Annotated in this window: 32 protein-coding genes; 15 read left to right on the forward strand and 17 right to left on the reverse strand. The window is 32.8% G+C overall.

What is annotated here, in order from left to right:
- Positions 1–334: 334 nt before the first annotated feature.
- From DFQ06_RS14045 to DFQ06_RS14070, 6 genes are all read left to right on the forward strand, one after another.
- Positions 335–862 (forward strand): hypothetical protein, encoded by a 528-nt coding sequence (locus tag DFQ06_RS14045; protein ID WP_133968336.1) that lies wholly within the window; start codon positions 335–337, stop codon positions 860–862.
- A gap of 406 nt (positions 863–1268) precedes the next feature.
- Positions 1269–1814, forward strand: coding sequence for a hypothetical protein (locus DFQ06_RS14050; protein WP_235833551.1), 546 nt, complete (start codon positions 1269–1271; stop codon positions 1812–1814).
- A 50-nt stretch (positions 1815–1864) separates the two neighbouring features.
- The gene (locus DFQ06_RS14055; RefSeq protein ID WP_133968340.1) at positions 1865–2836 is read left to right on the forward strand and encodes a hypothetical protein; all 972 of its coding nucleotides are present in this window, start codon (positions 1865–1867) and stop codon (positions 2834–2836) included.
- A 176-nt stretch (positions 2837–3012) separates the two neighbouring features.
- Positions 3013–4371 carry a toll/interleukin-1 receptor domain-containing protein gene (locus DFQ06_RS14060; protein WP_133968342.1) on the forward strand — a complete coding sequence of 453 codons (1359 nt, stop codon included), beginning with the start codon at positions 3013–3015 and terminating at the stop codon, positions 4369–4371.
- Positions 4372–4574: 203 nt separating this feature from the next.
- Positions 4575–5057 (forward strand): lipocalin family protein, encoded by a 483-nt coding sequence (locus DFQ06_RS14065; protein ID WP_159140081.1) that lies wholly within the window; start codon positions 4575–4577, stop codon positions 5055–5057.
- Positions 5058–5133: 76 nt separating this feature from the next.
- Positions 5134–5535, forward strand: a complete 402-nt coding sequence (locus DFQ06_RS14070) for a hypothetical protein (protein ID WP_133968347.1) — start codon at positions 5134–5136, stop codon at positions 5533–5535.
- 13 nt (positions 5536–5548) lie between these two features.
- Here DFQ06_RS14070 and DFQ06_RS14075 read toward each other — a convergent pair whose 3' ends face one another.
- A complete protein-coding gene (locus DFQ06_RS14075; RefSeq protein WP_042503747.1) occupies positions 5549–6169 on the reverse strand; it encodes an L-threonylcarbamoyladenylate synthase in 621 nt (206 codons plus the stop codon).
- A 113-nt stretch (positions 6170–6282) separates the two neighbouring features.
- On the opposite strand from DFQ06_RS14075, the gene DFQ06_RS14080 reads away from it, so the two are divergent.
- On the forward strand, positions 6283–7152 hold the full coding sequence (locus DFQ06_RS14080; protein WP_133968349.1) for an alpha/beta hydrolase: 870 nt from the start codon (positions 6283–6285) through the stop codon (positions 7150–7152).
- Positions 7153–7216: 64 nt separating this feature from the next.
- Here the strand turns inward: DFQ06_RS14080 and DFQ06_RS14085 are convergent, their stop codons facing one another.
- Both DFQ06_RS14085 and DFQ06_RS14090 read right to left on the reverse strand, forming a co-directional pair.
- A complete protein-coding gene (locus DFQ06_RS14085) occupies positions 7217–7885 on the reverse strand; it encodes a hypothetical protein (RefSeq protein WP_133968351.1) in 669 nt (222 codons plus the stop codon).
- 144 nt (positions 7886–8029) lie between these two features.
- Positions 8030–10315: an ATP-dependent helicase gene (locus DFQ06_RS14090; RefSeq protein ID WP_394345344.1), complete on the reverse strand. Its 2286-nt coding sequence runs from the start codon at positions 10313–10315 to the stop codon at positions 8030–8032.
- 230 nt (positions 10316–10545) lie between these two features.
- On the opposite strand from DFQ06_RS14090, the gene DFQ06_RS14095 reads away from it, so the two are divergent.
- Positions 10546–12093 (forward strand): FMN-binding glutamate synthase family protein, encoded by a 1548-nt coding sequence (locus tag DFQ06_RS14095; RefSeq protein WP_074939392.1) that lies wholly within the window; start codon positions 10546–10548, stop codon positions 12091–12093.
- A gap of 56 nt (positions 12094–12149) precedes the next feature.
- On the opposite strand, the gene DFQ06_RS14100 is transcribed toward DFQ06_RS14095, so the two are convergent.
- The 8 genes from DFQ06_RS14100 to DFQ06_RS14135 form a co-directional block, all read right to left on the reverse strand.
- Positions 12150–13910 carry a hypothetical protein gene (locus DFQ06_RS14100; RefSeq protein ID WP_133968353.1) on the reverse strand — a complete coding sequence of 587 codons (1761 nt, stop codon included), beginning with the start codon at positions 13908–13910 and terminating at the stop codon, positions 12150–12152.
- Between the two features lie 84 nt (positions 13911–13994).
- Positions 13995–14735 (reverse strand): LytR/AlgR family response regulator transcription factor, encoded by a 741-nt coding sequence (locus DFQ06_RS14105; RefSeq protein ID WP_042501011.1) that lies wholly within the window; start codon positions 14733–14735, stop codon positions 13995–13997.
- Positions 14735–17584, reverse strand: coding sequence for a sensor histidine kinase (locus tag DFQ06_RS14110; RefSeq protein ID WP_133968354.1), 2850 nt, complete (start codon positions 17582–17584; stop codon positions 14735–14737). Before DFQ06_RS14110 ends, DFQ06_RS14105 begins: the two co-directional genes overlap by 1 nt.
- A gap of 47 nt (positions 17585–17631) precedes the next feature.
- A complete protein-coding gene (locus DFQ06_RS14115; RefSeq protein WP_133968356.1) occupies positions 17632–18183 on the reverse strand; it encodes a hypothetical protein in 552 nt (183 codons plus the stop codon).
- Positions 18184–18195: 12 nt separating this feature from the next.
- Positions 18196–18867, reverse strand: coding sequence for a hypothetical protein (locus DFQ06_RS14120; RefSeq protein ID WP_042500992.1), 672 nt, complete (start codon positions 18865–18867; stop codon positions 18196–18198).
- A gap of 22 nt (positions 18868–18889) precedes the next feature.
- Complete coding sequence (locus tag DFQ06_RS14125; RefSeq protein ID WP_042501023.1) at positions 18890–19321, reverse strand: hypothetical protein; 432 nt, start codon at positions 19319–19321, stop codon at positions 18890–18892.
- Positions 19322–19415: 94 nt separating this feature from the next.
- The gene (locus DFQ06_RS14130) at positions 19416–20066 is read right to left on the reverse strand and encodes a putative metal-binding motif-containing protein (protein WP_159140082.1); all 651 of its coding nucleotides are present in this window, start codon (positions 20064–20066) and stop codon (positions 19416–19418) included.
- A gap of 40 nt (positions 20067–20106) precedes the next feature.
- Positions 20107–20907: a prolipoprotein diacylglyceryl transferase gene (locus tag DFQ06_RS14135; protein ID WP_133968360.1), complete on the reverse strand. Its 801-nt coding sequence runs from the start codon at positions 20905–20907 to the stop codon at positions 20107–20109.
- A gap of 283 nt (positions 20908–21190) precedes the next feature.
- On the opposite strand from DFQ06_RS14135, the gene DFQ06_RS14140 reads away from it, so the two are divergent.
- Complete coding sequence (locus DFQ06_RS14140) at positions 21191–21709, forward strand: DUF7935 family protein (RefSeq protein WP_074939404.1); 519 nt, start codon at positions 21191–21193, stop codon at positions 21707–21709.
- On the opposite strand, the gene DFQ06_RS14145 is transcribed toward DFQ06_RS14140, so the two are convergent.
- Together DFQ06_RS14145 and DFQ06_RS14150 are read right to left on the reverse strand one after the other, a co-directional pair.
- The gene (locus DFQ06_RS14145) at positions 21701–22621 is read right to left on the reverse strand and encodes a patatin-like phospholipase family protein (RefSeq protein WP_074939406.1); all 921 of its coding nucleotides are present in this window, start codon (positions 22619–22621) and stop codon (positions 21701–21703) included. The genes DFQ06_RS14140 and DFQ06_RS14145 overlap by 9 nt on opposite strands.
- A gap of 225 nt (positions 22622–22846) precedes the next feature.
- Complete coding sequence (locus DFQ06_RS14150; RefSeq protein ID WP_133968362.1) at positions 22847–24844, reverse strand: M1 family metallopeptidase; 1998 nt, start codon at positions 24842–24844, stop codon at positions 22847–22849.
- A 107-nt stretch (positions 24845–24951) separates the two neighbouring features.
- On the opposite strand from DFQ06_RS14150, the gene recG reads away from it, so the two are divergent.
- Both recG and miaE read left to right on the forward strand, forming a co-directional pair.
- Positions 24952–27057: an ATP-dependent DNA helicase RecG gene (gene recG / locus DFQ06_RS14155; RefSeq protein ID WP_133968364.1), complete on the forward strand. Its 2106-nt coding sequence runs from the start codon at positions 24952–24954 to the stop codon at positions 27055–27057.
- A gap of 52 nt (positions 27058–27109) precedes the next feature.
- Complete coding sequence (gene miaE / locus DFQ06_RS14160) at positions 27110–27691, forward strand: MiaE family protein (RefSeq protein WP_042500978.1); 582 nt, start codon at positions 27110–27112, stop codon at positions 27689–27691.
- A 41-nt stretch (positions 27692–27732) separates the two neighbouring features.
- On the opposite strand, the gene DFQ06_RS14165 is transcribed toward miaE, so the two are convergent.
- Positions 27733–28179: a hypothetical protein gene (locus DFQ06_RS14165; protein WP_042500975.1), complete on the reverse strand. Its 447-nt coding sequence runs from the start codon at positions 28177–28179 to the stop codon at positions 27733–27735.
- A 491-nt stretch (positions 28180–28670) separates the two neighbouring features.
- Between DFQ06_RS14165 and DFQ06_RS14170 the strand changes: the two genes are divergently transcribed.
- The gene (locus tag DFQ06_RS14170) at positions 28671–30542 is read left to right on the forward strand and encodes a PAS domain-containing sensor histidine kinase (RefSeq protein ID WP_083415835.1); all 1872 of its coding nucleotides are present in this window, start codon (positions 28671–28673) and stop codon (positions 30540–30542) included.
- Entirely contained in the window at positions 30529–30921 is a 393-nt protein-coding gene (locus DFQ06_RS14175) for a response regulator (RefSeq protein WP_042500966.1), read from the forward strand. The genes DFQ06_RS14170 and DFQ06_RS14175 overlap by 14 nt, the downstream gene beginning before the upstream one ends.
- Here the strand turns inward: DFQ06_RS14175 and DFQ06_RS14180 are convergent.
- The 3 genes from DFQ06_RS14180 to DFQ06_RS14190 form a co-directional block, all read right to left on the reverse strand.
- On the reverse strand, positions 30911–31678 hold the full coding sequence (locus tag DFQ06_RS14180; protein WP_133968366.1) for a 4'-phosphopantetheinyl transferase family protein: 768 nt from the start codon (positions 31676–31678) through the stop codon (positions 30911–30913). The two genes, DFQ06_RS14175 and DFQ06_RS14180, sit on opposite strands and share 11 nt — an antisense overlap.
- Entirely contained in the window at positions 31671–35645 is a 3975-nt protein-coding gene (locus DFQ06_RS14185; RefSeq protein ID WP_133968368.1) for a non-ribosomal peptide synthetase, read from the reverse strand. Before DFQ06_RS14185 ends, DFQ06_RS14180 begins: the two co-directional genes overlap by 8 nt.
- A gap of 65 nt (positions 35646–35710) precedes the next feature.
- Positions 35711–42349, reverse strand: coding sequence for a polyketide synthase (locus DFQ06_RS14190; protein ID WP_133968370.1), 6639 nt, complete (start codon positions 42347–42349; stop codon positions 35711–35713).
- 364 nt (positions 42350–42713) lie between these two features.
- Here DFQ06_RS14190 and DFQ06_RS14200 point away from each other — a divergent pair, with 364 nt between their 5' ends.
- Together DFQ06_RS14200 and DFQ06_RS19445 are read left to right on the forward strand one after the other, a co-directional pair.
- A complete protein-coding gene (locus tag DFQ06_RS14200; protein ID WP_133968372.1) occupies positions 42714–43496 on the forward strand; it encodes a hypothetical protein in 783 nt (260 codons plus the stop codon).
- A gap of 415 nt (positions 43497–43911) precedes the next feature.
- On the forward strand, positions 43912–48093 hold a 4182-nt coding region (locus DFQ06_RS19445; protein WP_166668888.1), incomplete at its 3' end, for a hypothetical protein.

Raw genomic sequence — 48093 nt, forward strand, 5'->3', positions numbered from 1 at the left:
GTTTCAACGACTTAAAATCGAGGTCTAAAAGCCTCACAGAACTGTTCGAAATCTGTGTAGAAAAGAGAGGGGATTTACAATGTTGACGAGATCTGAAGTCTCTCCGTGTATATTAACCTTATTCCTCTCTTTTGTGCTTTCTATTTTATATGTTTAAATTAGTCTTTTTTATTTAAAGGCTAACTTAAGACGTGTATAATTCATTGCTAAATTAGTACTTAAACAAAGGTCGTTGCTATTTTGTTACGTCTGATTTTCCTTCGGAAAATCCTCGCACACAAAATCGCAACTTTCCATACACAAAACCGTTACCTCCAAGCTAAAACTCAAAACTATGAAACAAAAATTAGCTATAATTCTTATTTTAATTTCATTCAAAAGTTTTGCTTGTGATTGTCCAGTAAAGAAACTTTCTGATTTACAGAAATATGAAATGGAAAATTCCGAATGCATTTTTATTGGAGAAGTTATTGAGGTAAATAACTCAGATTTGAGTTTCAAAATAAAAGTAATTGAATCTTTGGACGGCGAAGACAATAAAGGAAATGTTTATGTTGGAAAAAACTGGAAATATTGCGAACCATCTATTGAGAAAAAAGGAAAATGGATTGTTTATGGAAAAATGGAAAATGGATTCCTTCGACTGAATACGTGTGGAATAAGCAGGAGTTTTGACAATCCGATGGTTAATTTTTTACCACCTTCACCTGAATTATACGAGAAGCTAACAACGGAAAACGAAAAGCAGAATATTATTAAAAAAATTCGAGCTGAAAGTATGAAAATCGCATTATCAGATTTAGATTTAGAAATAATTGCTTTAAGAAAAAGAAGAGATAAAAAAATAAAAGCCAGCAGGTAACAAAGAATATAAAAAATTGCTAGTTTTAGCTAAACCAAAGTTTGTTGCTCGTTTGCTAGCTTCTGATGTTTTCACGAAAAATAATCACACAAAAAATCGATCTATTATTACAGAATACCGTTGCACTTCATTCAAAAATTAGAACTCAAAATTGAAAATCCTACTAAAAATAATATATAAAACATTCCTTTTTGTCTTTCTAACTGTAATAACTCAAATCGGTGGAATTATTTATTTGGCAAGTTTAATAATTTCTAAAAAATGGAACACAAAACTGAAATTTAAAACTCTTATTATTTTTTTAAGTCTTTATCTTTTTTCGACACTTTTAATTGTTCCATTAATATCACAATTTTTTGGACGAGAAAAAGTAAAACATTCCGAAAAAATAAAACCAACGAATTATATGACTGTTTTATTGAACAGGAATTATGTAAGGCCTAAACTGAACGAATTACTAAACAAAACGGAAAAAGAATTAAACGGAACGAATATTGAAATTCATTATTTAGATGCTAATTTCCCTTTCATTAATAAGTTCCCTCTACTTCCACATTTAAGCCATAATGATGGAAAGAAAATTGACATCAGTTTAATTTACGAAACTCAAAACGGAATTATTACGAATAAACAAAAATCTATTAGCGGTTACGGATTTTTTGAAAACCCAAAACCAAGTGAATTCAATCAAATTGAAAAGTGTTTAGAAAATGGATTTTTTCAATATGACTTTCCAAAACACTTAACTTTAGGAGAAATTAATAAGGAATTGGTTTTCTCGAAAAAAGGAACAAAAAAACTAATAGAGAACATCTTAAAAAGTAAAGATTTAGGAAAGCTGTTTATTGAACCGCATTTAAAAAGCAGAATGAATTTAAAAGAAAATAGAATAAGATATCACGGGTGTAGGGCAGTTAGACACGATGACCATATTCATATACAACTGAAATAAAAATAATGAACATACAATAACAATAAAAACACAATAACACATTCACCTTTATGAAAGCAGAAAAAATAGGCTTCCTTATTCTGAAATATGGCATTTACAGCATTTTAGTAGGCTTAATTTTAATGAAACTCTTTGGCTATTCTTTTGAAGAAATGATTCATAACTACAAGGCTAAAAGAGAAATGGAAATGATTCATTACGGAGGCCCCGTTTCTGAAGTAAATAAGCATATTGTAGCAAGAAATAATAAAGTTGAAGAACTTAATAATTTAACAAGTAACCTAGCAAACAAGATAAACACAATTCTATACTATACAAACGACACAACAACAATACACTCTGCGTTAATACAGGCGAATAGAAAATATAGTAGTAATTACACCAATCCTTACCAAATTGGTAGAAACCATATTGCAGAATCTAATAAAATCATTAAATATATAAATGAATTCGAAGAAAAGATAGATAGTTTAGGGTTCAATATTTTTATTAACAGAGGAAAAGGAAATGAATTTCTTACTAATGTTTTTCAAAACAAATTAGGTAGTGAAATACGCATTAAAAACGTTAATGAACAAGATAGTGTAAACAAATATAAAGTTATAGAACTTCATTATTATCCAGATAGAACAAAACAGCGTTTAATAGAGCGAATAAAGGAAAGAGAAGTATCATGGTTTGCTGCAGTTGGATCTACTCCTGAAAAAGAAATAGCATTATTGGATGAAATACAATATTCTATTGCCATTTTTACAGAAAAAGAACTTCAAGAACAAAAACTAGAATTTCACGGAATTAAATCACTTTTAGCTCCAAGACTAAACCTACCTAAAAACAGTACATTCTACTTTAGTTGTTACAACAAAAAACTAGACAGCCTTACCTTTGTAAAAAAGACAGAACTTTTTGAAACTATGTTCTTAAAAAAACAACCTAATATAAAAGGTGAAATTAGATCTGTTAAGGTAATATTAAATCAAAATAAAGACTCAATATCAACTATAAATAATGATGGGCTATAGTTAACAAGGCTTTTCATTACACCTCCTGGCTCGTATCTCTCTGCGAGATTTTTATTTTAGCATCGTAGTAGCCTAATTATTACAAAATTCTTTATGAGTTCCGCTTTCGAAATTGTATTTTTACTTCTTATTAAGTACGCATGTACCGTAGTTTTAAGCAATAAAAAAAACTCAATTTGGATATAGAAGGCTATTTAACTTTTACGGAACTTACAACCTTTTTTAAGGATAGTAATAAAACTGATTTAAAAATAGATGAACAATCCATTTCAAAAGGTCATCCTATTTCTCTTGGAGACACTTATGACGAAAGAACTATTGTAAATAAAAAAATAACTGGTAGTAAACTTAAATCATTACAAGTTCAAGGGGTCAAATTCTTTGAATGTAAATTTTATGATTGTGACCTCACAGGAACTTTATTTTGGATGACAACTTTTGAGAACTGTATTTTTGAAAATACCGTTTTAGAAAGAGCTGTGTTTAGAAAAAGTCAATTAATTTCAACAGAGATTAATAATTGTAAATGTCGATTTTATCTAAATATTTCGGAAAGCTATATATATGATTCTGTCTTCAATCATTGCTATTTTGAGGGACTAGAAATCTCTGGAACAGATACAGTAAGCACGGTATTCTATAAAACGGTTATCGATAGCGCTAGATATCAAGCTAATTTTTCCTATGGGTATCTTATGAAAGTTACTCCAGAAGAATATTTAGATGAGGAAGATAAAATGAAATTACAAAATATAGAGGTTAATGAAGACCTTGTATTTGAAGATTGCAATATTCAGTATTCTTTATTTAAATCAGTCGAATTCATTGACACTTTTTTCAAAGGATGTGAACTTTCTAAAAACACCTTTTCCGATTGTATTCTTTTTGATTATAATTTTGACGAAACAAATAACAAAAAAGGATGGGGAACTAATAGCATAGATATCAAGACGCTAAATGAAAGTGAGAATTTATCTAAGGATTTACTGAAAAAAATATTTAATCAAGAAGAACGAGTACAACAACTAATTAAAAATGAACTTAGCAATAAAATAATGAGTAGTGTTTTTATCTCATACAGCCTAAAAGATGCAAAAATTGCTAATGCAATAAATCAATTTTTAAAAGATAATAATGTCTCAACTTTTTTATGGGAAAAAAATGCATTGGGTGGGCAACCTTTGAAAAGTATTATGAAGTCTAACATTGATTCAAATGACCGCCTTTTATTTATTGCTTCAGGTAATTCATTAAAAAGTGAAGCTTGTCATTACGAACTTACTCAAGGAAGAAAGAAACAAGATAAATTATGGAAAACAATTTTATTTCCTATTCATATTGATAGCTTTCTATTTGATATCGATTTTGATGATATTAGACCAAAGCCAAAAAAAGATGAGTTTTGGGAAAATATTCAAGAATTAAGAGATATTAACAGCTTAGATTTTACAGAGTTTAAATCTGGAATAGCGAAAAATAAAAAAGAATTTGAAGAAAAAATGAATTCCCTTTTGGAATCATTAAAAATAAATTAAAGCCCATAACACTGTATAAAAAACATAGGGCATTTGTGCTAAGCAGAAAGGTCTTTTAATATTAACAAAGTCCGCTAAATATAAAATTTGGCGTTTATAGTAAAAAAAATAAAAGCAAAATATTTATATTTAACTAAGTAGAAACTGAAATTTAATTATCATATAACACACTACGGTTCTTACAATGAATGAACATATACCCAATGAAGAAACTAAAGTTATTGATTGGATTTATCATTTTATCCTGTTCAAATGCTGACAGTTCAGGAAATCAAGACCCAATAATTGGAAACTGGAAACTTGAATCCGTAACAATACTTGATTTAAATGAAATCCTAATATCCGAAGAACCACTTTCTGAATGTGAAGAAAGAAATCGTATGATATTTTATTCCAACCAAGGTTATACTTTCTCAAAATTTAATGAAGATATAAACGGAGAATGTTACGATTCAGTTCAATCGATTTCTGATGGAAATTGGTCTTATAGTTCAATAAACAGTTATCAAATATCTGGCATTGTATCTTTTGGAATGGTTTTAGCTAATTTAAGTCAGAAATACGATGAAATGATTTTATCAAATAATAACAGTCTTTTGACCGTCAGAAAAGAAAATCATTTTTTTGATGCTGCAGGTAATTTAATTACAGGATCAATATTAATCGAAGAATATTCAAAAGAATAAAAACTAGAAAACGAGTTACAGACTATCAAATGTAAATATCGAATAAACGAAAAACAACTAAACAAACCACCAACTCATGAAAAATTCAAACCATAAAAAAAACTACTATCTTTTAATTCTCATCGCGTTTATTATTTTTAGCTGTAATTCTGGTAAAGAAAAATGCATAATTGAAGAAATTGAAAAATCTACTGATGATACAGCCATATCCATAAGAAAACATGAAGTTACTAGTTTTGGTTCGAGTTTCTCTTATTCCACGAACTCTAATAATGAGGCTCAGGAAGTAAAAGACGTTAAAATAAGTTTTAGCAACGAACCACTAAGTGCTATACTAGAAAAATTGGAATACCCGTACAATAAAGCCGACCTTAAAAAAGACCCAATATTGAACATTGACTATTACAGAGAAAACATAACCAAGGAAAAGGCTGTTAAAGACATCATTTCTAAATTAACAGAAACGTACCAGTTTTAAAAAAGAGTATCAATTAAAAAATATCTAAACTCCCCTTACCTTCACGAACAATTATAGGTTCACCATCAGAAAGATCAATAACCGTAGAAGCCTCGTTATCACCATAACCACCATCGATTACTAAATCGACTAGGTTATCCCATTTTTCCAAAATTAATTCTGGATCTGTGGTATATTCCAAAACAGCATCTTCATCATGTATAGATGTTGATATAATCGGGTTTCCTAGAAGTTTTACAATATCGAGCGCAATAGCATTATCTGGCACACGAATACCAACTGTTTTTCGCTTTTTAAACGGGTTTGGTAAGTTTTTAGAACCTGGTAAAATAAACGTATAAGGCCCAGGAAGCGCACGTTTAAGTATTTTAAAAACAGACGTATCAATTTGCTTTACGTAATCACTAATATTACTTAAATCGTGACAAACAAACGAAAAGTTAGCTTTTTCGAGCTTAACACCTTTAATACGTGCAATTTTCTCTAAAGCTTTAACGTTAGTAATATCACAACCTAAACCATAAACAGTATCGGTTGGGTAGATTATGAGTCCGCCGCGTTTCAAAATAGCGACTGCTTTTTCAATCTGTTTTGGATTTGGGTTCTCCTCATAAATTCTTAAAAATTCAGCCATAATAACTATCTTGCGTTACATTATTTAACGCTACAAAGTAAATATTATTTTTAACATATAATGAAGTAGTTTAAAATACTTCAATTAAAGCTTTTACAAAAAACATTATTTATATGAAATTTCTTAAAATTTTATCCATAAACCTCTTGGCGGTTATAACTATTTTAAGCTGCTCAGAAAAAATAGAACCTATTGCCACAGCTGATATCTTAGACACGACTTTGGAGTACGAAGAGTTAGATATAGTATATGGTGATGATGAGAATCAAACTTTTGATTTATACCTGCCTGCCGATAGAACCGTAGATACTAAAATTATAATATTAATACATGGTGGTGGTTGGTCTGCTGGTGATAAAGCAGAAATGGATCCGTTAAAAACACTTTTAATTCAAGACTTTCCAGATGTAGCCATAGTGAATATGAACTACCGTTTAGCAGATGGCAATAACAAGCCTTACCCAATGCAAACTAATGATATTAGCACGGTAATTAGATATTTAAAAACAAACCAAATAAAGCTTTCTATTTCCGATCAGCTTGGGTTTATTGGAGCAAGCGCTGGTGGGCATTTAGCCTTATTATGGGCTTATAGTTTTGATACCTTACAAAAAACCAATATGGTTTGTAGTATTGTTGGTCCAACAAATTTAACCGATCCTAATTTTGCTTTAGCAGCAGAAGAAAGTAGTGAATTAGATGCTTTTTTAACCTTGTTTGGAGAAGATCCTACCGTAGAATATTTAGAAGAAGTAAGTCCGTTACACCAAGTAACAGCTAATGCACCTGCAACTATTTTGTTTTATGGCGGACAAGATCCATTGATACCAATAAGCCAAGGAGCAGATTTAAACGAGAAACTATCTAAACTTAACGTTACCCACGAGTACACCCTTTATCCCGAAGCTGGACACGGCTGGACCGGAATAGAGTTTATAGATACGTGGACCAAAATAAAAGCATTTACCATAGATAACTTATAAACTAAAAAAGGCTAAAATTCAAAATTTGAATTTTAGCCTTTTTTTTTATTCTATACTTATTTTATTAACGCATGCCACCACCTGGAGGGCCACCTTGTCCGCCGCCACGAGACATTCCCGAATCACTATTATTATTCGATTCTGGTTCTTCAATCAATTCCGATTTAACTTTTACTTGATATTTAAGCCATTTGCCATATTGCTTTTCGCTTAAAATAGATTCCAAATGCGTGTTTAATTTTCCTTCGGCAACTTTAACTTCTTTTTTAGCAGGATCAATTTTTTGTTTAATTTTAGCACGCTCTGGATCGTCTTTAGAGTCATTAGAAGAGGTATCGCTTCTATCCATTCTAGAACCACTTTGGTTCTGACCACGACTAGATTGCATTGCTTTCATTTTTGCATTAACATATACATTTAGAGTATCAAAATTATCCTTGTTTAAAAGTGCAATTTCGTTAACACGAATATTATACTTCTCGATTGCCTTACGCACCTTTAAAGTTAAATCTTTATGTTTTTTCTTAATTTTAATCTTCTTAATAGCAGCTTCATCATCATAATTAAAAATACCTGCTACTTTAGCCGCATTAAACTCTACCATTTTTGGGCGTTCTTGGCTACTGCTCATACTTCTACCACCACCTGGAGGGCCACCTTGTCCGCCACCACCTGGTTGGGCATAAATAAAACTAAAGCTTAACATGCATACTAATACTAAAAGAATTCTCATATCTATTTGTTTTTCTATTGTTTCAACTTTAGATGCTAAATAACAAAATAACATGCGCTGTTAGGATAATTTTAACGAATTATAAACATAAAAAAGCCTTTTAAGAGGACTTAAAAGGCTTTTTCAAATTGTTTAAATAAACGCTTAACCAATAACATCTAGTTTAGCAAAACGTAGTAATAATTTTTTAGTACCTCCATGCTGAAAACTAATTTCGGCTTTAATATCGGCACCTGTTCCTTCAATTTTCTTTACTTCACCTGTACCAAAACGAATATGTTTTACAATATTACCAACAGCCAATTTACTATCAAATAAGTTAGTATCATTGCTGGTTTTAGCCATAGGCTTTAAATTTTTAGGTGTAGTCACCTGGAACTTATCAGAAGAAGATTTTGTTGGTCCTCCTTTTTTAAGTATGGCTTGTTTTGCCGGCTTAAATCTTATTTTCCCAGAACTTGTAGGTTTATTTTCTGAAACATCACCAAATATTTTAGAATCTAGCATAGGGTTAAACCTGCGCTCTTCTATAGGCGTTACAATATCAAGATACTGCTCATCTATTTCTTCTATAAATCTACTCGGCTCAGAATCTACCAATTTACCCCAACGGTATCGCGATAAAGCATAGGTTAAATACGCTTGTTTTTCGGCACGTGTTAAGGCTACGTAAAACAAACGGCGTTCTTCCTCGAGTTCGCTACGCGTATTCATACTCATGGCGCTTGGGAATAAATCTTCCTCTAAACCAACAATAAATACATGCTGAAACTCTAACCCTTTTGCTAAGTGAATCGTCATTAATGCAACATGGTCGGCATCACCCTTATCGGAATCCATATCTGTAGACAAGGCGACATCTTCTAGAAACTCGGCTAAATTACCTGTGGTATCGGCTATTTCTTTTTGGCCTTCCACAAAATCCTTCATACCATTGATAAGCTCCTCTATATTTTCAATTTTAACAACACCTTCGGGCGTATTATCCTTTTTATATTCGGTAATAATACCTGCTGTTCGTGTTACGTATTCTGCTAACTCAAAAACATCGGCCGTTTCATTTAATACCTGAAACGTTTCAATTAAAGTAACAAAGTTCTTAAGCTTAGTTTTTGTTCCCGCATTGATTTTAACATCGGTTTTATCGATATTTTTCATCACCTCGAAAATAGAGCGTTTGTAGCCATTGGCCGAAACAATCAATTTATCTACAGTAGTTTGGCCAATACCACGGCCTGGGAAGTTTATAATTCGTTTTAAAGCTTCCTCATCGGCAGGGTTAATAATTAACCTTAAATAAGCTAAAACATCTTTAATTTCTTTCCTTTGGTAAAAAGATAAACCACCATAAATTCTATAAGGAATATCACGCTTTCTTAAAGCATCCTCTATAGAACGGGATTGTGCATTAGTACGATACAAAATAGCAAAATCACTATTTGGTAACTGCTCGTTCATTTTAGTTTCCCAAATGGTACTCGCAACATAACGCCCCTCATCTCCATCAGTAAGCGATCGGTTTACTTTTATTTTTGGTCCTTCATCATTGGCTGTCCAAACTACTTTATCTAGTTTAGTTTCATTTTTATCAATAATGGAGTTTGCTGCGTTTACAATATTTTTTGTAGATCTGTAATTTTGCTCTAGTCTAAATTCCTTAACATCATCATAATCATTCTGAAAATTTAAAATGTTACTAATATTTGCACCACGGAAGGCATAAATACTTTGCGCATCATCCCCAACCACACAAATATTTTGAAACTTATCAGATAACGCTCTCACTATTAAATATTGCGAGTGGTTTGTATCCTGATACTCATCAACCAAAATATATCTAAATCGGTTTTGATATTTTGCTAACACTTCCGGAAAACGGGTTAAAAGCTCGTTAGTTTTCAATAATAAATCATCAAAATCCATGGCACCAGCTTTAAAACAGCGATCTACAAATTCTTTGTAAATATCTCCCATTCTTGGTCGGCGTGCCATAGCATCGGCTTCTTTCAATTCGGGGTTCTGAAAATATGCACGAACGGTAATTAAACTGTTTTTGTAAGATGAAATTCTAGAACGTACTTGCTTGTATTTATAAAGATCTTTATCTAGACCCATTTCTCTAATAATAGAAGAAATTAATCTATCGGAATCTTGAGTATCATAAATAGTGAAATTTGACGGGTAGCCTAGTTTATCGGCTTCCATACGTAGAATTTTAGCGAAAACCGAGTGAAAGGTTCCCATCCATAGGTTTTTCGCTTCGCTATTTCCTACAATAGTAGCAATACGTTCTTTCATTTCCTTTGCCGCTTTATTGGTAAAGGTTAACGACAAAATATTAAACGCATCAATACCCTGACTCATTAAATATGCTATACGAAAAGTAAGCACACGTGTTTTTCCCGATCCTGCGCCGGCAATAACTATCATAGGGCCATCCTTTTGTATGGTTGGAGCTAATTGAGCCTCGTTTAACTTAGCTAATTGCTCCTGTAATTCCCTCTCTAAATCCTTTTTCAAATCCTAATTCATTTTAAAGCGTGAAATTAACCATTGTTCAGCATTTTCTAAGTCGGAATTATTAAAAATTATGAACAATTCACTTAAATATTTAAGTTTTAAATATCTTTACGTCTAAGTTATTCAAATAAAAAAAACATATGTTAGATTTTCTCGGAACAATTTCATGGTGGGTGTGGGTACTAATAGCACTAGCCATTGTAGCTATTCGTGATGTATTGCAAAAGCACCACACTATAAGTCATAATTTCCCTATTGTAGGGCATTTACGCTATTGGCTGGAAAGTATAGGGCCAGAAATGCGCCAGTATTTCGTAGCAAATAACCGAGAAGAATTACCGTTTAATAGAATTGAACGTGGCTGGATTTATGCCTCTGCAAAAAACGAAAATAACTACGAAGGTTTTGGAACTGATAGAGATATTTTCCAACACCAGCACTTTTTTGTAAATAATGCCATGATGCCTCATGAAATTAAAGACGAAAATCATCCTAATAAAATTGACAAATCGTTTTTACCATGCGCCAAAGTTATGGGTGAATTCAATAAACGAAGAAAACCATTTCGTCCTGCTTCTATTATAAACGTATCGGCCATGAGTTTTGGTTCACTTTCTGCAAAAGCAGTAGAGTCTATGAACAAAGGGATAAAGCTTGCCGATGCTTACCACAATACAGGTGAAGGTGGTTTATCACCTTATCACAGTCATGGTGGTGATGTTGTGTTTCATTTTGGAACAGGTTATTTTGGTGTGCGTAATGCCGATGGTGGATTTTCTTTAGAAAAACTAGTAGAGTTGGTAGAGAAAAAACCTTTTATCCGTGCCATAGAGATAAAACTTTCTCAGGGTGCAAAACCAGGAAAAGGTGGCGTATTGCCAGGCGCAAAAATTACTCAAGAGATATCTGAAATTCGCCATGTTGAAATAGGGAAAGATGTGCTTTCTCCTCCAAACCACAAGGCCTTTTCTAACGTACCAGAAATGGTAGAGTTTATCGAAAAAATTGCCGAAGCTACAGGTTTACCTGTAGGTATAAAAGCAGCTATTGGTAAATTAGACCAATGGAAAGAGCTTGCAGATATTATGCAAAAAACAGGTAAAGGACCAGATTTTATTACCGTAGATGGTGGTGAAGGTGGTACTGGTGCTGCACCTCCAAGTTTTGCCGATCACGTATCACTACCATGGGTTTATGGTTTTTCGGATTTATATAAACTTTTTAAAGACAAAGGATTAAGCGAGCGAATTGTATTTGTCGGTAGTGGAAAATTAGGTTTTCCGGCAAAAGCAGCTATGGCATTCGCTATGGGTGTAGATTGTATAAATGTTGCCAGAGAGTCTATGATGAGTATTGGCTGTATACAAGCGCAAGTTTGCCATACTAACCGCTGCCCTACCGGTATTGCTACACAAAATAAATGGTTGCAAAATGGTATCAATCCAGAATTAAAAGCACAACGTTTGGCACAGTATTACAAAACATTTAGAAAAGAATTAATAGAAATTACTCACGCTGCGGGTTACGAACATCCTTGCCAGTTTAAAATGACCGATATAGAAATTAATATCGATGGTAACGACCTCGCAAAAGACCTCAGCCGTACGTATATGTACGAGAAAACAAAAGTCCCTTTCAACGGGATGCAAAGCCTAAAAGATTGTAAATATCTAGGAGGCGTAAAATAAAAAAAAAGCCATTTCTTTAAAAGAAATGGCTTTTTAATTTTAGGCTTAAGATCTCGTTAATTATCTCTTAATACATGTATTGTTATTGAAAGGGTTCTTATGTTTCCTGATAAATCTGTATAGGTTCCGTTAATGGTTGCATCAATATAATCACCAACATTACCATAGCTCGCCAAGTTTAGCTGTAAACTATTAGCGACATTATAATCTAAGTCTACATTCCCTGCTTCGAAACCAAATTGAGAAAAAGCATAATTTCCAGGCGTTATTGTATCGATTCCAATATAAAACCAATCGGTAATAGGTCCGGTGTTCGATTTTGCATTTATAGTAAAACCTGTTCCTTGCTGATATGCATTTGCATCTATACCTATAACGTAATAATCTACTGGATTAGCATCTACCTGTATACTAACGTATTCTGTTATAGTGTTACACGCTATAATATTACCAACATTACTATTTGTAAAATTGAATGTTAACTCATTTGTTGTTTGAAAACTATCATAATCTACACCTTCTAACGTAAAATCAAGAACAGAAGCACATTGTAATACTGAAAATGAAAACAAACCATTTGTTACTTGAGATGTTGCGTAGAAATTACCATAGTCTAAAACTACATATCCGTTTGTTACGTTAACACTAGAACAATCTACCAAACTCCCTGTAATAGTTGAAGAAACAACCGAAGTTAGTACAATATCACCTAAATTAGTATCTGAAGAAAAAGGACCTATTGTTGTAGTATACTCTAAATCGCTACATTGATTAAAGGCTTTTAATGTTAATACTTCATTTGCAGGTATTAACCCACAAATTTCGCCGTCTCCATTAGTATAACCAGTTCTTGGATAAATAGCACCAGTTCTCCATAACTCCACTTTTACATTAGAAATAGGGTTATTAGCATTGTCTACAATATTTAAGCACAAGTTTACTGTTGGAAATTGAGCATCGCAGTTCCACCAAGAAAAATGAGCAACTTCACCTACGTACTTTCCTCCTACTAATGTAGCAGCACCATCTTCTATCCAATAGCCATTAACCTCATCAAAATGCCATAACGGTATACTTGCTGGCGCTACACTTATTTGAGCAGGATCTACAGGTAATTCAATTTGTGCAAAACTACCATCTGCTATGTTTAATTTTTCTCCAGAATCTCCTTTTAATTCAACATTTATCATACCGTAAGTTTCTAAAACACGCTCTTGTCCATTAGAGTTTTGAGCTTGTAAACTTCCTGGCATTAAATCTTCCACATCAGGATTAGCTGGGTCTAGGTGATATACAAATACCTTAACATTCCCTGAGTATGCGTTTCCGTTTTCATCTTTAAAATCACCATCAAAACTTACTTTTGTTCCATTGGCTAAATAAACCTCACTATTACTTCCTGAAGCCACTGTACCGGCTAAATGCTCTGCAACCAGCATAATTTTAATTTGGTTTGTACCAGAAGTTGGCACTACCGCTCGCATACCTTTTAAATAACCCGATTTTTCGGCCGTAATAAATGCTTGATTTTGGTTTACATCGGTATTATTAATAATAAACATTCCGTTTTCGTCTGTAGAAGCCGCTTTACCTCCTATTGTAATGTTTACATTTTCTAAAGGTAAATTTGCTTCATCAACAATTCTTCCCATAAAATCTCTTTGAATACTAGAGCCTAAATCTAAAGTGGCTTCGTTGTTTTCTCCAGGATCTAAAGAAGAATCGTTACTATCATTTGGGTTGCATGACGTAAATAATGTGCTTAGCACTATAACTAGGCTAAGGATAAATCTAAAATTTTTGCTTACTATTTTCATAATTTAAATGTTTAAGTGTTCGAATTTTATTGCTTATACACTTATATACATTTACCTTATTTTTTGTTACCCTATTTTTTGAATTTATTTAAATAAACTTAAAAATGCCTTTCTATTTGCTTTTGAAATAGGCACACGGTAGGTATTATCTAAAACCACATAACCCTCATTTTCAAAATGTCGTACTTTTTCTAAATTTATAATATGAGATTTGTGGCATTTGAAAAATTTTGAATTTAATAGCTTTTCAAATTTCCCTAAATTATACGAACTCATTATGGTTGTTTTATCTATTAAATGAATTTTAGTATACCCATCATAACCTTCTAAATGTAAAACCTCATCTTGAGGAATAAATGAAACGCCTTTTTTAGTAGGCACCACAATTTTGTTATTGTTCGCTATGTTTTCTTCTAATAAACTAACCAGCTTAGAGTTGTTATCACTTTCATTCTTTAACTTAATTAAGTTTAAAGCCTTATTTACAGCGTTAACCAAATCTTCATTATCCACCGGCTTTAAAACATAATCTATGGCCGATTTTTTAAAAGCTTCAATAGCATATTCACTATACGCTGTTACAAAAATGACCTGGAAATTGACGTTTTTTAATTGAGCCAGCAGTTCGAAACCATTCATTCTAGGCATTTCTATATCTAGAAACAAAATTTGCGGTTCTTCTTTATTGATTGCGACTATGGCTTCTTCTGGTTTTTGAAAAGCACCCGAAATTTTAATAACAGGAAATAGTTTTTCAATCTTGCGTTGTAAACCTTTTAAGTTTGAAATTTCATCGTCTACCAAAATGGCCGTTATACTATCCATTATTTATTTTTTTCAATTATAAATATCGACTTATTCCCTTTATCTTCTCGATCTGGATACATTTCTTCTTTGCTATAACTTATGTTCCATTTTTCCGAAGAATTTAAAAAGTGTAATCTATCTTTTAAAACATTTGAAGATTTAACTTCCTTGTGTGTCCTTTTTTTGGTGTTAACAAACCCAACTCCATCATCAATAATTTCAACCTTAAAAGCGAGCGGACTGATATTAACAAAATTGAGCGTAATTAATCCGTTATCCATTTTATTAAAAACCCCATGATTCACTGCGTTTTCTACAATAGGCTGCAATAACATAGTTGGTATGGTAATACTTTCCTTATCTAATTTTTCATCAATATTGATAGTAAAATTTAGCTTTTCTTTAAACCGAAGCTTCTCAATCTCCAAATAGTTATTAAGCACGCTAATTTCGGTTGCTAAAGAAATTTCGTTTTCTTTAGATAACTCGAAAAATTGACGAATAAGTTTTGAGAATTTCACCAAATATGTTTCCGAAGCTTCAAAATTATTTTCACCTATATAGTACTGTATTGCCGATAACGAATTAAAAACAAAATGAGGATTCATTTGAAACCTTAGTGCTTTTAACTGTAATTCTGACAAACGCTTGTCTTGATATATTTGTTGATTTCTTTTGAATTGTGAACGTTTTACAAAAAATCTAGAAATTAATACAATAAGAAATATACTTAACAACACCATGAACCCTTTTACCCAAATGGCTTGCCACCACAAAGGCTTAATAGTGAAGCTCAATTGTTTTTTCGCACTACCGGCATCGATATGCAGCGTATACTTTCCGGGTTGAAGATTATTAAAACTAAAATTATTAGTAGTTGTTGTTACCCAATCTTTTTGAATAGGTTTTAATTTGTATTTATATGAAAAAACATCGTATCCCGACGAAAAATCAATATGCGATATATTGAAATTTAAATTATTATTTTTTTGATATTTAAAAACAGAATAATCTGCTAAAATATCTCTTTTATTATATGTAGCCTTATCTATATAAACATCTAACAAATGGGTTTCGTTTTTTACATCTTTAGGTAAAATTACAATTCCTTTGTCTGTACTCGCCATTAATTGATTTTTGTAAACAATAACATTACTCACACTGTTAGAGGATAATCCGTTGTTTTTATCTATGACCAATTGCAGACTAAAACCTCCATTACTTTTTGTGTATTTTAATATACCAGACTCTGTTGCCAACCAAATAATATTATCTTCAATAAAGGCATTATTTACAATTTGAAATTCGGAACCAGGAAGCTGCTTTATGGTTTTTAAATCTGAAATGTAAGCGCCAAAACCATCTGTGTTTATTAAAATGTCGTCTTCTGAAACTGCTTTCAGGTTTAAAATAGACCTATTTAAATCTTGATTGGTAAATGGTATAGATTGAAATTCTTCATCTATAAACTCTTTTAAACCACTAGATGTAGCAACTAAAAGCTTTTGATTGAACAGAAATATTTGATTAATCCCTTGTTGGTTATACTGTGTTTCAATACTGTAATTATTTGGGTTTATTTTATTCATTCCAAATGCAAACCTTGTATAAAAATAATCGTCATGATAAACTAATTGCCTAATTTTATCATTAATATCGTTGACATTGTTTAAAAAATCGAGCTTCTCAATTTTATTGTTTTTCGCGATTATTACACTTGATTTAGATAGATAATATTCTGCGTCTAAAGCTTTAATATAAGACGCATCAAAAATATAATCGTCCTCTGCTATAAATTGAACAAACTCTTTTTTAGTATCATCATATTTATAAAATCCTTTATCAAAAACATTAGCAATTATTTTATCATTTACATAACTAATATTACTTACGGTTTCTGTAGATAAGCAATATTTAACTTGTTGTTTTTCTTTAGGTAAGTGGTAAATACCATTTGTAAATGTGCTTAACCATATAGAGCCCACTTTATCAATAAAGCCAAAATGAGCTTTTAATTCCTTCGGAATATAATAGGTATTAGTGATATGAAAATCGGTGTCTAGCATACCTACAAAGCCCGAACCCGAAATTTGTAAACGATTATTAATAAGATTAATCCTTACGTATTTAGAGGTTTCAATATTAATCTCATTTTTAAAATTTCTTCTGTATAACTTTAAAGTATTTAAATTGAGAAAAGCATATTCTTTATTATTCACCCAATAAAATAAACTATCAGTAATTTGACCTCTTACATTCTTGTTTTCAAGTACATCTTTAAACTCAAACCCCTCTATAACAGTCTTATTTTTATCTCTAATAAAAATAGAGTCTTTAGCTGTATTTGTTGTAAAACTGGAAACCTTAGCATGCTTAACATAAGCCACTCTTATTAAATCTTCTGTTTTAGAATCTGTTGGGTTATGCCATTTTTCATCTTTTAAAATATGGAACTTATTAGATCCAGTTAAAATAATAGAGTTATCAACTTGACTTGAAAATATTGGACTAAAAATTTCTCCTTTTTGTTCACTCTCAAAACCGTATACACTATCATTTTCTATGTAACCTAATTTTGATGATTTAGATAAATACCACAGTTTATTGTCTGGTGTTGGGAAAATTCCCCAAACATCATTATTTGCCAAACCATCTTTAGTAGTAAACACTTTAAAAGTATTGCCATTGTATTTAACTAAACCTTTAGCCGTAGCAAACCATAAAAAACCTTTTTGATCTTGGGCTATTTTATAAATATGGTTACTTGGCAAACCATCATCGGTAGTGTAATTTGTAAATTGTTGTGAAAAGGAAAAACTCCATATCGAAATAAGTAATAAAGCGATATAGAGTTTTTTATATTTCAATAGTATTTCATTTAAGTGATTAAAACAAAAGTAAGGGTTTTAAGTATTTATTGATCCATTTCTCGTAATACTCTACCTTCACCTTCTACATAACCTTGAATTGTAGGATCTAATGCATCAATATAATCTCCAGAAAAGGTGAATTCTATATAATCACCAACAATTACCGGATGTGCTGTAACTGTGCACATAATAGGTGTGCTTGGCAAATTTGTTGTACTAGAAATAAACATATTTCCTGCAAAAATATCTGTAAAATAAAAATTACTAGTAACACCATCTGAAACTCCCCAACCAAAATTAGTAGTAGATGTAAACGTGCTGAAATCTTGAAAAGTAAAACTTCCATCTATAATCGGGCTTGATCCTGACGCTGTTTCAGCACCTGCTCTAAAAAAGAACTTTTGGTATACGGAATTAGTATTTGAAGTAAACCAACCTTTAGCTTGCGAATCGAAAACTCTTTCTACTCCGTTATTAACGGTATATTTAAAATACTCATCGGTATTACCTGTAGACGTTAATGCATCATCATTACTACAATTGTATATTAATAACAATATAACAGCTAGGCTTATTGATTTTAAAATTGAATTCATTCTTATTTATTATTAATCTTGAAAAACACCTAATGTGCCTTCATAATGTCCTGTAAATGTTTCTCCAAGATAATTTACATAAACATAATCTACATTAATTGTACTTTCTTCAGGGTTGATGGTATCAATATTAATGGCATTTACCGTTAATGTAGGTGTAGCATTTCCTGGACCTTGAGCATTAGTATAATCATCTGAAGATGGATTTCCATACTCAACTCCATCAATAAAATAAGGCGTACTTAAAGACTCAAAAGCACCTATATAATTTTCTACTATCACAGTATCTGGAGTTGAATTAATTGTTGCATGATAAAGATCACCGACATACGTATTTCCTGCAGTAGGTGCGGAATTTGCTAAGCTTGGATTATCTTCAACTGTTAAATTAAAGAACACAAAGTTAGACGTGTTTAATGTAAATATATACTCGTTCGCATCTGCTGGCGCTCCCGTGCTAGAATCGCCATCTGCCATACGCCCATCAATAAAGAAAAAGTTGTATTGATCTGGAGGGTTATTATCTTCATCTACTTCAAAATAAGCATTGGCCGTTTCGTAAAATGTGCCATTATGTGTAAAACCATCTGTTGGGTTTACTGGATCTGTTTGAGCATCATCATTATTATCACAACTATACATTGAAATAGTAAGAAGTACTAAAAGTGCTTTTATTGTTTTCATCTTTATTTCTTATTGAATCTTATTAATGATATAAATCGATAATTACGCAGTATTCGGCTTCTAATCCGCTTGCTGTAATATCATATCTAAATTCTTCACCAATAGCATTACCCGCTCTCTGGCAAGCAACATTTACATTATAGATTGTACCATTAACACTTAATTGTCCTACTCCAGTTGCTCCGTCTGTTACCACTAATGTTACAAACCAAAAATTCCCTGGGTCGCTAGATTTATATATTTCTACTTCTGGCCCATTTGATGATGTGTAAAAAAAATCTGTAGTTAAATCTGCCTCGTTAATTAATGTTTGTGTATTATCTGAAGTGTCTAAAAAAGTAAACCCAGCAAAATTACATTCATCTTGATTGTCTGCATTGCCATCATCATTATCACAGTTAAATAAAACTAGTGTTAAAACCAGTAGACAAAGCGTTTTGATAGTTGTTTTCATAATTGTTAATTTGTTTTTATATTTATTATACATTTCCCTTATATCAAAGCAACTAAGAAATTGTTACCCCTCTAATTGATTTTTTTTTAATTATTTAAGAAACTTCATCTACTATTCCATCACAATCATTATCAATACCATCCTTAATTTCTAAAGCATACGGATGTATTTTACTATTAGTATCATCACAATCTAAAGCATTATAAACACCATCTTTTTCTGCTTGTACTTGAGAACCGTAACCATCGCCGTCTGCATCTACATAAAGTATATCATCTTTATCTGTTATTCCATTACAGTTATCATCTATATCATTACTAGCAATTTCGTCTGCAATTGGATTTACGTTTGGATCTTTATCATTACAATCTGCATTATTTGTAACAAAATTTTCTGGAGTATCTTCCCATAAAACAACTTCAATAACTTCGGAAACATCTGGGTTTCCAAAACCATCACCATCATTATCATAATAAAAAGTAATGGCATGTAAATCATTACAATCTTCGTCTATAAGATTATCTGGAACCTCTGTAGCTCCAGGATTAATATCGGCGTTAGTATCATCGCAATCTGTATTGTCTAATACATAATCTGCAGGTTCATCACCAGATGTATATGAAACTCCATTTACTGATGAGTCACCAAATCCATCTTGATCTAAATCTGGCCAATAATTATATTCGGTAGTACCACCCATACTACAGCCGGAACCTATAATAAATACAGCGGTTACTAATAACATAATTGGTAATATTATTTTTAAAAATCGATTTTTCATAATGTTATATATTAATTGTTTTTAAATCTGTTTGTTTATAATATTTATAGTAGAAATAAGCTGAAATTGAAATAAGGCATAAGCCGATAAATTGCGAATGCGAAAGCACATTTTCTATAATAAACCCTCTATCATCTCCTCTAAAAAACTCTAGAATACCACGACCTAAAGCATAAAGCATTAAATAGATTAAGAAAACTTGCCCATTAAATTGTTTGTGTTTTTTAACCATTAATAATGTTAGCATAATGCAGACCAATAATAATACTTCGTACAATTGTGTTGGATGTACAGACGCACCATGTGTTGTTGGGAATATTAAACCAGAGCTACCAGTTGTTGGAGCTCCATAACAACATCCTGCACTAAAACAGCCTAATCGGCCTATAGAATGTACAATGGTTGTTGTAATTGCAAAAATATCTAGCATTGGTAAAACCGGTATCTTATGCTTTTTTAAATACCAAATGATATATGGAATAATGACTACAAATGAACCATAGAATACAAAACCTCCCGAAAAATTATCAGACATTAAACCAGGATTTTGTATGTAAAGCAACGGATCTTGCAAATAGAAAAACAACTTTCCGCCAACAAACCCCGCTATAAAAATGAGATAAAAAAATGTATTAGAAATATTAGTGATACCTAGTTCTCTTTTAGCGCTCCATCTGGTATAAATAGCTGCGGCTAAAGTTCCTAATGCTATTAAAAAAGCATAAGAGTAGACGGTAACATGTTTTACACCCAATAGATTTGATAAAAACACTGGTAAATCAAAAGTGAATAGTTCTGGATACATCTCGTTATTTTTTTCTTAAAAATTATATGCTAACTCGTTATACTTCTCTCTTATATAGATAACATATTTAAAATGTCATCCTTATTTCAGAAAAATATGTTTAAAGAGTTTTAGGTTGAAATAACTAATAGCTATTGCAAAATAACATCTATATGCAGAGTTTTACAGACGCATTTACGGAGATGAAGTTTTGATTCGATGAAAGAGCTATTTCATTCAACCATTAGAAAATTTATGTTTTTATAAAAAAACACCTTATGTTTGTAAGAGTATTATTAAACCTATGGAAGAACAAGTTTTAAACCTAATTATGTATACAGTCCCATCTATAATTACGGGACTAATAGCTTTTTATTTTTTTAAAGAACATACCAAAAATGAAGATGGTCGTAGACGTTTTTTACTAAAAAAAGACATGCAAGTACACGCCTTACCACTTCGCTTACAAGCTTACGAACGTATGGCTATTTTTTTAGAGCGCATTACACCATCAAAACTACTAATACGTATAGCGCCAACATCTTCTAATAAAGAAAACTACGAATCTTTGTTAATACAAAGTATAGAGCAAGAATTTGAGCATAACTTATCGCAACAAATTTATATAACCGATAAATGTTGGAACATTATTACAGCATCTAAAAATGCAACTATTCAACTTATTAGAAAAGCGAGTTTATTGGAAAAAACCGACACAGCAAATAAATTACGAGAAGTTGTTTTAACCGAAATGATGGACCGTTTAGCACCAACCGATGCGGCCTTATCTTATATTAAAGAAGAAGTTTCCGATTTATGGTAAAATATCTTGGCGCAACTCATTAGAGCGTGCCTCCAAGCTTTTACTCTTAGCATAATCGAAACCTTGTTTCCACCAAACCGTCATGTGTTTTTTATTGAAAATTAAAGAATTCTCGGTAAGTTTAGATGGCGTATAATATAAATTAAGTTGCACATTTCTATATTTTGCAGCCAGCTTACCAATAGTAATATCACTACGTTCTACCTGATCTAATAAATGCCCAAATAAATTAAGCATTAACGAAAATGGATTTTTACCAAGTACTTTGTTGTACTCCATATTTTCCGATTCTAAAATTACTGCATCAATTTCGGTAGCACCACGTAAAATAGCTTCTCTTATTGGCACAACACAGCCAAAAGCACCATCGGCATACTCAAAACCATCAACTTTAGCCAAAGACATAAACGGAATATAATTACAGGAAATCCATATCCATTCGCAAAACTCGTCGTAACTAAAATCTTTTATAGACTTATACTCTACTCTATTTTTTGATAAATTCGAAACCGTAACCACAACATCTTCTTTAGTTGCTCTAATTAAGTCGAATTCCTCCTTGGTAAAATGCCTTTTTAAATAGCGTTTAAGCGCTTTACTCTCACCAAAAGTCCTCTTACTCTTTATAAACTGTAGTAACGTATTAAAGTAGTTAATAGTAACATAATCTCGCCCTTCCTTTTTGCGCATTACAAAAGGATTAATACTAAAAATATTACTCTGTTTCACATTAGTAAAAACATCATAAATTTTATCAATTTTACCTGCAGCTAAATGAGGCACAAGCAAACTTCCGGTAGATGTTCCTAAAAACAAATCGTATTCACGACCTTCCTCCTGCATTAAATATTGAGCTACGCCACCTGCATAAGCACCTTTACTTCCTCCTCCCGATATTACTAATGCTTTCATTTAAAATATTTAAAGGGTAAATATAAACAAGAATTTACAGATAGCTTATTATTCGTTTAAAACTTATTTCACGACCAGTGCAGAAACATAAAAGCTTGTTAAAAGAAATCTTACAAAAAGTACATATCTCTTTAATAAGTATTTACTCTTTCAAACTTTCACTCACCTATTTTATCGATTATTTAAGCTGTAGAAATACAACGCAAGCAGAAACCCCAAAGAAAACTACTCTGCTTTAAGCAACGTTTTAGCAAACTTAGAAAACCTCCAATTATGATGCTTAGTCGCCTGCTCTAAGTTTTTATGACAAAGCGCATTACAAGCTTGCATTTGACGTAAATATTGAAAGGCGTTTTGCCGCGTTTCAAAACCATAATTAGAACCTGTGTAGCTAGTTAATTCATCAAAATATTTCGATTTATTTTCAGTCTCATAATCCTCAGTCACCAAAGCTAACGTTAACCAAAGCTGTCTTATATTTTTATCATTAAACCCTTGAACATCTTTTGTTTTATTCAAATAAAAGTTTCGCTTACGCGGAAAATTAACCCATAAATTAAATAAAGCCATTTCTATGGTTGAATAAGAATCATCTGCCAAAAGTGCTTCATATTCGGCTTGTAATGTTATTGGAATTTTAGTTAAAGTCTGAGCTACTAACTGACGTATTTTAAAGTCTTTAGAATTCAAAATTCCTCGAAACAAATTAGTTTTATCAATCAACGAATCTTTCATAAGTCTTTTAAAATAATCAATACGTACAAAATCACTCATGCTTCCATAAAGCAAATCCCATTTAGCAAAACTTATTTGATTAATAGATGCAGATTTACAAGAAAAAATGTCATTTTTATTTCTCAAATTATTCAATATAGTTTCAGACTGCTTTATTAATTCATCCTTAAAAAACTCTGTATTAATTAAATAATTTTCAACAAACAGACTTAAATCTTTACCACTAGCAAGTTCTACTTCATCTATAAAATTTTTAGTTTCTACATTTTTAAATTGATATTTCAGTAAATAGTTTTTTACAGCAACCTTAAAAGCATCATCACCAACTTGTTCCCTGAGCATATACAATACCCAAGCGCCTTTTTTATAAAACGTAACACTGCTCGATTTTGGATTTAAAAGCGAGGTGCTTTCACCCGCTTGATCTTGAGCTAGCAATTCCTGTGCATACTCGTATAAACGCCCAAAATAATAGTCGTCTCCAAACACATTACGTTCCGCTAAAAGCGCATAATACGTTGCAAAACCTTCTTGTAACCAGTGATGCGTACCAGAAGTTTCTGTTACCAAATCGCCAAACCATTGGTGCGCTAACTCATGCGCATTAACGTTTACATAGTTTTTATCTACAAAACCAATAGAGTCTACCACAAAAGCATCTGAAAACAAGGTTGTACTCGTGTTTTCCATGCCAGCATAAAGAAAATCTTTTACAGGAATTTGCTTGTAATTCTGCCAAGGATACGCAACTCCAATTTCATCTTCTAAAAAATCGAACATTTGTTTGGTATAGCGGTATGTAGGCTCAAATCTCAAGGAATCTTCCGGATAATAATACATTTCTAACGGCTTATTACTTTTAGAAACTTCTTGATTTTTACTGTATTTACCTATTGCAATGGCTAATAAATAACTCGACATTGGTTTCTGCATATCATAATACCAAGTAGCAAAACCGTCCGAAATCTCTTTATTTATAAGGTTTCCATTTGCTATAACCTGATAATCTTTACGAAACGAAATGCTTAAATCGAACACCACCTTCTCGTTCATATCATCAAAACTAGGCAGCCAATTGCTTGTATATTTCCCCTGACCCTGTGTCCAAACCTGCTTATTACCTTCTAGATACTCCCAATCTATAAAATACATGGCTTTTTTAGGCTGTACTTTAAAAGAAATAACAACGCTATGATGTGAACCTGCTTTAAAATCACGCCTCAAAATCAAATGATTACCATCGTAATCACTTCCCGAAAACCGATTATCCAAAACATAAGATATAGTCTTGAAGTTTTTAGCATCAATATACACCGAATCGGTGTTTTTTAAGATTTCAAATTGATAGGTAATCTCGCCTTCAACTTCTTTCTCTATTAAATCGCCAAAAGCGATATGAGCTTGAGCCGTAGTAAAGTTAACATATTCGGTTTGTTGTCCAAACGCACAATTGAAAACCATAAAAATTAAAATAAAATACAATCTCATAAATAAAACCCTTCAAAAACAGCACCAATATAGTTGTTTTGATGTTTAAAAGTTAAAAACTAGCACCAAAATTATTGTAGTTTAATTATTATTTCTAGTTTAGTTATGTGAAAAGTAATTACCTGCAAACACCCATAGATTATTTAAAAGGCGTAGGCCCAAATCGCGCAGATTTACTGCGGAAAGAACTCGGTATTCACACCTATCAAGATTTAATAAACCTGTTTCCAAATCGCTACATAGATCGCACGCAATACTATAAAATAAAGGGTTTACAACCCAATACAGCCGAAATCCAAGTCATTGGAAAAATAACCAAATTTACCGAAGTGGCGCAAAAACGAGGCAAACGCCTAGTAGCTACTTTTGTTGACGACACAGGCGCGATGGAGTTAGTTTGGTTTCGTGGTCAAAAATGGATTCGTGAAAACCTAAAATTAAATACAAAATACGTTGCTTTTGGAAAAACCAATGCCTTTGGAGGGAAATATAGCATGCCGCATCCGGATTTAGAGCCACTGGAAGAACACGAAAAAAACATGCGTTCGGCCATGCAACCCGTTTATCCTTCCACGGAAAAACTTTCGAATAAAGGAGTTTCAAACCGAATGATTAGTAAAATAATGCAGCAAATTTTCATTGATACAAACGGAAGATTTGTTGAAACTTTATCTCAAAATATACTTTCAGAATTAAAATTAATAAGCAAAAGTGAAGCGCTTTTTAATATCCATTTCCCGAAGAGTCAAGAGCTACTTTCTAAGGCTCAATTTCGATTAAAATTCGAAGAATTATTTTATATTCAATTGCAATTAATTATTAAAAATTTAATTCATAAATCTAAAATAAAAGGCTTTCCGTTTGATAAAGTCGGCACATATTTCAACACCTTTTTTAAAGAGCATTTACCCTTCGATTTAACAGGTGCACAAAAACGCGTTTTAAAAGAAATTAGAGCAGATTTAGGCAGTAATGCTCAAATGAATCGTCTTTTACAGGGCGATGTAGGCTCTGGCAAGACCATAGTAGCCTTCATGTCAACATTAATGGCGCTTGACAACGGTTTCCAAGCTTGCTTAATGGCTCCGACTGAAATTTTGTCAGTCCAGCACTATAACGGATTACTAGAACTATCTAAAGATTTAAATATCAGCATAGAAATACTCACAGGCTCAACAAAAACTTCAAAACGAAAAATTATTCATGAAAAGTTAGAAAGTGGCGAATTACAGCTTTTAATTGGCACGCATGCCTTACTGGAGGATAAAGTAAAATTTAAAAATTTAGGCCTCGCTATTATAGACGAACAACATAGATTTGGTGTTGCTCAACGAAGTAAATTATGGCACAAAAACACATCACCACCACATGTTTTAGTCATGACGGCTACACCTATTCCGCGAACCTTAGCCATGTCTGTTTATGGTGATTTAGACATCTCAATAATCGACGAATTACCACCCGGAAGAAAGTCGATAAAAACAGTACATCGCTATGATAAAAACAGGCTAAATGTTTTCCGTTTTATTCGTGATGAAATTAAATTAGGTAGGCAAGTCTACGTGGTCTACCCTTTGATAAAAGAAAACGAAAAAATGGATTATAAAGATTTAATGGACGGCCACGAAAGTCTCTCTAGAGATTTCCCAATGCCAGAATATCAAATCTCCATTGTTCACGGAAAAATGAAGCCCGCCGATAAAGAATACGAAATGCAACGTTTTATAAAAGGCGAAACTCAAATTATGGTTGCAACTACCGTAATTGAAGTTGGAGTAAACGTACCCAACGCTTCGGTAATGATTATTGAAAGCGCTGAGCGTTTTGGCTTATCGCAACTGCACCAATTGCGCGGACGCGTTGGTCGTGGAGCAGAACAAAGTTATTGTATTCTAATGACGGGGTATAAACTAAGTCAAGACAGCAAAAAGCGCTTAGAAACCATGGTTAAAACCAATGATGGCTTTGAAATTGCAGAGGTAGATTTGCGACTACGCGGCCCTGGAGACATCATGGGCACACAACAAAGTGGTGTTTTAAACCTTAAAATTGCCGATATCATTAAGGATAATGATATTTTACAGCACGCTAGATACCATGCTAAAAATATACTCAACAAAGATAAAAGCTTATCGACACCAGAAAACCTGCCTATTTTAAATACTTATAAATCGTTGAGTAAGTATAAAAATATCTGGAATTATATTAGTTAGGTTTTATTAAAACTACACAAAACAGTTACTTTTACAAAAAAAATTAAATATCATGCTTGGTTTAAAATTAGCAACAGACCCGCGATGGGTAAACATTGTAGAATCTAATATTGAAGAAATATTAACCGACCATGCTTGGTGCGAACAAAAAGCCGCAACCAATGCTATTACTATAATTACTCTAAATCCTGAATATGACGATTTAGTTACCGATTTGCTAGAATTAGCTAAAGAAGAAATAGAACATTTCCAAATGGTGCATGAAATTATAAAAAAACGCGGTTTTAAGCTCGGACGTGAACGAAAAGACAGTTACGTTAACGAACTATATAAATTTATGAATAAGGGCGGAAATCGTCTGCAAGCGATGGTAGACCGCTTATTATTCTCTGCCATGATAGAAGCAAGAAGTTGCGAGCGGTTTAAATTACTTTCAGAAAAAATTAAAGATCCAGAATTATCTAAATTCTATCACGACCTAATGGTTAGTGAAGCTGGACATTACACCTTATTTATTGGTTTCGCGAGAAAATACGGAAAATCAATCGATGTAGATAAACGTTGGCAAGAATTAATAGATTTTGAAGCTGAAGTGATTCAAAACTATGGAAAACAAGAAACCATACACGGTTAAGTATATGGTTTCTTGTTATATTTTATAATGTAATTTCTGGATTAATGAAACTCACTATACTCGTGTAACGATTTAAAAGTTTCTTCGTAAAACAATATGGCCGAAATTAAATTATCGGTATCAGAGTATGGTAAAATACGACCTTGAAATCGCCTCATTTGGTCCAAGTATTCATCGGTAGCTTCAAATTGATCATCTAGAGCACCACTATTATCACTATCATTTGGAATACCTAAACTCGTCATGGTAATACCTGGCTTAGTAGCAAAAGCTATATAAGGCAAAAGCTTTACTAAGCTTTCAATACGTTCTACATACAAAGTTAATAATTGACCTTTTTGCATACGATCTAACTCTGCCTTGTTATGGTATTTTTTAATAGCTACCTTTTCACTAATAATACTTCTAGCTGGTTTATTCTTTTGAGCGAAACCAATACTAGTTACCATAAAAAGGCTAAAACAAAATAATACAACTTTAAATTTCATATTGAATTTTTTGGGGATCAACATTGCAAATTTAAGCTATTAAACGTAAAAAACAAGCGTTTTATCGATTATATGTTCATTTTTATAACAATTAGAACACTTAACAAATCATAACACCCTTGTTTTCTAACTATTTAATAGAAAAACCACACAATGTTTTCTTTCTACTAAATTAGTACAATTCTTTCATTTAAAATACTTAACAATAAAAAAAATTAACTTACATAGCTTTTTAAAGCCTCAAATAAAAGGATTAAACTTAAAATAACTGACCTAATTCATCTAAAAAATGAGCCCTCATTAAAATCTTATTCCCTAAATAAACGCAAAGAAACTAATAATAGTATTTATCTTACTAAAACGTTTTATTTATACATATAAACTGTTTATTCTAGTTAATTAGCTACATTTGTTGTTAAACATCAACTAAAGCTCACTCTTTTTTTGATTAAATTTTATGTTTTTAAGTAAAAAATTTTTCCCTACAAAAAATGAACTATTTACAAGAAGAACTCTACAGTTCTTTAAAAACAAACCCTAAAATTTTTGAGTTTATTGAAAAAAACTCATTAGACGGTATTTGGTACTCAGATCTTGAAAATCCTGAAAATGAATGGATGGACGATCGTTTCTGGGAAATTCTAGGCTACGACCCTCAAAAAATGCCTTCCAAATCTTCTACTTGGCGAGATATTATAAACCAAGACGATCTAAAAGCAGCCCTTACAAACTTTAACCAGCATATTGAAGACCCTAATATTCCGTACGACCAAGTCCTTAGGTTTACCCATAAAAAAGGTAGAACAGTATGGATTAGATCTAAAGGCATGGCTATTAGGAATGAAGAAAATAAAGCCATTAGAATGGTGGGTTCTCATCTTGAAATCACCGAACTTAAAGAAAATGAAGAATTTCTGCACCGCTGCAACCAAGAAGCCAATATTGGTTTTTGGGATATGTCTGTAGAAAACAAAACTATAAAATGGAGTAATACAACCAAAGCCATACATGGTGTAGACTTAGATTTCAAACCTTGTCTTGAAACTAGTATCAATTTTTACAAAGAAGGCTCTAGCAGAACAAAAATTACAGAACTTGTATTTAGAGCTCTAAATTTTGGAGAACCTTTTAACGATGAACTACAAATTGTTACCATACAAGGCGAATACAAATGGGTTAAGGTTATTGGTTTTCCTGAAAAAATAAAAGACAATTACAATAGAGTTTATGGAACGATACAAGACATAAACGATCTTAAAAAATCTCAAATAAAATTAAAACAGAGCGAACAAGCCTTTAGAGGTAACTTTGAAAATGCGGCTATTGGAATGGCTTTATTTGACAACGATAAAAAATGGATCAAAATAAACCAAACGTTTTGCGATATATTGGGTTACACACACGATGAGCTTTCTTTATTAAGCTTTGAAGATATAACACACCCTGAAGACTTACATACAGATGCTGCTGAAATAGAAGAAATTATTGATGGCGCTAGAGATCATTACAAAGTAGATAAGCGCTATTTTCATAAAAACGGACACCTTGTTAATATTCACTTTGCCGTCTCTGTTGTAAGAGACACAGATAACGAAGTGCTTTATTTTATTTCTCAAATTATAGACATAACCCTTTTAAAGGAGCAAGAAAAGGCCTTAAAACGCATTATTTCTATTACACAAGATCAAAATGATCGTCTTAAAAATTTCGCCCATATTGTATCTCATAACTTAAGATCTCATTCCGGAGGAATTTCTGCTCTATTACAACTTTTAAGAGATGATGAACCCGAACTTTTCGAAAATGAAATGATTCAATTATTAGAAACCTCATCTTTTAATTTACAAGAAACCATTAACCACTTATCAGAAGTTGTTAAAATTAATTTATCATCAAACGATAATTTAACATTAATACCTTTAAGTAATATTATTAACAAGCAAATTGCATCTCTCACACCTATTGCTGAAAAAAACAACATAAAAATTACAAACAATACCGAAGAAAATATTAAAGTACTCGGTATTTCTGCTTATGTTGAAAGCATAATTTTAAACTTCATAACGAATGCTATAAAATATAGTTCTAGTGAGCGAGACAGCTTTTTAAATATAAATTCGGAGAAAAAAGGTCCATACATCATTATATCTTTTACTGATAATGGTATTGGAATCGATCTTGATTTAAACAAAAACAAATTGTTTGGAATGTACAAAACATTCCATGACAATGAAGATGCCCGAGGTATTGGTTTATTTATTACAAAAAACCAAATAGAAACTTTGGGAGGAAAAATAGAAGTAACTAGCGAACTAAATAAAGGAACCACTTTTAAAGTATTTTTTAAACATGAAAAAAATTAATTTAGCCTGTATTATTGAAGACGACCCAACCCACGTTTATATTACCAAACGGTTTTTAAACTTAACCGGACTTGTGGAATCGATTCTAATATGCTCCAACGGAAAGGATGCTTTCACCAAGCTAAAAGCCATAATCTCTAGCGGAGAAAAGCTACCAGAACTAATATTATTAGATTTAAACATGCCAGTTTGGGATGGTTGGCAATTTCTAGATGCTTTTAAAGAGATTCCTGTAGAAGATAAAATTGATATCTACATACTAACGAGCTCTAACAACGAAGCCGATATAGAACGTGCTAAAAACTATAATATCGACAGCAATTATATTGTTAAACCAATAACATTAGAAAAACTAAAAGATGTTATCTTTAGCGAATAAATTCTTTTAACAAACTATCTAAAGGGTAAAGTATTATGTTCTCAACATGTATTTTACCCTTTTTAAATGCTAAAGCCCCTATATAATCGTGATCTACAGTAAAACTTACCACTTGTGTATTTTGTTTTAATTGAAAAGTGCTATCAATAAAATTATCTCCATCTAAAACGTTTATTTTTAACAAATTATCATCAATTCCCTTTCCGGTAGCTTTTACAATAGCCTCCTTTCTAGTCCAAAATTTATAAAACGTTTTATTTTTATTTTCAGCAGTTAAAACCGCATTAATTTCAGGTACACTAAAAACTGTTGGCAATATTTCAGTAAAATTAAAATCTTTAGAAAGATACTCAACATCCACACCCAATTCCTGCAAACCTAAAGCTATTAACGCATAGTTTTCTGCATGAGACACGTTGAAGTGTAATTCGGGGCAAAAAGCTAAGAATGGCTTTTTATTAGCATCTTTACTTAATTCTATTCTCGAAACATCTACGCCTATTTCTTTTGCTAAAATTAGTTTTAGCAAACCTCTGCACACTATAAACCTATTAGAATCCTTTTGATGATAATATCTTTGAGCACGTTCTATTTCCGAAGTATTTAAAAGCATTTTTAATTCCGAGAGCACATCTACATAATCGGATATTTTAAACTTGAAAAGCTTCACACCTTTCTCATCTAACTTAGAATCGTAAATCTGACTAGAATTCAACTTTACAAATTCACAACATATTTTAATACGGGAATCAATCATGATCTCTATCTAAAATAGCTTGTAAAATTTGCCCTAACGCCTTATCATTTGGACTTTGAAACATGTTTTTATGATTTCCAGGAATAACATGCCTAATTACTCCTCCTTTTGCGACTTCTCTCCAACCTAAATAATTGGTGTCATGAGCATAAAAGATATTATTATCTTCAACTTTAAGTAAATCTATTTCCAAATCTTCAGGTATAATTTGGTAATTATTAACAGCTAATCTATGCATATCATCCAACTCCAAAGGCCAAGGATACTCTAATTTATGCTGTGCTTCGCGGCCAAGTTTAATTCTTAAGTAAGACGATTTAATTTTTGATTTTATAATACCTAGCCATCGACTAAAATTCTCCTTATCTAAAAGCATCATTTTAGCCACAAAAACAACTTGCCCTAAACTATAAGATAAATGCACTCTAGTTTTCTTAAAAGAAACTTCATAATTATAAGTTGGATACACATAACTATCTAACATAATGAGTGACGACACTTTTCGGTTTTGAACTTTTAAAATCTTAACCATTTCAAAAGCAATAATCCCTCCTAGCGAATACCCAGCAATAGCATAAGGTCCGGTTGGGTTAGATTCAACAATTTCCGCAACATAATGTGCCGCCATTTTTTTAATAGAATCATGTGGTGCATCAATGCCGTTAAGGCCTTTTGCTTGCAATCCATAAACGGGTTGCTCTTTATCTAGCGTTCTCGATAAGGTTTCGAATATTAAAACATTGTGATCGGCACCATGTATCACGTAAAGTGGCGTTTTATTTCCAGAAGTTTTTATTGGTGTAAGGGAACTCCAACTAGAAATATCTTTATCCGAATCTATAAATTTAGCCAACTTCGCAATGGTTGGATGTTCTAATAAAGAAGAAAGCGGATAGTTTTCCCCCGTTTCCTTTTCTATACGCACCATAACTTTTACAGCGATTAAAGAATGGCCACCAAGTTCGAAGAAATTAGCAAATATATCAATACTATTAACCCCTAGAGACTCTTGCCATATTTCGGCTACTATTTGTTCTGTTTTATTTCTAGGTGCTGTAAAATGCGTTGTTTCTCTTTTTTCCGAAGCATTTTTTAATAAAGACTTTCTGTCTATTTTACCATTTAATGTTTTTGGAAATTCGGTTACTAAGTTAAAGTCCTGAGGCACCATGTAATCAGGAAGCTTTGTAGAAAGATTCTTTTTCCATTTCGCCATGTTATCTTCGGAAAAATCACGAGCCTCATTAGTAATAATAAAAGCCATTAAACGACTTGAATTAACAACCACAACAGACGACAGTATTTCAGATTCATCTTCTAAAGCTTCTTCTATTTCACCTAACTCAATACGGTGTCCACGAATTTTAACTTGATGGTCTATTCGTCCTAAACACAAAATATCTCCAGATGGTAGTAATTTACCTAAATCTCCTGTTCTGTAAAGTTTGGTTTGTTGTTCTGTATCAAAATCGTTGCTTGTAAATTTTTCTGCCGTAAGCTCAGGTCGCCTCCAATACCCTTTAGCTACACCGTCTCCAGCAATACAAATTTCGCCAGTTTTCCCTGCTTCCACCAATAATCCTTGTGAGTTCAATAAATAAATATGAGTATTTGCTATTGGAGCTCCTATTGTTATTTGCTCATCATCCTTATTAATTTGCTTTACGGTAGACCAAATTGTAGTTTCAGTAGGTCCATAAACATTCCATAGCTCATCTACCCTACTTAATATTTTTTTTGCTAGAGGCAACGGTAACATTTCACCACCGCAAAGCGCTTTAATCGCCAACGGGTTTTCCCATCCTGCATCTAATAGCATTTGCCAAGTAGTTGGCGTTGCTTGAAGCATCGTGATGCGTTCTTGCTTTAATAACCTCAACATTAAACGACTATCTCTAGCCGTATCATCGTTTGCAATTACCAATGTAGCACCTACTAATAATGGGAGAAAAAGCTCAAGACCAGCAATATCAAATGAAATTGTTGTAATCGATAACAGCTTATCATGGTTTTTAATACCAGGCTTAAGCATCATGCTAAATAAAAAATTGACTAAATTCTTATGAGTTACCGATACGCCTTTGGGCTTACCTGTAGAACCTGAAGTATAAAGTATGTAAGCAACCTCATTGTTACTCACATTTAAAGAAAGTGGTATTGAAGCGTATTTTGATAAGTTTGAAAATACATCTTCATACAATAACACCGATGCATTTGTTTTTAAACTTAATGAAAATGCTTTAGATGAAATAAGAAAATTTGCTCCCGAATCATCTAACATAAATTCCAATCTATTTATTGGATAATTTGGATCTAATGGTAAATACGTTGCTCCGCATTGCATTAAGGCAATTAATGAAACAACAAGCTCTATTGAACGCGGTAAAGCAACCCCAACAATATCTCCAGGTTTTACTCCCTGCTCTACAAAGTAATGAGAAAGCTGATTAACTTGAACTTCTAATTCTTGATATGAAATTTCTGTTTCCTCAAACTTTAAGGCTTGCTTTTTAGTAAAAGTTTTGGACACCTCTTTAATAAGATCATGTAAAGGCATCTGTGGATAAACAGCTTGTGTTCTATTCAATTCTTCATATTGAGAAGCATCAACCTTTACAATTTCTCCGATGGTAATATTTGGTTGCGCTACAATCGATTCTAATATAGACTTAAAAGAAGCCATCATACGTTCTATAGTAGATGGTTTAAAAAGCGCTGAATTGTAAGACCACTCTAGAGTAAAATTTTCCTCTGTACCCGTAGCATTTAAAAATATTTCAAAGGTTTCCGACGTTCTCGGATTACTAATTACTTTATATTCTAATCCTTCAAAATTAACCTGAGACGTCATGCCCATATCAATATTAAAAACAACAGGAACTAATGGTACTCGCGAAGGATCTCTCTGTAATGGAAGTTTTTGTAGTAACTCCCCAAAACTTAACTGTTGATGATCGTAAGCATCGAAAACAGAATTTTTTCTATATTTTAAATATTCCCCAAATGAAAAAGACGTATTAAGCTTACTCCGAAGTGGTAATAAATTTACACAATGCCCAATTAACTGCGTTTTGCCTGTTACCGATTGTCCAGCTGCAGGTAAACCAAGCACAATATCATCTTGACCTGTTTCTTTACAAAGAAAAACCTCAAAAGCAGCCATTAAAGTGGTTACAAAACTACAACCAGATTGTATTCCTATTTTCTTTAATTTGGATAGCAAATCTTTCTCTATTGAGAAATCTAAACGATTACTCTTAAAAGTTCTAAGTTTTGGTCTTGCAAAATCTGTAGGTAATGTGAGTTCTGGTATTGATGATTGGTATTGCTCTAACCAGTAATTTTCTGTTTTAATATTTTCTTCGCTTCCTGTAAACTGAATTAACTCATCTACGTATGCACTATAATCGTCTACATTAGGAAGGTTATAAGTTTTATTTGCAGTATAAGAAGAATAAAGCTCTCCTAACTCTTCTAGCATAATTCCGAAAGACCAACCATCGCAAATAATATGGTGAGCCGTAATTAACAACTCATGTTCCTGCTCATTTTTTCTTATTAAAGCAAACTTAATTAATGGTCCTTTTGTTAAATCAAAAATAAAATTAGCATCTTCCAATACATAATTTGCTATAGCCTGTTTTTTTTCTTCTGAAGTAAATTGTGATAAATCGTGTTCTTCAATTTCAAACGAAATAAATTTCATAACGCTCATAAAGCGTCCGTCCCGACTAAAAACAGAACGCAATGCCTCATGCCTTTGCACTAATGTTTGCAAAGCCAGTTCTAAAGCAGAATGATTCAATTCCCCTTCTAAAACAAGAGATATTGATTCATTATAGGCTCTATTTGCATCAATTCCTCCTAAATTACAACTAATCCAGATTTCAGCTTGAGACTGCGTTATAGCAATCACCTTTTCTAGTTCTGGCCCAGAAAAAGGATTGAAATTATTAATTTTGTTCAACGTAATAGGGTTTTACATTAATTTTGATTTAAAACATATAAAGTAGTCGAAAAAAAATAGTTTTCTTACAACTCTATTTTAGCGAAGCCACTCTCTACATTCAAATCTTCTATAAACCATGCAGGATTTCCCTGTTCATCCATACCTAGGCGTGCACCATTTTTTGGTGGTTCGTTTAAATCTGATGTAAATGATGTGCTATTTTTTGAGTTTGAATTAAAAACACCAGCTGAAACAAGTTCATCTAAACAAGAAACAAATACGCTTTTAAGCTTATTTATATCTTGTTCGTTATACGCATTAGTAATAAAACAAGGGAAACCATCCCAAATGTGAATTCCTTTTTCTCTCATTAAAACAAAAAGTAATTCAGAATACGGTATTTCCTCTAAAAACTTTAATCGCCATAAAGAACCAAAATAATTAACTTCTATTGGAAGCTTACGTTTTTTGATTTCAATGATTAAATCTGAAACTAAATTTTCAGTCATTGCTGTTAATTTAGTTTGTAGCTCAGGCCCTTGCTCTTTCATGAAAACTAGAGAAGCCTTTGAAGCTGCTAAAGCAAGCGGATGACGAACAAAGGTACCAGCAAAATAAGTAACACCTACTTCAGGGTAAGATTCATCTCCATACTCCCAGAAACCACCATCAATGGCATCCATCCAAGTACTATTTCCTGCAATCGCACCAATAGAAAGACCTCCACCTATTACTTTTCCATATGCAGCGATATCTGCTTTTATATTAAATAAGGCTTGCGCTCCACCTGGGTGCATTCTAAACCCAGTAATAACTTCATCAAATACAAGTGCTGTTTCCGATGCTTTTGTAATTTCACGAACTTTATTAAGAAACTCAATAGGTTGAAATTCAGGTCTACGACTTTGTACTGGCTCAACAACAACAGCAGCTAATTCGTGCGAACGTTGGCGAATGATTTCTAAACTTTCATCTGTACCATATTCTAAAACTAAAACATTTTGAACAGATTGTGATAAAATACCTGCCGCGGCTGGAAAAGTTTTAAGTTTTTTAGAACCTCTTACAAGCGCCTCGTCATTAATACCATGGTAAGAACCTGAAAAGGCAACCACAAGCGAACGCCCCGTAACGGTTCTAGCAATACGCATAGCTCCTAAAACAGCTTCAGAACCGGTATTACAAAGGGCAATACGCTCATGCCCTGTAAACTCGCTAAGCAACTCACAAACCTCACCAGCTAATGGATGCTGAGGCCCAACTTCATAACCACTTTCAATTTGTTTGTGCAATGCTTCTTTTATAAAGTCTGGTTGATGACCAAATAAGCATGAACCAAAACCATTCAAAGTATCAATATATTCATTGTTATCTAAATCCCATAGTCGATTTCCTGATGATTTTTCAACAACTATTGGGTATACAAGTTCTTTTGTTTCTGGTTTAAAACCCGATACAACTCTCGGATCAGACATATGACTACGATGTTTTTGAGAATATGCCTTACTACCAGCTGTTTTAGTATTATAGCTTTCAACTAAATTATCTAAAAATGCTTTTTGCTTACTATTTACACCTGTTGACTTTTTTTCTATTTTTGGGGACGCACCAAAAGGTTTTTGATGTTCCTTTTTTTCATCTTCAGACAACCCCTCTGAATCAATGATAATAGGAGCTATAATTGGTTTTTGGTCTTGAACAACAGGAGTAGGTGCATGTTGCGTTTGTGCAACGATATTATCATGACCTTGTAATAATTCCATTTGTTTCCCAAGAAGCTGTAGTTGCTGAGCTATTAAACCTAATGCCGTATTTTGGTTAGGGTTGCTTACCACATTTACAGGCTGCGGCGATGGCGTACTTGGCGCTGTATAATTTACAGAAGCTTGTGCTTGAACAGGGCTAACAGCCGGGGCAGGCGCATATGCTTCTTTAGGTAAAATTTTATCGATATAATCTGCTAACAAATTTGGTGAACCAAGTTCATCATTTAACTGCCTAAATGTAATTGGCGTATTAAATTCATTTTTAAATGTTATAGCCATTTGTGTGAGCACTAAAGAATCTAAACCAAGTTCTAAAAAACTGTGATTAAAATCATTAGCTTCAATTTCAACTCCAGAGTTTTCTTCTATAATCTCTGATATTTTATTTAGAAGGATAGGTTTTCTCATAAATTTATATTCGGTATTACGCACTAGATCAATAGACTGATCTTCGGTATTTACTATATTATTGATTTGTTTAATAGCATCTAATTCGATAGATAAAGGCTCTACCCAACAAGGTTTACGATCAAATACGTATGATGGTAATAAAAGTTTTTGTCTAGTTTGGTCACCATAAAAAGAATTCCAGTTAGGTTCTACTCCATGTAGCCATAAAGTACCTAATGCATGCAATACAGAATGGTGAGCTGTTTCATTTTCTTTAGGAAATGATAAGCTAGCAATAGAAGCTAAAGATTTTAAACCTGTTTTTTGCATTGACAAAGTTGTTAACGCTCGGCCAGGGCCTACCTCTAGCAATAAAGGATCTTCTAGTTTTAAAACAGTTTCCATGGCTCCCGAAAAGTTTACGGTTGCTCTTAAGTGATTCGTCCAATATTCTGAACTTGTCGCTTCAGCATCAGTTAACCAATCTCCAGTTACTGTGGATACTATAGGTAATCGAGGTACATTTAATGTTATTTTTTTTACCTCTGCTTCAAAAATTTCTAAAACAGGATTCATCATTGTAGAGTGAAACGCATGACTCGTTAATAAAAGCTTATTAGCAATATTTTCTACATCTAAAACTTTTGAAAAACTTTCAATTTCTTTATCAGGTCCTGACACTACAATTAATCGATCTGAATTAATAGCCGCAATTGACAGTGTTTCAGGAATTATGTTTTTAATTAGCTCAATGTTAGATCGAACTGATAGCATGCTACCACCCGGAAGTTCGCTGACTAGTTTACCACGCATTGTGATAAGGTGTAGCGCATCTTCTAAAGTAAATATACCTGCTAAGTGAGCTGCTACAAACTCACCAACACTATGGCCACAAAGTAATGTTGGCTTTACCCCCCAACTCATCCATAGTTGTGAAAGTGCGTACTCTACAACAAATAATGCAGGCTGTGTGTATTTTGTGTCTTTTAGTTTTAATTCAGCTTCTTCTGAATTTTCTTCAGGGTAAATTATTTGTCTTATGTCTAATTTTATATAAGACTTTAATAAGTCAGCACATTTGTCTACAGCTTCTTTAAATACTTTTTCTTCAGTATAAAGCGATTTACCCATTTGAAGGTATTGTGCACCTTGCCCTGGGAATAAAAAAGCTAATTCACTAGAGGTAATATTTAGTAAATGTGTTTTAATGTTTTTATTGTCGTCTAATAATAATAATTTATGAAAAGCATCTTCTGTATTCTCAGCGATTATAAATCCTCTATTTGCAAACGAATCTCTAGTATTGACTAAAGAATGAGCAACGTCAGCAAGGGAAAAATCAGTATTTGTTTTTAAATAATTCCCTAATTCAGATTGATACCCTTGTAAACTATTTTGTGTTTTAGTCGACCAAGGCAGAACCTGTAACGATCGCGAAGCACTAGAAACTTTTTGTTCATTTTCATATTCTTCGACAACGATATGCACGTTTGTTCCTCCAACACCAAAAGAGCTAATTCCTGCTTTTCTGAGACCATCAGATTCCCAAGCGTTTAATTTGTTATTAACGTAAAACGGGCTGTTTTCAAAATCAATAGATGGATTTGGTTTCTCAAAACCTAATGATGGGGGAATTTGACGATTTTTTAGTGATAATATTGTCTTAATTACACCAGCAACACCAGCTGCAGCAGTAAGGTGGCCCATATTACTTTTAATAGTTCCAATAGCACAATACCCGTTAACAGGCTGTTTTCCAAAAGCCATTTTTAGTCCTTCAATCTCTATTGGGTCACCAATAGGTGTTGCAGTACCATGAGCTTCAATGTAACTAATTTCAGAAGGCTGTACACCGGCATCAATCAATGCGTTAGATATAGCGCCAGCTTGACCTTCAGTACTTGGCGCAGTAAAACTTCCTTTATTTCCACCATCATTATTTATACCAACACCTTTTATAACTCCATAAATAATATCTCCATCTGTTTTAGCATCTTCCAAACTTTTTAAAAGAATTACACCAGCACCATCACTAAATACGGTGCCTTTTCCTTTTTCATCAAAAGAACGGCAATGACCATCAGGACTAAGCATAGAACCTTCTTGATAAAGATGTCCGCTATGAATAGGGGCTGTTATACTTGAGCCTCCTGCCAGAGCAACATCACAACGACCATTTCTAATCGCATCTGCAGCTTCAGCTATTGCTAACAATGATGTTGAACAAGCAGAATGTATACTTACAGCAGGTCCTTTAAGGTTTAAATGATATGCAGTTCTCGATGATATATAATCTTTTTCATTAACAGTATTTGCCTGAAGTACACCAACTTTATTTAGCAACTCTTTATTAGGCAGTACATTATTTTTATAATAGGTATTTGTGCCCGTACCCGCATAAACTCCAATACTTCCTTTGTAATGTTTAGGTAGGTGACCTGACTGTTCAAGAGTTTCCCAAGCTATTTCTAAAAATAAACGTTGTTGCGGGTCCATTGCTTCAGCTAGCTTTTGGTTTAGACCAAAAAACTTAGCATCAAATTCTTTAACAGATGGTACAATCCCTCTTGCTTTTACATAAAGTGGATCATTTCTTAAAGATTCTGAAATAGAATTATCAAGTTCCTCAGAAGTAAAAAATGATGTAGTTTCTTTTCCATTTTTAAGAACTTCCCATAACTCTTCGATTGTTTCAGCTCCAGGAAATCTCCCCGACATACCAATAATAGCTACATCACTAGATGTTTTATTCTTTTTTGATTTTGAATAATCAATAGAAGACGCTGTTTTACCGTCATTTTCAATATACGCTGCTATTTCTTTAATAGTAGGGTGTTGGTAAATTTTTGTTACTGGTATTTTTAGTTTGAAACGCTTCCTCATTAAGGTCGCTACTTTTTGTGTAAGTAGCGATGTTCCTCCCATTTCAAAAAAGTTATCATCAATACCTATGCTTGGCACCTGAAGTTGGTCACTCCATATCGATGCTATATCTTTTTCTAATTTTGTACGCGGCTTTCTAAAAAGTGGTGCAGAATCTGGCCTTACATATTCTGGTTGTGGTAATTTTTCTTTATCAATTTTACCATTTGTAGTAATTGGAAATTCGTTTAACCAAATAAAAATTGAAGGAATCATAGATTCAGGAAGAATCTCTTCTAATTGATTCCGAACAATATTCGAGTCTTGATCAGCTGTTGCAGATTGTAAATAGGCAACTAATCTTGGTTCTCCGCTTTTTAAATTATTAACTAAGACTGCATTTTTTTTAATATTTGGCAGTGTTTCAATAACTTTTTCAATTTCCCCTAATTCAATTCGATGCCCTCTTATTTTTACTTGTTGATCTCTACGCCCTAAACATTGCATTTGTCCATTAGGTAAAAGCTTCCCTAAATCGCCAGAAAAATACATTTTATTATTTGCAACAAAATGATCATCAACAAATGATACAGTATTAAGTTCGGGTCTATTTAAATAACCTAATGATACACCATCACCACCAATTACAATTTCACCTATTTCTCCTTCATTTACATGGTTTCCTTTTTTATCAATTAAATAAGCGTGTGTGTTTGCAACAGGTTTTCCGATTGCAATTTGAGTATCTCCTTTAGAAATTTTTGTCAGAAAAGCACAAACAGTAGTCTCAGTTGGGCCATAAATATTCCATAATTCGCTACAAAGGTCTAGGAGTTTAGTAGCTAAATTTAATGGTACAGGTTCACCACCAATTAATGCTTTAATTTTTAAAGGTGTTTTCCAGTCAGAATCTAAAAGTATTTGCCAGATGCTTGGAGTTCCCCACATCATGGTAATATTATCTTTTAAAGCTTTTTCTAATAGTATTTCACCATCAAGTCTTGTTTCTTCATCAACTAAAACAATAGAAGCCCCATGAAGTAATGGAAGAAAAACTTCCATTACCATAGCATCAAATGAAATGGTAGTAAGGGCGAAAATTTTATCTTCTCTACTAATTCCTGGTTCTACACCCATAGAATAAACTAAATTGATAGTATTAAGGTGAGAAACTTGAACACCTTTGGGTTTGCCTGTAGAACCCGAAGTGTAAATTATATAAGCAACCGATATTGGTTGTACTATTAAATCAAGAGATTTTGAAGAATTATCATTTCTGCCTTCAATAATGTCTTCAATGAAAATATTTTTAGACGTATCTGAAAGATCATTTTTAGTCGATTTGCAAATGATATAGCTTGCTTCTGAGTCAGCAATAATCATTTCGAATCTCTGTGTGGGGTAACTAGCGTCAATAGGTACATAAGCAGCACCACATTGTAAAACAGCAAAAATAGAAGCAATTAAATCAGGAGACCTGTCTAATGAAATAGCTATAATCTGACCAGGACGAACCCCTTTACTCCATAAGTAATGGGCTGTTTTATTTATATCTTCTTGTAACTTACCGTAACAAATTTTTTCATTATCAAACTCTAAAGCTACGGCTTTAGGGTAAGCTATAGCCTGCTTCTCTAAAAGTTCATGAAGAGTTGATTTTGGATACTCCAATGTAGGTCCTAAGATATTATAAGCAGGTTTCATGGTTTACTTTATATTTTTTAATACTCTTTTTACTTAGAAAGAAATGCCTTTAACACTCCAAATCATGAAAGTATTTTGCATCTAAAATTGGAAAAACACACTTTACCAAGTCGAAATTAGTAAAGAATACTTACCCATTAATTAATTAGTTATATTTGCAGCAATTGATATTATTTGTATTATTTCGAGAGTATCAATTTTCTTGATACAAGAATAATACATATCAAATAAAAGGCAACAATTTCCTCTCGTAAATACTATAAAATCCGATAAACTAATTGTTAAGTTTGATTATTTTATCAGATTTTACTCTATTTTAATAACGGTATTATCATTGCTTTTGAAAATTAGTTTTGAATTTATTATGAAAGAATTTATTAAAAAAAATGAGATTTGGGTGTTTTTAATTCTAGCTCCCATTATATGTACAATTATTGTTTATGCCAGAATTAAAGGGTTGATTCCTGGTTTTGCTTATACACATGGTCGTTTTTACTCTCTTTTATTGTTACTTATTATTATTGTTAAATTTACAAGAGGCATAGAAGGCATAAAAAACATTTTTAAACCTATGCTAAACTGGAGAGTAAATCCTAAATGGTATTTATTTAGTCTATTATTTGCATTAACAATAGCTTCAATAACGCTAATACTAAAAGGTCTGTATTATGAAGGTGATTATAATAGTTTTTTAAAATTTGATCATACAGCTATAACTTTAAGAAGCAGCCTTGTTATTTTAATTTGGGCTTTTGTAGGTGAAGTTGTTTGGGTAAGCTATTCTGTTCGTGAATTATCAAAAATCACAAAACCATTTTACGCAAGTCAAATAGTTGGCTTTTTCTGGACATTATGGTGGGTTCCTGTCGTTTATTTAAACGCAGGTGTTATTACTGATCTACCAATAATACCTTTATTATTTAATATGCTAGGAGCCGCAGGTATGTGCACTTTTGTTTATTCAAAAACTAAAAGCGGCATTTGCGTTTGGCTGTTACAGTATATGTTAAATATGTCTATATTAATATTACCTGTATCTCCTACCGTTGGTGGTACAGCTACTTATACTGTTTTTTCTATTATTTATTTTATCACTATGTTAGTTTTTATGTGTTTTTTAAACCCTACAAAAAGAACAACTTTATAGGTTACAAATTAATATAAATTTTCACTTTATTTCACTACACCTTAAAAGCACCAACAATGAAGTTGATATAGAACGGGCTAACTTTATAATAACCTAACACCTATACCTTTAGAAAACACAACATGTTACTTATCCAAAAGAGCCAATAATTCCAAATTCCGTATTCAAAACTAAAACACCGCAATATTAAACGTCAACCACTCCTCAAAAACCAATCAATACAACACCTATAAAACGAGATACGTCGAACAAAGAAAACTTAAAGCTTTGTTAAATCTTATTTTCCATATATTTATTTTTTTATTAAAATAATCAAGATAATTATATGTGGCACTATAGGTCCCTCCTTATATCCCTAATACTACCAAGCATACTTTTTTCACAAAATATCACCCCTTCAATTGAAATTAGCGATGTGGGAGGTTTAACAGATATTTTGGTAGATTGTGATTATCCCACGGATGCTGACCGTTGTTTTGTTTTACAAGCCAATTATACCACTATTTACGAAACCACTTCTTACCAAGTAAACAGTATACCTTTTACTAACTTATCTGGTTTAACAAATGAGAATTCGGTAACCGTTTCTGCTGACGATAAATGGAGTTCTGTTTTCCCCTTACCTTTCGATTTTTGTTTTTATAACGAAGGTTTCAATTCCTTTATTCTTGGAGATAATGGTCTAATCAGTTTCAACACGACACTGGCTCTTGCAGATAGCCCTTATTTTTCAGGAAGTTTACCAAACTCATCCATGCCAACCAATGCTATATTTGGTGCTTATCACGATTTAACAAACGATAACAATGTATTTGGTTGCACCGACGACCCGAGCACACCAGAAAACGAATGTGGCGAAATTAAAACCTATATTACAGGCACCGCTCCACAACGAACCTTTGTTATTAGTTACGAAAACTTAAACCATTTTAATTGCGAAAACACAAGGTCTACAACTCAAATTGTACTCTACGAAACTTCAAATATTATTGATGTTTATATCAAGGACAAACCAATTAACTGCGAAACAACATCTGGAGCTTATCGAAAAAATGCTTTAATAGGAATTCAAAATGAAGATGGAACTTCTGCAACAACGCCTACCGACAGAAATTCTGGTATATGGAGCGCCACTAATGAAGCTTGGCGGTTTACACCAAACGGAATTCCAACAACGGTAGTTCAATGGCGAGATGCTAGCAACACACTCATTGCAACAGGCGATCAAATAACCATTTGCCCAGAAGAATCGACAAGTTATACCGCTAGAGTAACTTACGATATGTGTATTGGCACAGATGTTGTTTTAGAAGATACCATAGATATTACCATTGATTTCTCTTACCCAATAGCTATAGACAATGTGCAAACCGTATGCGACATTGACTTGGTTGGAGAAGAGACTATAGATTTAACAACCTATGCGCCATTAATGGTTGGTACACAAACTGGTTTAGTGTTGAGTTATTATAATTCTCCAGACGATGCAAAAAATGAAACTAACCCTATACCTACTCCAGAGAACTACCTATTAACAAACCCAACAGAAAACATATATGTTAGATTACAACGTGGCGTTGGTTGCTTTGATGTAGGTACATTAACCGTTAATCTAGAAGAATTAGCAACCTCACAACTCTATCAAATTTCAGAATGCGATGTAGATAATGATAATTCAGAAATTATAACATTTTCCGATTACACCACGCAAATTATTGGTAGCCAATCTAGCGCTACACTTACGTATCATTTAAATCAAAATGAAGCTGAAAACAATCTAAATCCGCAAACCAATCTAACCGCTGCAAATGGCGATTCTGTTTTTGTTCGCTTAACGCTTCAACCCGATGAATCTTGCCCAAATATTGTAGAAATACCCATAGTTCTTAATCCTGTTCCCGTTGTTGCACCTATTGAGGTTACGCTTTGTTCTAATATTGCTATTTACAATTTAACACAACATGAAACAGATGTACAATCGAACAATACCGCGACTTTAAACTTTAGTTATCATCTTTATGAAAGTTGGGCGGAAAGAAACATTTATCCTTTTGATCCAAATGCCACAAGCAATCCTATAGACCCAGAAGTTTACCGTTTAAATAGCGCTTCTCAAATTTGGGTACGATCTTACACATCAAATGGTTGTGTTGAAGTTTTCCCTATAAATTTCACATATATTGATGGTGTAACCGTCCAAAACGATAACCAAGTCAGTACGGGAACTATTTTCGATTTAACCACATCTATCAATGATATGGTAACCGATTTAACAGGTATTACTGTTCAATATTACGATTCTGAAAATGGAGCACAAATACAAGATTCGAGCAGTTTAATAAGTGATCCTGCTAATTTTGGGGTTACCAATCCTGAAACCGAAGTCTTTGTTGTTTTCACCAATACAGATTCTGGCTGTATCACCATAGGAAGTATCGAATTAGAGTCTGTTGGATTTTCCGGAGGAGCTATCGATGGAGATTTTCAAATTTGTGATACCGATAACGATTCCGAAGAATTAGTAACATTGAGCGCATATGATGACAGCTTAATTTCTAGTTTTGATGATTCTAGATACATGGTTGTCACCTATCATATTATAGAAACCGATGCCGACGCCAATACTGGTGCTATTACTGAAATAAATATTACCACACCAACAACGCTTTATGCTCGTATTGCTTTAGTTTTTGAAGGAACCGAACTCGATTCTACAGTAGAAGAAGTTAATTTAGATTTTCAAACCACCATACTTCTTAATCCGGTTTTAGCAACTATTTGCGACGAATTTGGTAACAACAGAGAAATACATGACATTACTCAATATGAAGATGACATCACTACAGAAACAGGTGCCATTTTCGAATATGAAGACATTTACGGACGAGACATTAGCTCACCAGAAACCTACAACATTATTGGACCAACACGAATTATTAATGTCTTTGTAACTACACCAGACGGCTGTACAACAGAAACCGATATTACATTCGATTTTTATCCAATAATAACTACCAACGATGCCGAAATTGAAGCTTGTGACAGCGATAACAATAATGAAGAATTAGTTAACTTAAATGATGCTTTACCAGATGTAAACACAAATTTTATAAACTACGAAGCTTCTTTTTACAATACCGAAGCGGAGGCAGAAACAGGCGAACCTACAGCACAAATACCAACACCTGAAAATTATTTAGCAACATCTAACCATTCCGTTTTTGTTCGTTTATATAATACAACCACAACATGCTATAACACAGCCGAAATAGAAATAACAATTGTCTCCATACCCGAGTTGCGATCTAATATGCTAAGTCTTTGTGATTTTGAAAATGATGGTATTGAAAACAATGTTGATTTATCCAATTTCAACTCAGAGATAATTGGAACTCAAAACAACATCAATTTAACGTATTACAACAGTTTAGATGATGCAAATAATAAAAACACACCAATAACTACGGCGAATATTACAAACACCACAACCCTATTTGTTAATCTTTCCGCGCCAGATGGTTGCGATATTTCTGGAGCCATTAACTTCAGCTTAATTTCCTCACCAGTAGTTAACAACATTGATGTTACCGTTTGCGATAACTTCACCGATGGCAGCGAATATTACGACTTGCGCTTAAGTCATGACGCTATCATTTCTGACCCTGCAAATCATACATTCCGTTATTTTACTTCAGAAAACAATGCTATTAATAACAGTGGAGCAATTTCATATAGATATCTAATTACTAGTGTTCCGCAAACTATTTATATAAGGGTTACAAATAGAACCACGGGATGTTTTTCAATTGCTGAAATAACATTAAACTTCACTTTTCCTATCACTGTAAACGACACAGAACTTACGGCTTGCGACGATGATTTTAACCTTTCCGAAGAGTTTGATTTAACCACTGCTATTCCGGCTATGTTAGCCAATACTACAGGACTTGATATTACTTATTACTCCGATGAAGTAGGCGCACAAACCGCAAATACAGCTTTTCTAATTTCAACACCCGAAAATCACAATACAGCTTCAGAAACCGATAATATTTTTGTTAGATTCGACAATACATTAACGGGCTGTTTTTCTATAGGTCGCGTTATTTTAAAAGTACTCGCTACACCTAAATTAATTGATAGCAGTCATACTATTTGCGATACCGATTTCGACGGATTTTACACGCTAGACTTAAGCGACTTAAATGCATTAATCATCCAAGACCACACCAATCTAGTGTTCGCATACTTCACCTCATTCTCAAATGCTGAAAATGAAACAGGAGCTATTTCTAACACTACAAATTATGCCATTCCAAATGATAATCATACTGTATATATTCGAGTAGAAAATCAATTTGATTGTTGGGCTGTTGCAGCAGTTAATATCAGTATTAGAACATCTACCAATGTTAATACTGTTACCGAAACTTTAGAAGCCTGTGACGATGATTTAGACAATTACTCCTTTTTCGATTTAACGTCTTTCGAAAATTTATTCACTACCGAAATTGGAGCTACTTTTAGATATTTTAACACCAGAATGGATGCTAATTTGGAGCAAAGCCAAATTCCAAATCCAACAGCACATCAAAAT

Origin of the sequence: Algibacter lectus, from assembly GCF_004368925.1 — a bacterium.
GTDB lineage: Bacteria > Bacteroidota > Bacteroidia > Flavobacteriales > Flavobacteriaceae > Algibacter > Algibacter lectus.

Coding starts and splice junctions, on each gene's coding strand:
- DFQ06_RS14045 (WP_133968336.1), top strand. CDS start 335: ATGAAACAAAAATTAGCTATAATTCTTATTTTAATTTCATTCAAAAGT.
- DFQ06_RS14050 (WP_235833551.1), top strand. CDS start 1,269: ATGACTGTTTTATTGAACAGGAATTATGTAAGGCCTAAACTGAACGAA.
- DFQ06_RS14055 (WP_133968340.1), top strand. CDS start 1,865: ATGAAAGCAGAAAAAATAGGCTTCCTTATTCTGAAATATGGCATTTAC.
- DFQ06_RS14065 (WP_159140081.1), top strand. CDS start 4,575: ATGAAGAAACTAAAGTTATTGATTGGATTTATCATTTTATCCTGTTCA.
- DFQ06_RS14070 (WP_133968347.1), top strand. CDS start 5,134: ATGAAAAATTCAAACCATAAAAAAAACTACTATCTTTTAATTCTCATC.
- DFQ06_RS14075 (WP_042503747.1), bottom strand. CDS start 6,169: ATGGCTGAATTTTTAAGAATTTATGAGGAGAACCCAAATCCAAAACAG.
- DFQ06_RS14080 (WP_133968349.1), top strand. CDS start 6,283: ATGAAATTTCTTAAAATTTTATCCATAAACCTCTTGGCGGTTATAACT.
- DFQ06_RS14085 (WP_133968351.1), bottom strand. CDS start 7,885: ATGAGAATTCTTTTAGTATTAGTATGCATGTTAAGCTTTAGTTTTATT.
- DFQ06_RS14090 (WP_394345344.1), bottom strand. CDS start 10,315: ATGATAGTTATTGCCGGCGCAGGATCGGGAAAAACACGTGTGCTTACT.
- DFQ06_RS14095 (WP_074939392.1), top strand. CDS start 10,546: ATGTTAGATTTTCTCGGAACAATTTCATGGTGGGTGTGGGTACTAATA.
- DFQ06_RS14100 (WP_133968353.1), bottom strand. CDS start 13,910: ATGAAAATAGTAAGCAAAAATTTTAGATTTATCCTTAGCCTAGTTATA.
- DFQ06_RS14105 (WP_042501011.1), bottom strand. CDS start 14,735: ATGGATAGTATAACGGCCATTTTGGTAGACGATGAAATTTCAAACTTA.
- DFQ06_RS14115 (WP_133968356.1), bottom strand. CDS start 18,183: ATGAATTCAATTTTAAAATCAATAAGCCTAGCTGTTATATTGTTATTA.
- DFQ06_RS14120 (WP_042500992.1), bottom strand. CDS start 18,867: ATGAAAACAATAAAAGCACTTTTAGTACTTCTTACTATTTCAATGTAT.
- DFQ06_RS14125 (WP_042501023.1), bottom strand. CDS start 19,321: ATGAAAACAACTATCAAAACGCTTTGTCTACTGGTTTTAACACTAGTT.
- DFQ06_RS14130 (WP_159140082.1), bottom strand. CDS start 20,066: ATGTTATTAGTAACCGCTGTATTTATTATAGGTTCCGGCTGTAGTATG.
- DFQ06_RS14135 (WP_133968360.1), bottom strand. CDS start 20,907: ATGTATCCAGAACTATTCACTTTTGATTTACCAGTGTTTTTATCAAAT.
- DFQ06_RS14140 (WP_074939404.1), top strand. CDS start 21,191: ATGGAAGAACAAGTTTTAAACCTAATTATGTATACAGTCCCATCTATA.
- DFQ06_RS14145 (WP_074939406.1), bottom strand. CDS start 22,621: ATGAAAGCATTAGTAATATCGGGAGGAGGAAGTAAAGGTGCTTATGCA.
- DFQ06_RS14150 (WP_133968362.1), bottom strand. CDS start 24,844: ATGAGATTGTATTTTATTTTAATTTTTATGGTTTTCAATTGTGCGTTT.
- miaE (WP_042500978.1), top strand. CDS start 27,110: ATGCTTGGTTTAAAATTAGCAACAGACCCGCGATGGGTAAACATTGTA.
- DFQ06_RS14165 (WP_042500975.1), bottom strand. CDS start 28,179: ATGAAATTTAAAGTTGTATTATTTTGTTTTAGCCTTTTTATGGTAACT.
- DFQ06_RS14170 (WP_083415835.1), top strand. CDS start 28,671: ATGAACTATTTACAAGAAGAACTCTACAGTTCTTTAAAAACAAACCCT.
- DFQ06_RS14175 (WP_042500966.1), top strand. CDS start 30,529: ATGAAAAAAATTAATTTAGCCTGTATTATTGAAGACGACCCAACCCAC.
- DFQ06_RS14180 (WP_133968366.1), bottom strand. CDS start 31,678: ATGATTGATTCCCGTATTAAAATATGTTGTGAATTTGTAAAGTTGAAT.
- DFQ06_RS14190 (WP_133968370.1), bottom strand. CDS start 42,349: ATGAAACCTGCTTATAATATCTTAGGACCTACATTGGAGTATCCAAAA.
- DFQ06_RS14200 (WP_133968372.1), top strand. CDS start 42,714: ATGAAAGAATTTATTAAAAAAAATGAGATTTGGGTGTTTTTAATTCTA.